Raw genomic sequence first — 46,167 nt, 5'->3', positions numbered from 1 at the left:
TCAAGGCCGATCGCGCCGCCTCGACGCTGCGCGTCCAGTCCGCATGGTGGGAGCACGGCCGGCCGGCGGATGCCGAGGCCCGCGTCGCCGACGAGCTCCGCGCGGCGGCGCGGTGGCAGTCTCTGGAGCGCATCTCGGTCTCGGGGTGGGGCGACGCCGTCGAGGATCTCGCGGGCGCCCTGCCCGAGGCATCCCGCCACGAAGCAGGTGCGCCCGAGCCCGTCGCGCTGTCCTCCGAGGAGCCCGCTAGCGTGGAACCGTGAAGCACGGGGCGATCGTCGGCATCGTCGTCGGTGCGGTGGTCCTCGCTGCGGTGGCCGCGACCGGCGTCTGGTGGCTCTCGTCGCGTCCCGACACGGCGGATGCCGCGGCTCTGTCGTACCTGCGCGCGCTCGAGGCCGGCGATGCCGACGCCGTCGACGCAGCGCTCGCCGCCCCGCTGGACGACGCCGCGCGTGCGGCCTTCGCATCGGCGGGCGTGTACCTCCGCGATCCGCGGATCGAGTCGGTCGACACGACCGAGGGCCGTGCGGTCGTGAGGGCGGAGGCCGACCTCGGCGGCACGCGGCACCCCATCGCGGTCGTCCTCACGGCGCGAGACGGCGGCTGGGCCGTGGCGCCGGAGTCCCTTGCGACGCTGCGCGTGGACACGAGTCCGGGCGACGCGGCGTGGGTGGGAGACGCGCTCCTGCCGGCAGACACCGACCTCGACCTGCCGCCTGCCCGGTACGTCGTCGAAGCGGCGCCCCGCGGCATCCTTGCGGGCACCCAGACGGCGGATGTGATCGGCGGCGGCGAGGTGCTGGTCGTCGAGCTCGACGCCGCTCTCGCGCCGGAGGCCACCGCGCTGGCACAGGAGCAGCTCGACGCGTACGTCGACGCGTGCACCGTGGACGCGTCCGAGGTGCCCGAGAACTGCGGCATCCGCGTGCCGTGGGCGGCCGATCTCACCGCGCTCGAGAGCATCGCGTTCCGCATCGACGAGCGTCCCGAGGTGACCCTGTCCCCCGACGGCACCGGCTTCGATGCGACGGGCGGCGTGATCGTCGCGACGGCGACGGGCCCGTCGCGCTCCGGCGGGACGGCGTCGTACACCTATCGGGCCGACGACTGGGCCCTGCGCGGATCCGTGACGTTCACCGGCGATGAGATGGTGCTGTCGGTGCGCTGATCACGCCTCCGGCAGGCCCCGCACCTCGAGCCCGAGCCAGCGCGCGAGGTCGCGGATCTCACCGTCGACGGCGCGCGCGGTCGCGGGATCGAACGGCGCGTCCTCGTGCACCGCGTTGACGACGAGCACGCCGCCCTTGCGATCCGCCTTCGCGTCGAGCTTTCCCACGAACCGGTCGCCGTGCAGGATCGGCAGCGCGAAGTAGCCCCAGCGCCGCTTCGCCGCGGGCTTGTACATCTCGAGCAGATACTCGTAGTCGAACAGCTCCTCGAGACGCCGCCGATCGAACACCAGCCGGTCGAACGGGGACAGGACCGCGGTGCGGCCCGAGAAGTCCGCGACCTCGTCGACGGCCGCCGGATCGACACGCCAGATGCCGGCGGTGCCCTCGACCGACGCCTCCTCCCCCACGGACCCGACATCGATCGGCTCGATGGGCTGTGCGAGGCTCTTCGGCCGGGCGATCCCCAGCGACGTCAGCCGGCGCTCCGCACGCTCGCGCGCCGCATCCTCGGCGGATACCTCGGGAACGTCCGTCGGGTAGACGCGCTCGGCCAGATCGAACAGTCGCCCACCCGCGTCGCGCGCGGCGATCGCCACGTCGCCGTGCAGCACGAGCATCTCCAGCATCTGCAGCGTGTTGCGGTTGTTCGTCCACCCCGACGAGCGCCACGACACCTGCGCGGTGTCGGGGATCTCGGCGGGCCGGAGCGGACCGTCGGCTCGGAGCCGGTCCATGACCTCCTGGCGGAACACCGCATTCGCAGCGAGCCAGTCACGCGCCTCGCGGGACCGGGGGCGGCCGGCCATCTCTGGCCGCAGCAGCGGCAGATCGGCCATCGTGCGGTAGAAGCCGCCCCACTCGAACAGAGCGCGATCCTCTTCGACGAGGCGCGTCAGATCGGCCGGCTGATAGGGCCAGCCGAGGCGCGACCACAGGATGAGATCGGCGCTCGGCGCCACGGCGGCGGTCGGCTCGATGTTCACGACGGTGAGGGCGTCGACCGTCTCGACGATGCCCGCCGGACGCTCTGCCCCGAGCAGCTGAGCGCGCACCGCGATGCGGCGGGCCTGCTCGCGGGTCAGGTCATGCACATCCGGCTCGCGTCAAAACTGCACGCGCGGCGGCTCCGAGATCGCAGCGCCGTCGATCACCTCGAAGAACTCGCGCTCGTGGAAGCCCAGATTGCGGGCGAAGAGGTTGTTGGGGAACACCTTGATCTTGGTGTTCAGCTCGCGCACGCCGCCGTTGTAGAAGCGGCGGGAGGCCTGGATCTTGTCCTCGGTGTCGACGATCGACTGCTGCAGCTGGAGGAAGTTCTGACTGGCCTGCAGCTGGGGGTATGCCTCCGCCACGGCGAACAGCGATCGCAGCGCCTGCTGCATGTGCCCCTCGGCGACCCCGGCCTCGGCAGGACCGCCGGCGGTGAGGGTCTCGGCCCGGGCACGCGTCACGTTCTCGAAGACGGCTTTCTCGTGCGCGGCGTAGCCCTTCACGGCCTCGATGAGGTTGGGCAGCAGGTCCGCCCGCCGCTTGAGCTGGACGGTGATGTCGCTCCAGGCCTCGTCGACACGGACGTTGAGCTGAACGAGCGAGTTGTATGTCGCCCACAGGTAGATCCCCGCGATGGCGATCAACGCCACCACGATCACCACCGGGATCAGCACTTCCCACATAACCGTGACTCCGTTCGAGGTTTCCCTCATCCTAGCGACGGCGGCCGTCGGCGCATGAGCCGGTGTCGAGGACTCTCAGCCGTTACCCACCGAGCACGCGTTCGAGGTAGGGATTGGCGAAGAGGCGGTCGGGATCCCAGCGATCGCGCAGCGCCGTGAAGTCGTCGAATCGGGGGTACCGCTCGCGCAGGATCGACGCATCCAGCGTGTGCATCTTGCCCCAATGCGGTCGTCCGTCGAAGGCCAGCATGATCTGCTCGACGGCCTCGAAGTACTCCCGCGGGTCCTCGCGCCAGTAGCGGTGCACGGCGATGTAGGCCGAATCGCGTCCGTGTGCAGTCGACAGCCACCGGTCGTCGGCGGCGGCGAATCGCACCTCGACGGGGAACGAGATCCGCCACCCTCGGTCGTCCACGAGTGCACGCATCGCGTCGAAGGCCGGTCGCAGGTTCTCGACGGGCAGGGCGTACTCCATCTCGCGGAAGCGGACGGACCGGGAGGTCGCGAAGACGCGGTGCGAGGCATCCGTGAACTCCCGGTTGCCCCACATCTTCACCGACAGGCGGTTGATGCGCGGGATGGTCGCGGGGATCGTCTTGGCCACGGTGCACGCGACCTGGTGCAGGCCGTTGCCCACGAGGGTGTCGTCGATCCACTTCCCGAGGGGCGGGAGCGGATGCCGCGGCGCGCTCTCGGGGAGGCGGGTGTTGGTCTTCGTCATGGCACGGTCGGTGTGCGGGAACCAGTAGAACTCGAAGTGATCGGCCTCGGCGACACGTGCTTCCAGGCCGTCGAGCACCGTGACGAGGTCCTCGGGCTGCTCGACGGCGTGCAGCACGAACGCGGGGACGCACTGCACCGTGACGTCGACGAGGATCCCGAGCGCGCCGAGGCCGAGCGCGACCGCCGGGATGAGCTCCCGGTTCTCGTGCTCGTTCACGGCGAGCAGGTCGCCCGATGCCGTGACGAGCGTCGCGCCGACGACCTGCGCGGCGATGCCGCCGAAGCGCGCGCCGGTGCCGTGCGTGCCCGTCGAAATGGCACCGGAGATCGACTGGCGGTCGATGTCGCCCAGGTTCTCCATCGCGAGGCCGTAGGGGGCGAGCAGCGTCGGGACCTCGTGAAGGCGCGTGCCCGCGCGCAGCGTCACGCGAGAGCGCTCGACGTCGACGTGGACGAGGCCCGTCAGGTCGGAGAGATCCAGGAGCACGCCGGGCGCGACGGCGATGCCGGTGAAGCTGTGGCCCGCGCCCACCGCCTTGACCGGGATGCCCTGCGCCGCGGCGGCGGACACCGCGCGCTGGACGGCCTCGGCCGTGCGGGGGAACTCGACCCGTCGCGGCCGCACGGACTCGGACCTCGCCCAGTTCTGCCACGTTCCGCCGGGTCGTGTCACAGGAATGCCTTTCCTTCGCCGCGGTAGGTGGGGACCTCGCCGACGAGGTCCGCGCCGTCCACGACGTGGTAGCGATCGACGCGCTCCGCGAGCTCGCCGCTCTTGGAATGCCGGAACCACACGCGGTCGCCGACCTTCAGGTCGCGTGCGGCGGCCCCCTTCAGCGGGGTCTGCACCTCGCCCGCGCCTTCGCGCGACATGGTCTGCAGGCCAGGAGGCCACACCGGCAGGGGCTGACGCGAAGCGACCGCCGGGCCGGAGGCGATCCATCCGCCGCCGAGGACGGTGGCGATGTCGTCCTGGGGCTTGCGCACCACTTCGAGGGCGAACGCGGCCGCGGGCGCGAGATCGAACGAGCGGTAGCCGTCGAAGAGGTGCCCGGCGAGCAGGCCGCTGCCGGCGGTGAGCTCGGTGACGGCCTGATCGGTTGCCGTGTACTCGAGCGATCCGGTACCGCCGCCGTTGACGAACTCGAGGGGCGCCACGTCGCGCAGTGCCGCGACGATCTCCCCCCGCCGCTGCAGCAGTTCGGCCGAGGAGCGCCGCTGCATCCAGCGGATGACCTGGTCGCCCGATCCCGTGGCGTCGCCCTGGCCGGCGATCTGCGCCTCGTACATCATCAGTCCGACGAGCCGGAAGCCCGGTCGCGCGGCGATCGCCCGGCCGAGGGCCGCGACCTCGCCGGGCTGGTGGACCGGGGAGCGGAACACCCCGATGTGTCCGAGGCCGGGAGCCTGCCACGATGCGTCGGCGTCGATCGCGAGCCGGATCTCGGGCCGCGTGTGCGGCGCGGCGATGGCGTCGATCAGGTCGAGCTGGGCGAGGTCGTCGACCATGAGCGTGACCCGCGCGGCGGCGCGCTCGTCGGCGACGAGAGCGGCGATCGCCGCGCGATCCGCGGTCGGGTAGCCGAGCACGACGTCGTCATGGGTCTCTGCGAGCCACAGCGCCTCGGGCAGGGTGAAGGCGAGAATGCCGTGATACCCGGCCATCGCGAGCGTCGCATCGATCACCTCGCGCACGCGGACCGACTTGCTCGCCACGCGGATGGGCACGCCGCCGGCGCGCACCACCATGTCGAGCGCGTTGTAGCGCAGGGCGGGAAGGCTGAGGGCGGCGACCGGGCCGGAGATCCCCGACACCGCCTGGGTCAGGGCACCCCAGTAGGACCCTGGATCCTTCCAGGGCTCCGCCGCCGTGTGCGAGGACAGCAGGTCGAGGCTCATACGGCCCGCTCCGGGTGCGCGCGCATGGGCCCCAGCCTAAGCCCCGGCGGTACCGGCATCCGTCCCCTCCCGAGGATCACGCGGCGAGTCGTGCGCGCAGGCCGTCGCCGAACGCGCGCATGGCCGCGAGCACGTCGTCGCGCGTACCCGGCGAGCCGTGATCAGGCCAGTGCGCGATCGCGGCGAATGCGAGCGACCGCCCGCCCGCCGCGACCACGCCGACGTCGGCGCGGACCCCGGCATCGGTGCCGGTCTTGTTCCACAGCCGGATCCCGCGATCGGGCTCCCGGTGCGCGAGGGGGTCGAGCCCGAACGCACCGGCGGCCATGGACAGGTCGGTGCCCAGCGCGAGCCAGCCGGTCACCTCGGCGCTCACGCCGGGATCGACGACGTCGCCGCGATGGAGCCGTGCGGCCAGTCCGGCGAGCTCGGCGGCACTCCCCCGCGACAGCATCGGCGGATGCTGCGGCCCCCGCTCGTCGCGCACGCGGTCGAGCAGCGCGCAGTCGGCGAGTCCGAGTGCGGCCGTCGTGCGGGAGACCGCGTCGAGTCCGACGAGATCGAGGAGCGCGTTCGTCGCGAGGTTGTCGCTCACCGCGCCGACCAGTCGCGCGGCATCGGACGCCGTGAGGGATGCGGCATCCATCACCTGCCATAGGCCCGAATCGGCGACCGGCTCGTCCCCTCGGTCGACGAGTGCACGCCGGTCGAGCTCCCCCCCGGCGAACCGACGGGCGATCTCGACGAGCAGCAGCACCTTTCCGACCGACGCCGTCGGCAGCACGCGGTCAGCGTGGTACGACCAGAGGACGGTGCCGGATGCCGCGTCCCGCACGCACGCCGACCAGTGGAGCCGCGCCTCGGGGTCGTCGGCGAGCACTTCGAACACGTACCCCCGCTGGGACTCGAACCCAGACTGAAGCGATTTTAAGTCGCCTGCCTCTGCCGATTGGGCTACGGGGGCGCCGCGCCTGCGCGACTCCTCCACGGTAGCGGTGTCAGCGCGCGGCGCCGGCCTTCGCGGTCTTCTTCTCGGCGGTGACCTTGTCGGCGACGACCTTCTCGGGCTTGTCCGCGGCTTTGCCCGCCCCGCGCGGCTCGGCCGGCGGCGTGATCGCGGGCTGGACCGGGCGCGGGCGCGCCGCGAACTCCTCGAAGACGTAGCGGGGGTTCTGCACCGTGGACAGGTTCACCATGTCGCGGCCGAGCCAGAAGTTGTTCCACCAGCCCCACAGCACGCGCCACTTGCGCTCCCACGACGGCATGGCCAGGCCGTGGTAGCCGCGGTGCGCGAGCCACGCGATCGGTCCCTTGAGGGCGAGGTTGCCGGACTGGAAGACACCGACCCACAGGCCCAGGCCCGCGACGGCGCCGAGGTTCTTGTGGAAGTACTCGCGGGGCACCTCGCCGCGGAGCACCGCGACCAGGTTCTTCGCAAGGAGCTTGGCCTGGCGCACCGCGTGCTGCGCGTTGGGCACGCAGTAGCCGCCCACGCCGCCGCCGGACAGGTCAGGCACGGCGGACACGTCACCGGCCGCCCACGCGCCCTCGACGACCTCTTCGGCGGTGCCCACGCGCAGGTCGGCGCGGGTCTGGATGCGACCGCGCTCCTCGACGGGCAGGTCGCCGCCGCGCACCACCGTCGGGTTCGCCATGACGCCGGCCGTCCAGATGATCAGGTCGCTGGGGATCGTCTCTCCGGTGGACAGCTCGATGTTGCCGTCGATCGCGCCGGTCACCTGCGTGTCGAGGTGCACGGCGGCGCCGCGCTGGGCGAGGTTCTTCAGCACCCACTCGCTCGTCTTCAGCGACACCTCGGGCATGATGCGCCCCATCGCCTCGATGAGGTGGAAGTGCGTGTCGTCGAACGTCAGCTCCGGGTAGCTCTTCACCAGCGACGAGGCCAGCGAGCGCAGCTCGGCGAACACCTCGATGCCCGCGAAGCCGCCGCCGACGACCACGACGGTGAGGAGGCGGTCGCGCTCCGGGCCGGCGGGGAGGGTCGAGGCCTTGTCGAAGTTCGACATCAGGCGGTCGCGGATCGCGACGGCCTCCTCGATGGTCTTCAGGCCGATCGCGTTGTCGGCGATGCCGGGGATCGGGAAGGTGCGCGACACGGCGCCCGCGGTGACGACGATCTGGTCGTACTCGAGCTCGTACGGATCCCCCGCGATGGGCGTGATCGTCGCGACCTTGTTCGCGTGGCTGATGCCGGTGACCTTGGCGGCGACGACCTTCGTCTTCTTGAGGTGACGACGCAGTGCCACCACTGAGTGGCGCGCCTCGATGGAGCCGGCGGCGACCTCGGGGAGGAACGGCTGGTACGTCATGTAGGGCAGCGGGTCGACGATCGTCACGTCGGCCTCGCCCTTGCGCAGGAGCTTCTCGAGCTTCCAGGCCGTGTAGAAGCCTGCGTATCCGCCACCGACGATGAGGATCTTGGGCACGGTGTTGGTCACGGTTTGGAGGCTCCTCCGGGGTCAGCGGCTCGGCGCGCGGGACGTCAATCGGATGCGTCGGACAGCAGCAGTGACGCCGAGCGCCACCAGTATAGCCGCCATCGTGGCCAGCGAGAGCGGCAGGGTGCCGTACAGCACGGTGTCGCGAGAGGGCAGGAGAGGGGATGCCGCGGGCTCGACGGCGTCGGCCGGGGGAAGCGGGGCGACCTCGACGGGCTCGGCCGGACGCGAGGGCACCGGATCGCTCTGCGCGCGGCGGTAGACGCGGATCCACTCCGAAAGGCTCCCCATCGGGTTCTCGTCGACCAGCGGCACCGACGCGGTCACGGCGGCCGCGGCATCCACCAGTCCGTAGCCGTAGAGCGGATCCGGGACCGCACGCGCGCCGGCCGCGGGACGCGCGGTCTCGATGATGCGGTTGATCACGTTCTCGGCGTCGAGGTCGGGGTGCGCCGCCCGCACCAGCGCGGCGATCCCCGCCACGATCGGCGCGGCACCGCTGGTGCCGTTCCACAGCACGAGCCGGCCGTCGGCCGACACGCCGACGAGATCCTCGCTCGGCGCGGAGACGCCGATCGTGATGCCCTGCGTCGACGCCTCCACGCTCGCGCGCCCCTCCGGGTCGACGCCGGCGACCGTGAGCACGCCCGGGATCGTCGCGGGAGCACCGACGCGCGTCGTCCCGCTTCCCCGGTTGCCTGCTGCCACGACGATCACGACGTCGTTGTCCATCGCGTAGAGGAACGCGTCGTCCCAGGACTCGTCCCAGTCCGGTGCGTTGGTCGTCAGCGACATGTTGATGACGTCGGCGCCGTTGTCGACCGACCAGCGGATGGCCTCCGCGATCTGCTCGGTGAAGCTCCGGGTCGCCGCGGCTCCGAAGCCGACGGACACCGACAGCAGGTCCGCCTCCGGAGCGACCCCGATCATGCCGGCACCGGGCCCCGTGCCGCGTCCGGCGGCCAGCGAAGCCACCCAGCTGCCGTGGTTCGAGTCGACGGCGCCGACGGGGGTGCGCCCGTCGTCCGAGCCGATGCCCGAGACGTCGGTTCCTCCCACGACCGCCCCGTCGAACTCGACGGGGCCCCTGCCGATGCCCGTGTCGATCACGGCGATCGTCACGCCCTTGCCGCGGCTCGTCTTCCAGGCCTCGTCGATGCCGTACTCCTCGAGCCAGTACTCGGCCTTGCGAACGGGATCCTCCTCCGGCGCCTCCGGTGCGGCCGCAGCCGGCGGCGCCGCACCGAGGAGGGTCAGTGCGACGGCGGACGCGGCGACAGCCGCGAGGAGGCGACGGGTCATCCGGCCGTCCCGGGCTGGGTGCACACGCAGCGCTCCGGTGACCAGGACGACCGCTCCAGGGCGCGGTCGCCGATGGGGTTGACGCCCGGCCCGGCGGCCAGGGCATGTCCGGCGAGCGCGTGCAGGCACTTCACCCGCGTCGGCATGCCGCCGGCGGAGATGCCCGCGATCTCGTCGACCTCGCCGTACACGGCCCGGTCGGCGAGGTAGGCCTCGTGGGCACGGGCGTAGGCGGCCTGGACGTCGTCGTCGGCTGCGAGCTCGTCACTGAGCTCACGCATGACGTGGTCGGCCTCGAGCACCGACATGGCGGCCGTCGCCGCCGGATGCGTCAGGTAGTAGAAGGTCGGGAACGGCGTGCCGTCCGGCAGCCGCGGGGCCGTGGCCACCACGGTGGGGTTGCCGCACACGCAGCGCGCGGCTATTCCGACGACACCCCGCGCGGGTCGGCCGAGCTGCTCGCGCAGCACGGCGAGATCGGCCTCGCTGGCAGGGGGGAACGGCACGGACGTCACGTCGGCAAGGCTACCGGCGGCGGCTGGGACACCGCTGGACCGTAACGGGCCGCGATCGACCCTCAGGGTGTGGTCGACGGTGTCGGCTCGGGGTCGGGCACCCCGACGGTCGGCGTCTTGACGGTCTGCGCGAGCCCGGCCTCGGTCACGGAGCGGACGAGCTGCGACATCCAGTCGGTGCGCGTCTGCTCGACGTCCTCGCTCACCGGCGCCTGCTCCTGCGGTGCGAGCTCGGGGGGCAGGTCGTTGTCGACGAGGTAGACGACCTCGCCGGGGCGCACGTAGTACAGCCGCTCGCGGGCCTGCGTGGTGATGTACGCCGGGTCGCTCCATCGCTCGCGCTGCGACTGGAGCTCGGCGACCTCGTCGCGACTGAGCTCCACAGCGGCCTCGAGCGCGGCGATCTGCTGCCGCTGATCCACGTAGGTGCCGATCGTCGGGACGAGCACGAACGCGGCGAGCACGACCAGGCCGAGCATGATCACCATGAAGCCGGAAAGGCGGATGCCGCCGAGCCAGCCGCGCACGTCGACCGGTCGCCGCTCGGGGCGGCGTCGGGAGGCACGAGAAGGGGGAGCCGTCGTCTTGGCCACGGCTCCCCCTCTCGTCAGTGTGCGATGCGCGTCAGCGCCTCAGCCCTGGAAGCGCGGGAAGGCCGCACGGCCGATGAACGTCGCCGCGTCGCCCAGCTCCTCCTCGATGCGCAGAAGCTGATTGTATTTCGCGACGCGCTCGCTGCGGGCGGGCGCGCCGCTCTTGATCTGACCGGCTCCGGTCGCGACGACGAGGTCGGCGATCGTGGTGTCCTCGGTCTCACCGGAGCGGTGCGACAGCATCGCCGTGTACCCCGCGCGGTGCGCCATGTCGACGGCGTCGAGGGTCTCGGAGAGCGTGCCGATCTGGTTCACCTTGACCAGCAGCGAGTTGGCCACGCCGCGCTTGATGCCGTCGGCGAGGCGCGTCGGGTTCGTGACGAACAGGTCGTCGCCGACGAGCTGGGTCCGGGTGCCCAGCGCGTCCGTCAGGGCCTTCCAGTTGTCCCAGTCGTCCTCGGCGAGCGCATCCTCGATCGTGACGATCGGGTAGTCGTTCACGAGGCCGACGTAGTACTCGGTGAGCTCGGCGGCGGTCCAGTCCTTGTTGTCGAGGCGGTACACGCCGTCGTTGAAGAACTCGGTGGCGGCCACGTCGAGGCCGAGGGCGATGTCGCTTCCGGGCGTGAAGCCGGCCTTCTCGATCGCCTTGACCAGGAAGTCCAGGCCCTCGCGGTTGCTGGGGAGGTCGGGCGCGAAGCCGCCCTCGTCGCCGAGGCCGGTGGCGAAGCCCGCGGCCTTCAGCTCGCCCTTGAGCACGTGGTACACCTCGGTGCCCCAGCGCAGCGACTCCGAGAACGTCTCGGCGCCGATGGGCGCCAGGAAGAACTCCTGCATGTCGATGCCGTTGTCGGCGTGCTCGCCGCCGTTGATGACGTTGAACAGCGGCACGGGGAGGATGTGCGCGTTCGGGCCGCCGAGGTAGCGGAAGAGCGGCAGGTCGGCGGAGTCCGCGGCGGCCTTGGCGACGGCGAGCGAGACACCGAGGATGGCGTTCGCGCCGACGCGCTTCTTGTTGTCGGTGCCGTCGACCTCCAGGAGGATCTCGTCGACGATGCGCTGCTCGCTGGCGTCGACGCCCTCGATCGCGGGGCCGAGCTCGTCGATGACGGCCGCGACCGCCTTGAGCACGCCCTTGCCGCCGTAGCGGCTCTTGTCGCCGTCGCGCAGCTCGTACGCCTCGAAGGCTCCGGTCGATGCGCCGGAGGGGACGGCCGCGCGCTGGACGATCCCGTCGTCGAGCAGCACCTCCACCTCGACGGTCGGATTTCCGCGCGAGTCGAGAATCTCGCGTGCGCCTACAGCCTCGATCAATGCCACGGGAAAGCTCCTAGTTCGTGGGCGGGTGGTGATGCGGAGCGTCGTCGGTCCGCGATCGAGTCTAGTGATGAGGATGCCCCGGCCACAGGCATCCCGACATCCCCCGTCGTCTCACACGACGATCGCGAGTGCGACGCCGTCCCAGCCCTTGAGGTCGAGGGTCTGCAGGGCTGTGGCGTCGAATCGCGGGTCGCGGCCCAGCATCTCCAGTCCCCGCTGCACGCCGATGACCTGCGGGTTCTCGGTGGCCGGGTTCGCGACCTCTCCCCCGCGGACGGTGTTGTCGACGACCACGACCGTGCCGGGACGCCCGAGGCGCGCCGCCCAGTCGAGGTAGATCGTGTTGGACTCCTTGTCGGCGTCGATGAAGACGAGGTCGAACGGCTCGCCCCCGTCGAGCGTCGGGAGCACGTCCGCGCCCCGGCCGAGCAGGATCTCGACCTTGCCGCCCACGCCGGCGCGGTCGAGGTTCGCGCGGGCGACCTCGGCGATCCGCGGCTCGGCCTCGATCGTCACGACGCGGCCGTCCTCGGGGATGCCGCGGGCCATCCAGATCGTGGAGTAGCCGCCGAGGGTCCCCACCTCGAGGACGCGACGCGCCCCGCTGATGCGGGCGAGGAGGTGGAGGAGCTTGCCGTTCACCGGGGCGACCTCGATCGCCGGAAGTCCCGCGGCGTTCTGGTCGGCGACCGCCTCGTCGAGGCCGGGATCATGGCCGATGAGGGTCGCGGTGAGGTAGGCGTCGACGCGCCGCCACTGGTCGGGGGTCGGATCGCTCATGGGCCCAGCCAACAAGCGCGCCGCCCCTCCCGTCAAGGGACGCGGCGGCGCGGAAGGCGCCGATTGTGGAACGCAGACAACGGATGAGGCGGTCCCCGGCCCGCCTCTGCAGGATGGGCGGATGCGAATCACACCCCGCCGACTGGCCGTCGGGATGAGCCTGTGGGCGCCGAACCTGTGGAGCGGCATCCGCGTCAGGAGCTTCTCCGACGACTGGACGCACGCCACCGTCGAGCTGCACGTCAACGTCATCACCCGCAACTACGTCAAGACGGCGTTCGGCGGCTCGATGTCGGCGATGACCGACCCGTACTTCTTCATGCTGGTGATGCATCAGCTCGGCCGCGACTACGTCGTGTGGGACACCCGCGGCGAGATCGAGTTCGTCAAGCCCGGCCGCGGCGTGCTGACCGCGCACTTCGAGGTCACGCGCGAGCGCGCCGAGGAGCTGCGGGAGCGCGCCCGCGGCGGCGCGAAGGTGCTCGAGTGGTTCGAGACCGAGATCACCGACGCCGCGGGCGACGTGGTCGCCCGGGTGCGGCGCGAGGTCTACGTGCGCGAGAAGAAGCGGGTGACCGCGGCCGTCTCGGCCTGACGTCCTCCCGCGCTCACCCGGCGGCCGCCGCCCCGAGTGCGGCGAGGACCGCGGGCAGCAGCGCCTCGGCGGTGCGGCGGTAGCCGAGGGCGCTCGGGTGGAACCGATCGAGGCTGAACATCTCGTCGGGCTGCGTGATGAAGAACGGACCGACCGCGCGCCGCAGCGACACGACGTGCGCGCCGGCGCGGCGCCCGGCGTCCGCCTGCGCCGACGCCAGCTGCCGCGACATGCGCGACCCCAGCGCGCGCAGCGGCTGCGGCACGGGGCGCAATGCGCCGAGATCCGGGCAGGTGCCCACGACGACCTCGGCCCCGCGTTCGCGGAGCCGCCCGATCGCGTCTGCGAGGTGGGCGGTCGCGACCGGGACCGGGACGCGGTGCGTGACGTCGTTGCCGCCGACGACCACCACGGCGACGTCGGGGCGGCAGTCCTCCGGCAGGCCGTCCAGCTGCGCCGCGAGCGTCGACGACTCGCCCCCGACGATCGCTGCCGTGTGCAGCCGCACCGGGCGTCGCGTCGCGCGCGCCACGCCCTTGGCCAGTCGCGCGCCGAACGTGTCCTTGGGGCGCAGCGCTCCGAGCCCCGCCGCGATCGAGTCGCCGAGCACGACCAGCTCGACGGGCGTCCCCTCGTGGCGACGCCCCCAGACGCGATCGGCGTCGAGCGCCTCCTCGCCCAGCGGCTTGCCGATCCGGCGTCGCGCGATGCGCGCCTGGCGATGCAGCACCGCCCGTGCGCCGGCCACGGCGGCACCCGCGGCGACCACGGCCGCGGCGCTGGCGGCGACGGCACGACGGCGGCGCATGGCGACATCCGACCCCGCCCGCGTGAACGGCCGGCGTCGCGCCGGTGACGACGCGGTGCCCGCCCGACGCGGGCCCGGGCTCAGACGCGGAGGTCGTCCACGACCGCGGCGATCCGACGCTCGCGCGTCTCGGTCTTCTTGGCCTCGGCGACGCCGCGCGCCAGCTCCTTGCGTCGGGTGTAGGTGAGCGCCTCGAATGCGGCGCGCGCCCCCGCGGCGTCGAGGGCGGCGGCCAGCTGCTCCGGCACGTCCACCTCGCGCTCCTGCTGATCGAGAGCGACGGTCGCCTCGACCTCGTCGCCGAGGTCGACCCCGAGCTGCGCACGGTTGGCTTTGGAGATGCCGATGAGGTTGCGCCCGTCCATCACGCCCAGCCGCAGTCGCGCCGAGCGCTCGCCGATGCCCACGACGACCGCCGCGCGCTTTCCCCCGCCGAGCTCGGCGACCTGCTCGTCGGTCAATTCGATGGCGGTGGCCGGACCGAACGGGACCAGCACGGTGCGGATGTGCAGCGTCATGCGTCGATCATGGCGCACGCCGCCGCATCCGTCTCCGCTTCGTTCTCCCGCGGCGGCTAGGGTTCGCTCGTGAGCACTCCTTCGCTGCAGCGCCGGCTCGGCCTCGCGGACGCGGTCTTCCTCGGCCTGGGCTCCATGATCGGCGCGGGGGTGTTCGCCGCGTTCGGGCCGGCGGCGGCCGCGGCCGGCTCGGGGCTGCTCATCGGGCTGGCGCTCGCGGCGATCGTCGCGTTCGGCAACGCCACCTCCACCGCGCAGCTCGCCGCCGTGCACCCGACCTCGGGCGGCACGTACGCCTACGGACGCGCGGAGCTCGGGCCGTGGTGGGGGTTCGTCGCCGGCTGGGGGTTCGTCATCGGCAAGATCGCGAGCTGCGCCGCGATGGCGCTGACGTTCGCCGCGTACGCCGCGCCCCCGGGCTGGGAGCGGCCGGTCGCGATCGTGGCGGTCGCGGCTCTCGCGACCGTGAACTGGTTCGGGATCACCCGCACGGCTCAGCTCACGCGCGTGATCGTCGTGTTCGTGCTGCTCACCCTCGCTGTCGCGGTCAGCGCGGGCGCCACGGCGCCCGACGCGCCCGGCTGGCTGGCCCCGGGCGCCCTGTGGTCCGGCGGGTGGTACGGAATCCTCCAGTCCGCGGGACTGCTGTTCTTCGCCTTCGCCGGGTACGCCCGCATCGCCACCATGGGCGAGGAGGTGCGGGATCCCGCGCGCACCATTCCGCGCGCGATCGTGCTGGCGTTCGGCGGCGCGCTCGTGGTCTATGCCCTGGTCGCCGTCACCGTGCTCTCGACGCTGGGCCCGGCGGGCACGGCTGCCTCGACCGAGCCCGTGGCCGCGGCGACGGCCGCCGCCGGCTGGGCATGGGCCGAGCCCGTCGTGCGCGTCGGAGCCGCCGCCGCGTCGCTCGGCGCACTCCTCGCCCTCATCGCGGGGATCGGGCGCACTTCGTTCGCCATGGCCCGCGAGGGAGATCTGCCGCGGTACCTCGCGGCGGTCCATCCGCGGTGGCATGTACCGCACCGCGCGGATGCCGCCATCGCCGCCGTCGTCATCGTGCTCGTCGCGCTGGTCGACCTGCGCGGGGCGATCGGCTTCTCGTCCTTCGGCGTGCTGCTGTACTACCTGGTCGCCAACGTCGCGGCCTTCCGTCAGCGCGGAGACGCGCGCCGGTACCCGCGGGCGCTGCAGGTCGTCGGCGCCGTCGGCTGCGTCGTGCTCGGCCTGACCCTGCCGTGGCAGAGCGTGCTGGCCGGAGCGATCGTGGCCGCGCTGGGCGTCGGCTACCGGATGCTGCGCCTCCGCCTCACCCGAGCGGCTTGACCTCGAGGGACCCTGCCCCGGAGGCGACCGTCGCGAACGACGTGTAGCCATCGGCCGCGGCGCGCTCGAGCAGGGCCTTGAGGTTCTTGGTGCGATGCTCCAGGCGCACCCGCGAGCCCGCGGCCACGAGTGCCGCCTTGTGGGCGAGGAGCTCGCTGTCGGGCACGTCCCGGTCGTGGACGAGCACGATCGCGGCGGCCCCGTCGCCCTCGGCGGCGTCGACGAGGTCGACGATGCGCTCGAATCCGATCGAGAATCCGACCGCGGGAACGTCCTGGCCGAGGAACCGGCCGATCATGCCGTCATAGCGTCCGCCGCCGCCGAGCGAGTAGTCCGCGGACGGGTGCGCGAGCTCGAAGATGGTGCCGGTGTAGTACCCCATGCCCCGCACGAGGAACGGGTCGAACACGAGCGGGATGTCGGCGAGCGCGTCACCGGCGACGCCGCGGGCCGCCGCGACGGCGGATCCGATCCCCACGAGGTGCGCGACGACGTCGTCCGGGGCGCCGGCGGGGAGGAGCTTCCGCACCTGGCGCTCCCCGTACGGGTGGTACTCCATCGTCATCGGGCGCGTCAGGAACTGCTCGAACGCGTCCACCGCGGACGCCGTCGCGCCGCGCTCGCGCAGCTCGGTCGCGACGCCGGCGGGGCCGATCTTGTCGAGCTTGTCGATGGTGATGAGCACGCCCGGGCGCTCCTCGGCGGCGAAGCCGAAGGAATCGAGCATCCAGTCGAGCACGCGGCGGTCGTTCACGCGCACCTGACCGCCCTCGAGCCCGAGGGCGTCCAGCGTGTCGAGGGTCGCGACGATGAGCTCCGACTCGGCGCGGGCCGAGGCATCCCCCATGATGTCGATGTCGCACTGCACGAATTGGCGGTACCGGCCCTTCTGCGGGCGCTCCGCGCGCCACACGGGTGCGATCTGGATCGAGCGGAACACCGTGGGCAGCTGACCGCGGTTCGTCGCGTAGAACCGCGCCAGCGGCACCGTCAGGTCGTAGCGCAGGCCGAGGTCGGTGAGCTGGGCGGGATCGTCGGCCGCCGCCGCGATCGCCGCGGCGTCGAGGCCGCGCTTGAGCACGTTGTAGGCGAGCTTCTCGTTGTCGCCGCCGATGCCCGCGTGCAGCCGCGCGTGCTCCTCCATGACCGGCGTCTCGATCTCGTCGAAGCCGTGCGCGCGGTAGCGCTCGCGGATGACGGCGAGCACGCGCTCGCGCCGGGCCTTGTCGGCGGGGAGGAAGTCGCGCATGCCGCGCGGCGGGTTCACGGATGCCACGCTCTAGTTTCCCAGATGCCCGGGGTCCGACGCCGCCGCGGCCGCCTCGGCCGCCTCTGCCCCCCGGATCTCGCCGGTCAGCGCCCGGAGCCGCTCGCGCAGCGCGCGCTCGGCATCCCACCCCTGCGCCCGCGCGGTGGCCACGAGCGCGAGCAGCGCGTCGCCGAGCGCGGCCTCGGAGGTCACCGGATGCCGAGACCCGGGATCTGCGTCGAGCCCCGGTGCGTCGTCCGGTGACTCGGCGGGGATCCCGGGATTCGGCGCGGCCGGCTCGATCCGCACGCCGACCGAGGCTGCTTTGCCCAGGAGCTTCTGCGCGAGGGCGAGGGACGGCATCCGCTCGCTCACGCCGTCGAGCACGCTCGTGCGGGCGCTCTTCTCCTCGGCCTTCGCGGCGTTCCAGTGCACGAGCACCTCCTCGGGCGTGCGCGCCACCGCGTCGCCGAAGACATGCGGATGCCTCCGCACCATCTTGTCGGTGAGCCCTTGGGCGACGTCGTCGATGTCGAAGGGGTCCTCGGGGTCGCGCGAGGCGATCTCGGCGTGGAACAGCACCTGCCAGAGCAGGTCGCCGAGCTCCTCGCGCAGCTCGGCGCGGTCTCCCTCCTCGACGGCGTCGATGAGCTCGGCGCTCTCCTCCACGAGGTACGGGACGAGCGCGCGATGGTCGATCTGCTGGGTCCACACGCAGCGGTCGCGCACCGCGCGCATCGTGTCGGCGGCGGCCCGCAGCGGGTCGGGAGCCTCGAGGGGACCGCTCATGCGATCTGGCCTTCCGTCGGGTGCGCCGGGTGCTCGTCGGCCGCCGCCGGCTGCGTGCGCCGGTAGTGCCGGGCCCGCGCGGCCACGAGGATCGCGGCGAGGACGATCGAGATCATCGACCCGCCCAGGACGCCGAGCGTCGCCTCGTCGCGGATCACGGGGGCACCGGCGAAGGCCAGCTCGGAGAGGAGGAGCGAGACCGTGAACCCGATCCCGCCGAGCGCGCCCGCGGCGAGCAGGTCGGCGAAGGACAGGTGCGGCGCGGCGCCGCGGCTGCCCAGGCGCAGCGAGATCCAGCCGGCGATCGAGATGCCGACGATCTTGCCGACGGGCAGGGCGACCAGCACGCCCCAGAAGGCCGGCGACAGCTGCGACGGCGACACCGACGGGATGACCACGAGCGCGGCCGAGAACGCGAACAGCGGCAGCACGATGCCGTTGACCCACGGCTCGAGCTCGTGGCGCGTGCGCAGCGCGGGGCGCTGCGCCATCGCCAGCCCGAGGGCGACCCCGGCGATCGTCGCGTGCACGCCCGACTCGTACACGAGCACCCAGGTCGCGATGGCGAGCAGGACGAGCACGATGGCGATCGGCACCCGCGCCCGGGTGTCGAGCCGACGGCTGAGGACCCCGAAGAGCACGACCGCCAGCGCGGCGAAGGCGAGGAGCCCGATGTTGACGTCGTCGGTGAAGAGCACGGCGATGAAGACGATGCCCACGATGTCGTCGAGGATCGCGAGGGCGAGCAGGAAGATGCGGATGCCGGAGGGCAGGCCGCGGCCGAACACCGCGAGCACCCCGAGCGCGAAGGCGATGTCGGTGGCCGTGGGGATCGGCCAGCCGTCGACGGCGTCCGAGCCGACCGCGAAGATCAGGTACACCACGACCGGCACGACCACGCCGCCCGCCGCCGCGATGGCGGGCTGCAGGGCCTTGCGCGCCGAGTTCAGCTCGCCGTTGGTCAGCTCGTACTGGAGCTCGACGGCCACGATGAAGAAGAAGACGGCGAGCAGGCCGTCCTGCACCCAGTGGCCCACCGACATCTCGAAGACGCCCGGGATGCCGAGATAGGTCTCCTTGACGCCCGCGGCGGCGGGGCCGAGCGGGGAGTTCGCGATGATCAGCGCGAGGATCGCCGCGCCCAGCAGCACGATCGCGGGGAACCGCGCAGAGCGTAACAAAGACATCCGGGGGTCCTTCCTCCCAGCGTCGACGGGGGTCGCCGCGCCTCGCCGACCAGACTTCCCGGCACTCCTGCGGGCAGTCTAGCGACGGCCGGGCGTCACACGAGGCCGCGCGTGACGTCGGCGAAACACCGGCGGGCTAGCGTGGAACCCATGCGCGAACTCACCCAGACCGAAGCGATCGACCTCGTCGGGCGCTTCGAGGCCGAGCAGGAGATCCCCGAGAGGATGCGCGCCGACGTGCGCATGCTGGGATCGCTCCTCGGCCAGGTGCTGCGCGAGAGCGGTTCGAGCGGCCTCTACGACGACGTCGAGCGCCTGCGGATCGCGACGATCCAGGCCTACACCGACGAGACGCCCGAGGCGTTCGCACGCGCCGCCGCCATCGCGGACTCGTTCACCGTCGAGCGGGCCGACGAGGTCGCGCGCGCGTTCACGGCCTACTTCCATCTCGTGAACCTCGCCGAGGAGCACCAGCGGGTGCGCATCCTGCGCGAGCGCGACGGCCGTCCCGACCGCGAGCAGGCGACCGACTCCGTCGCCGCCGCCTTCGTGCGCCTGGCCGCGGAGGTGGGCGACGACACCGCGCTCGAGCGGCTCCAGTCGCTGCGGTTCCACCCCGTCTTCACCGCGCACCCGACCGAGGCCCGCCGCCGTGCCGTGTCCTCCAGCATCCGTCGCCTCGCGACACTGCTCGAAGAGCACGACGCGTCGCTGCGCAACGGGGCCGACCAGCGCCGCGCCGAGCGCCGCATGCTCGAGGAGGTCGACACCCTGTGGCGCACCGCCCCGCTCCGCCCCGAGAAGCCGTCGCCCACGGACGAGGTGCGCGCGGTGATGGCGGTGTTCGACGAGACGCTGTATACGGCGGTCCCCCACGTCTACCGCAGAGTCGACGACGCCCTGCAGGGGCCGGGAGCCGGCGGACGCGCACCGGTGGTGCGGCCGTTCGTCCGGATCGGCTCGTGGGTCGGCGGCGACCGCGACGGCAACCCCTTCGTGACGGCATCGGTGACCCGCAAGGCCGCCAAGATCGCCAGCGAGCACGTGCTCCTCGGCCTCGAGCGAACCGCCAGCAGGATCGGCCGCACCCTCACCCTCGATGCCGCCACGACACCGCCGAGTGCGGCGCTGCTCGCCCTGTGGCAGCGGCTGTCCGCCGCCGACGAGGATGCCGCCACCGACATCGCCAAGCGCTCCCCCAACGAGCCGCATCGGCGCATCCTGCTGCTCCTCGCCCGGAAGCTGGCCGCCACGCGCGAGCGCAACGCCGATCTCGCCTACCGCGATCCCGAGCACCTGCTCGCCGACCTGCGGGTGGTGCAGGAGTCGCTCGTGCAGGCGAGGGCCCCGCGCCAGGCCTACGGGCACCTCCAGCAGCTGCTCTGGCAGGTCGAGACGTTCGGCTTCCACCTCACCGAGCTCGAGGTTCGCCAGCACTCCGCGGTCCACGCAAAGGTGCTCGCCGAGCTCGACGCCGGCGGTGCGCGCAGCGAGCAGACCGACGAGGTGCTCGACGTCTTCCGGTCGATCGCGTTCCTGCAGGAGCGCTATGGCCCGCGTGCGGCCGGGCGCTACATCGTGTCGTTCACCCAGTCCGCCGACGACCTCGCCGCCGTCCACCGCCTCGCCCGCTACGCCGTCGGCGACGAGGGCGTCGTCCCGGTGCTCGACGTCATCCCGCTGTTCGAGACCTTCGCCGACCTCCAGGCCGCGCCGCGCATCCTCGCCGAGATCGTCGGGCATCCGGAGTTCTCCGCGCGCCTCGAGGCGACCGGCCGCCGGCTGGAGGTCATGCTCGGCTACTCCGACTCGTCGAAGGACGTCGGACCGGTGGCCGCCAACCTCGCCCTCTACGAGGCGCAGGCCGCCATCTCGGCGTGGGCGCGCGAGAACGCCATCGAGCTCACCCTGTTCCACGGCCGCGGCGGCGCCCTCGGCCGCGGCGGCGGGCCCGCGAACTCGGCGATCCTCGCGCAGCCGCCGCACTCGGTCGACGGACGGTTCAAGCTCACCGAGCAGGGCGAGGTCATCTTCGCCCGCTACGGCGACCCCGCCATCGCGATGCGCCACATCGACCAGGTCGCCGCGGCCATCCTCCTGGCCTCCGCGCCGTCGAACGAGGAGCGCAACCGTGCCGCCGCCGAGCGGTACGCCGACGTCGCCGCCACGCTGGACGAGGCATCCCGCGCCCGCTTCTTCTCGCTCGTGAAGGCGCCCGGCTTCGCGCCGTGGTTCGCCCGCGTGACGCCCATGGAGGAGATCGGCCTCCTCGCCCTGGGCTCGCGCCCGGCCAGGCGTGGACTCTCGGTCGAATCGCTCGAGGACCTGCGGGCGATCCCGTGGGTGTTCGCCTGGACGCAGGCGCGCATCAACCTCGCCGGCTGGTTCGGCCTCGGCACGGCCCTGGAGGCCGTCGGCGACGAGCCGCTGCTGCAGCGGGCGTACGACGACTGGCCCCTCTTCCGGACGCTGATCGACAACGTCGGGATGAGCCTCGCGAAGGCCGACGACCGCATCGCGCGTCACTACCTCGAGCTCGGCGACCGCGACGATCTCGCCGCGCTCGTGCGCGACGAGATGGCGCTCACCCGCTCGTGGGTGATCCGGATCACCGGCGGCACCGAGCTGCTGGCGAACAAGCCGGTGCTCCAGCGTGCCGTCAAGATGCGCAGTCCCTACGTCGACGCGCTGTCGCTGCTGCAGCTGCGGGCGCTGCGCGCGCTGCGCGACGCCCCCGAGGGCGCGCCGGTGGACCCCGAGCAGCAGCGGCTGCTGCTCCTCTCGGTCAGCGGCGTCGCCGCCGGACTGCAGAACACCGGCTGACACGCGCGTCGCTGCCGGGGCATCCGCGGCGCCGGGTTACCGTGTCGGCATGGCACGAATCGTCGTCGCCGAAGTGTGTCCCCAGTGCCGGTCGCTCGATGTGCGGGCGACCGAGCCGAGGTGGTTCGCCGTGGAGTTCGCCCGTCGGGGCGAGCTCGACGACGGGTGGGTCGACCGCCTCGAGTTCGAATGCCGCGACTGCGGCGTCTTCTGGGACTGACGTCGGAGGGAATCGGATGCCGCGGCGCGCGGCATCCGCTCAGTCCACGCGCCGGTCGTCGGCGTGGCGCGCGAGCGAGCGCCCGTACCGCTCGGTCAGCTGCACCATGAGGTCGGGCGTCTCACGATCGAGTCCGAACACGTAGCCCGGGAAGTCGAGCTCGCGCTGCGCGGCCCAGATCTCCTCGTGACGGTCGGGGGCGAGCACCTGGAGCGGATCGCCCACCGCCACCCAGCCGATCGGCACGACGGTCTCGGGCGGAAGCGTCGTGCGCAGGTGCACGACGGCGTTGATGCGCACCTCGCTGCGCTCCCCGATGCGTGCGCCGTTGAACACGCGGGTGCCGGTCGCGAGGAACACCTCGTCGCCGACCGTCGCTCCCGAGACGCTCGCCATCGGCCCGACGAGCACGTGATCGCCGATGTGCACGGGATTGGTCGCGGTCGCGCGGATGAGCGCGTTCTCCATCACGATCACGTTGTCGCCGAGGGTGATCGCACCGCCCTCGGCCGTGATGACGGCACCGTGCAGCACTTGGCAGTCGGCGCCGATCTGCACGTCGCCGCTGATCACGGCGGTCGGCGCGATGACCGCGTCAGGGTGGATGCGGGGCTGCGCCCCGAGGTGCTCGAACCGCATGGCTCCTCCTGGCAGTCAGCGTAGCCCGCGCCCGTCTCTCACGACACGGCGCCGGGCTCGTCGGGCTTCTTCTCGGGCCAGAGCTGGTCGAGGAGCTGACCGACCCAGGCGATGAGGTCGGCATCGGCGACGCGTTCGCCGCCCACGGTCGGCAGCGGCACCACGACGGCCTCGCCGCCCTGCAGCAGCTTCGCCTTCGGGTGCAGGCGCTGGAGCCGCACGCGCATCGAGTCGGGCAGGTTCGCCGGTGCGATGCGCAGGTTCGGGCCCATCGCCACGACATCGGCGAGGCCCGCCTGCGCGGCACGACGCCGCAGCCGGGCGACGGCGAGGAGTCCCTCGACGTCGGCCGGCGGCTCGCCGTAGCGATCGCTGAGCTCCTCGACGACCAGGTCGAGTGCGTCGTCCTTCGCGGTGACGGATGCCGCGGCCGACAGCTTCTGGTACGCCTCGAGACGCAGCCGCTCGCTGTCGATGTAGGAATCCGGGATGCGCGCCTGCACCGGCAGCTCGAGGCGGAGCTCGGTCGGACCCTCGACCTCGTCGCCGCGGAACGCCGACACGGCCTCGCCGATCATGCGCAGATACAGGTCGAAGCCGACGCCGGCGATGTGGCCGGCCTGCTCCGCCCCGAGCAGGTTGCCCGCGCCGCGGAGCTCGAGGTCCTTCAGCGCGACCTGCATGCCGCTGCCGAGGTCGTTGTTGACCGCGATCGTCTCGAGACGGTCGGCCGCCGTCTCCGACAGCGGCTTCTGCTCGTCGTAGAGGAAGTACGCGTAGGCACGCTCCCGCGCCCGGCCCACGCGGCCGCGCAGCTGGTGCAGCTGCGACAGTCCGTACTTGTCGGCCCGGTCGATGATGATCGTGTTGGCGTTGGAGATGTCGAGGCCGGTCTCGACGATCGTCGTGCACACCAGCACATCGGATCGCCGCTCCCAGAACGCGTCGACGACCTCTTCCAGCGCGTGCTCCCCCATCTGCCCGTGCGCGACGGCGATGCGGGCCTCGGGCACGAGCTCGGCGAGGTCGGCGGCCACGCGCTGGATCGACTGCACGCGGTTGTGCACGTAGAAGACCTGGCCCTCGCGCAGCAGCTCGCGCCGGATCGCCGCGGCGATCTGCTTGTCGTTGCGCGGCCCGACGAAGGAGAGGATCGGATGCCGGTCCTCCGGCGGCGTCTGGAGCGTCGACATCTCGCGGATGCCGGTCACGGCCATCTCGAGGGTGCGCGGGATCGGCGTCGCACTCATCGCGAGGATGTCGACGTTCGTCTTGAGCTTCTTCAGCGCGTCCTTGTGCTCGACGCCGAACCGCTGCTCCTCGTCGATGATCATCAGTCCGAGGTCCTTGAACAGCACCTTCTCCGTGAGGATCCGATGGGTGCCGATGACCATGTCGAGCGTGCCGTCGGCGAGGCCGGCGACGACCTCGCGCGCCTGCTTGTCGGTCTGGAAGCGCGACAGCGCCTTGACCTTGACCGGGAAGCCCGCGAACCGCTCGGTGAACGTCTCGAGGTGTTGCTTGACGAGCAGGGTGGTCGGCACGAGCATCGCGACCTGCTTGCCGTCCTGGATCGCCTTGAACGCCGCGCGGACGGCGACCTCGGTCTTGCCGAAGCCCACGTCGCCCGACAGCAGCCGGTCCATCGGGATCGGCTTCTCCATGTCGGCCTTGATCTCGTCGATCGTCTGCAGCTGATCGGGCGTCTCGGCGAACGGGAACGCCTCCTCGAGCTCGCGCTGCCAGGGCGTATCGGGCCCGAACGCGTACCCCTTGGCCGCCATCCGCGCCGAGTACAGCTTGACGAGCTCGACCGCGATGTCGCGCACCGCCTTGCGCGCACGGCCCTTGGCCGCGGCCCAGTCGCTGCCGCCCATCTTCGACAGCGCGGGCGCCTCGCCCCCGACGTACTTCGAGAGCAGATCGAGCTGATCCGTCGGCACGAAGAGCTTGTCGCCGGGGAAGCCGCGCTTGGAGGGCGCGTACTCGAGCACGAGATACTCGCGCACGCTCTTGACGGCGTTGCGCCCGCCGCTGGAGACCTCGCGCTGCGACAGCTCGACGAACTTCCCGATGCCGTGGGTCGCGTGCACGACGTAGTCGCCCGGCTTGAGCTGGAGCGGGTCGACGACGTTCTTGCGGCGCGACGCGAGCTTCTTGACCACGCGCTGGTCGCCGCCGATGGTCCGGCCGTAGAACTCCGCCTCGGTCAGGACGGCGAGCCGGGCGTCGGGCACCTGGAATCCGCGCTCGAGCACCGACGCGACGAGGTGCGCGACACCGGGCTCGGGCACCCCGTGCAGGTCTTCGACCTTGCGCGCGGCGATCCCGCGTTCGGCGAGGACGTCGCGGGCCCGCTCGACGAGCCCGGTTCCGGATGCCGCCACCACGACGCGCCAGCCGTCGGCCAGGAGCGCCCCGACGTGCGCGGTCGCGCCGTCGACGTTGCCCTGGAACGAGGGAACGGCGGTGCCGGGAACCCGGACCACCGCGGCCGCCTCGAGCGCGGCGTCGATGTCGAGGAGGCCCTCGGCCGAGGCATCCGCCTCTCCCGAGTCGAACGCGCTGAGCGACCACCACGCCTGCCCGCGGGCCTGAGCGGCCTCGCGCAGGGCGGGGAGGGTGAGGAAATCCCCCGCCCCCAGGTCGATGGGAGCCTGCGCGCCCGCGGTCGCCGCGCTCCAGGCGGCCTCGAGGAACTCGCGGTTCGTGTCGCCCAGCGTGATCGCACGGGCCACGGCGCGCTCCGGGTCGACGAGTGCGACCGCGGCACCCTCGGGCAGGTAGTCGACGAGCGTGACGAGGCGGTCGACCACGGCGGGCAGCAGCGACTCCATGCCCTCGACGGGAATGCCTTCCGACATCCGCTCGAGCATGCCGGCGAGCCCCGGGAACTCGTCCTTCAGCTGCCGTGCGCGATCACGCACGGCGCTCGTCAGCAGCAGCTCGCGGCTCGCGATGAGCGAGACCTCGCGCACCTCGCCCGGGAGCGACCGCTGATCGGCGACCGAGAACGCGCGGATCTGGTCGACCTCGTCACCGAAGAACTCCACGCGGTACGGGTGCGGGGCCGTCGGGGGGAAGACGTCCAGGATGCCGCCGCGCACGGCGAATTCGCCGCGCCGCGAGACCATGTCGACGCGGTGATAGGCCAGCTCGACGAGCCGCAGCGCGACGTCCGCGAGGTCGTGGCCCCGCTCGCCGACGACGAGGGCGATCGGCGGGATGTCGGTGAGGCCCGCCGCGAGCGGCTGGATCGCGCCGCGCACCGACGCGGTCACGACGAGGGGCGTCTCACCCGACCAGCGGCCGATGCGGCCGAGCACCTCGAGCCGGTTGCCGACGATCTCGGCGCTGGGGCTGAGGCGCTCGTGCGGCAGCGTCTCCCACGCGGGGAAGTGCATCACCTCGGCGCCCGGAAGGAGGGCGCCCAGCGCGGGGCCGATGGACTCTGCCCGGCGCCCGGTGGGCGTGACGAGCAGGATCGCGGGAGGCCTGCCTGCAACGCGCCGCCTGTCGAGGAGAGCCGCCAGCAGCGGGGCGTCGAGGCCTTCCACGAGGGAGAAGTCGCCGTCGACGGATGCCGCGGCCGCGGCATCCCGGAACGACTCGGCCTGTTCGAGGGCGCGCACGATCCCGGGAACTGTCACCGGACGAGTCTAGTTGGAGGCCCAGACACGCGGCGCGCACTCATAGGATGAGCGCGTGAGCGACCCCGCCGACCAGACGAACCCGCAGGCCGCCCCCGGACCCGCCCCCGTGGCGCAGGCTCCGGCGTGGGCCGCGCCGAGCGCGCCGCCGTTCGGCACCCCCTCCGCACCGCCCGCCGGCGCGCGGGGATACGCGCTTCCCGCGGGGTATGCTCCGCCCGCCGGCTACGCGCCGGGCGGGGCGTACGCGCCGCCCGCACCCGGGTACGCCCCAGCCCGTCCGGCGGGCCGCGGGCTCGGGATCGTCGCCTTCGTGGTCGCGCTCGTCGCGACGGTCGGCGCCGCCCTCGCCGCGGCGGCCGCGGCCTTCGGCATCGGACTCGGGACCGGCCGGGAGATCGCGCTGCGACCACTGGGCGCGGACTTCGACTGGGCGATCCTGACACCCGTCCGTGACTGGGTCCTGCTGGCCGAGAGCGCGTTCTGGGTCGGCACTGCGCTGGGTGTGTGGGCGCTCGTCCAGGGGATCATCGCCCTGGTGAAGAACCGCGGGCGCGGCTGGGCGATCGCCGCGGTGGTGACAGCGGCCGTCGGCCCGGTGGTCTACTTCGTCGTGCTGGGCACGTTCCTGGAGGCCGGCTACGCCGCCGGGTCCGGCATCGGCGGCTGACCCGTCTCAGGCGCGCGGCGCGTGGTGCTTCTGCTGCGCGGCGAGCAGGCCGTCGGCCACCAGCTGCTCCACGGCGTCCGCCGCATCGGCGAGCAGGATCGGCAGGTTCTTCCGCTCCGTCGCGCCGAACGGGTCGAGCACCCAATCGGCGGGGTCCTGACGTCCGGGCGGACGCCCGATGCCGACCCTCACGCGGGCGAACTCGGCGGAGTCCAGCGCCTTCGCGACGTCGCGCACCCCGTTGTGGCCCCCGTGGCCGCCACCGGTCTTGAGCTTGATCGTGTCGAACGGGATGTCCAGCTCGTCGTGCACGATCACGACGCGCGCGGGGTCGATGCCGTAGAACTTCGCCAGTCCCGCGACGGGTCCGCCCGAGACGTTCATGAACGTGTTCGGCTTCGCGAGGATCAGCTTCGACGCACCCGGACGCAGCCACGTCTCGGCGACGCGGGCGTTCGCCTTGTGCGCGCGGAACGCCTCGCCCCGGCGCGCGGCGAGCTCGTCGATCACCATCTGACCGACGTTGTGCCGGGTGAGCTCGTAGCGCGGGCCGGGATTTCCCAGACCCACGATCAGCCACGCCTCTGCCATCTGCTGCCCGTCCCTTCCGACGACGAAGCCCGTCCCTTCAGTATCGGGGACGGGCTTCGACGGATGCTGCGGTGAGCCCTTACTCGGACTCGGCCTCCTTGGCCTCCTCGGCCTCCTCCGACTGCTCGGCGGCGACCTCGGCGTCGGCGGCGGCGATCTCGTCCTCGGCCGCGAGCGTGGCCGACGGGACGGAGATCGCGACGATCAGCGTCTCGGGGTCGACCGCGAGCGTGGAGCCCTTGGGAAGCGTGAGGTCGGCAGCGGTGATGTGCGTGCCCTCCTCGAGGCCCTCGACGTCGAGCTCGATGCGCTCGGGGATGTGCGTGGCCTCGACCTCGAGCAGAACGGTGTTCGCGTCCTGGGCGGCGATGGTGCCGGGGGCGGGCTCGCCGATGACCGAGATCGGGACGTCGACCTGGATCTTCTCGCCCTTCTTCACGACGAGGAGGTCGATGTGCTCGATGATCTGGTGCACGGGGTCCTTCTGGACGTCCTTGACCAGCGTGAGCTGGTGCGTGCCGTTCACGTCGAGCTCGAGCACCGCGTTGGCGCGGCGGACGAGCAGGGCGACCTGGTGGCCGGGCAGTGCGACGTGCACGGGCGCGGTGCCGTGCCCGTAGATGACGGCGGGGATCTTGCCGGCGGCGCGCAGGCGGCGGGCGAAGCCCTTGCCGAAGTTCTCGCGGACCTCGGCGTGGACCTTGGTGTCGGTCTCGGTGGCCATGATGTCTCCTCGCGGGCGTGAGCCCGTTCTGATCGCGGGTCCGCGCGGGTGGCGGGCCCAGGTATGTGGGGGTTTTCTCGACTCGAACGCGCGTGCGTGAGGAAAGCCGTGGGCCTGCATCACTGCGTCGATCACGGATGCCGCGCCCGCCGAAACCGGCCGGCCCGAGGCATCCCTCGCCGAAGTTCAGCCCTGAGTTTACCAGCCTCCCCGCTACGATGAGGAACGCACCCGTTCCACCCCTGGAGGACCCCGATGGAATACGGCTTTCTGTCCCACGCGCTGCTGTGGCTGATCGGCGCGATGGCCGCCGTCGGCGCGGTGCTGACCGTCGGCGCCTTCTGGTCGATGGGCCGCGCGAGCTACCGCAAGGACTGACGCTCACGAGCTCACATCCCGCCGCCTGCGGCGGTGAGGAGAACGGCGACTCCGCGTAACACGGGCAGGCCAGACTCTAGGCTGGAACCCTCCCCTTCGAACTCCAGGAGTGCGTGTGTCTCAGAGCGACCCCTCGGCGCAGACGAACATCTCGACCGATCGCGACGACCAGCCGGGCTCGGCCCCCGAGCACGAGGGCGCCCCCGCCCCCGAGGACGTCGCGCGTCCGACGCCCGAGCCGACCGGACCCGATGCGGCGGCTGCGGCCCGCGCCAACATCGGCGTCGTGGGGCTGGCGGTGATGGGCTCGAACCTCGCCCGCAACCTCGCCAGCCGCGAGGGCAACACCGTCGCGATCTACAACCGCAGCCACGAGAAGACCGACACGCTGCTCGCCGAGCACCCCGAGGCGGAGTTCGTCCCGGCGTTCTCGTACGAGGAGTTCGCCGCGTCGCTGGCCAAGCCCCGCACCGCGATCATCATGGTCAAGGCCGGACGCCCGACGGACGCCGTCATCGACTCGCTGGTCGAGGTCTTCGAGCCGGGCGACATCATCGTCGACGGCGGCAACGCCCTGTTCACCGACACCATCCGCCGCGAGAAGGCCGTCCGAGAGACCGGGATCAACTTCGTCGGCGCCGGCATCTCGGGCGGTGAGGAGGGCGCGCTCAAGGGTCCCTCGATCATGCCCGGCGGGTCCGACGAGTCGTGGGTCACGCTCGGCCCGATCCTGAAGTCGATCGCCGCGGTCGCCGAAGGCGAGCCGTGCGTCACGCACATCGGCCACGACGGCGCCGGCCACTTCGTGAAGATGGTGCACAACGGCATCGAGTACGCCGACATGCAGCTCATCGCCGAGGCCTACGACCTCATCCGCCGCGGCACCGGCAGGAGCCCGGCCGAGATCGCCGACGTGTTCGCCGAGTGGAACCGCGGCGAGCTGGAGTCCTACCTCATCGAGATCACCGCCGAGGTGCTGCGTCAGGTGGACGCCGAGACCGGCAAGCCGCTGGTGGACGTGATCCTCGACCAGGCCGGTGCGAAGGGAACCGGGGCCTGGACGGTGCAGACCGCGCTCGACCTGGGCGTTCCCGTCTCGGGAATCGCCGAGGCCGTGTTCGCGCGGTCGCTGTCCAGCCACCCCGAGCAGCGCGCCGTGTCGCGTGACCTCCCCGGCCCCACCGAGGGCCTCGCAGTCGAGGACGCCGACGCGTTCATCGAGGACGTCCGTCTCGCCCTGTACGCGTCGAAGATCGTCGCCTACTCGCAGGGCTTCGACGAGATCCGCGCCGGCGCCGCGCAGTACGACTGGCAGATCGACCTCGGAGCGGTGTCGAAGATCTGGCGCGGCGGCTGCATCATCCGCGCCCAGTTCCTCAACCGCATCGCCGACGCGTACGCCGAGGCGCCCGACCTGCCGGTCCTCCTCACCGCGCCCTACTTCGTCGAGGCGCTCGGCCGCGCGCAGGCCGCCTGGCGCCGGATCGTGCAGACCGCCGCGGGGTCCGGCATCCCCGCCCCCGCGTTCTCGTCGTCGCTGGCGTACTACGACGGCCTCCGCGCCGAGCGCCTGCCCGCCGCCCTCGTGCAGGGTCAGCGCGACTTCTTCGGTGCGCACACCTACCAGCGCATCGACAAGCCCGGCACGTTCCACACCCTGTGGTCGGGCGACCGCACCGAGATCGAGGCCGAAGACACGCACTGAGCGCCGCCGCGCTCGCGCACGAAGCCCCCGCCGTCGGCGGGGGCTTCGTCGTCGGCGGGTCAGGCCGGCGCGATGTTGTGGTTGCGGCAAAAGAGGTTCTGCGGGTCGTACTGCCGCTTGACCGCGGCCAGGCGCGCCATCGCCTCAGGCCCGTACATGCGCGTGACCAGGCCCGGATCGGTGGAGGGAGTGAAGTTCCCGTAGAGCGCCGCGCCGAGCGCCTCGATCGCATCCCACTCGGCCTGGATGAGCGGACGGTTGCCGTCGTCCACGAGCCCCGGCACGTCGAAGGCGCCCGCCATCGCGAACCACGTCGCGTGCCGTGCCGGGAACGCCGTCTCGTCCTGCGCGACGTCGCCGAACGCGCCGCCGAGCGAGCGCAGGAACAGCACCGAGGCCGCGTTGGCCTCGCGGAACGCCGCGAGGCGATCGATCGCCTCGTCGGTCAGCTCGCCGAGCAGCGTGTTGCCTCCGACGAACCCGGGCATCGGCTGGTCGGGGTCGGCGGCGGGCATGTCCATGAGGATGTCGGGGTAGGCGCGCACGCCGAGCTCGGTCTCGGACACGCCGTCGACCGCGAGCAACGGTGCGAGGGCTGCGCGCGCGGCCTCCTCGTCGTCGCCGATCCAGACCGCCGTGACCGTCGCGCCCGCCGGCGCGTTCGGATCCATGGCGGGGATGTCCATGTAGGTCATCGTGAGCTCGCGCGGCGCATCGCGCATCGTGTCGCGCAGAGTGCGCAGCACCGGGCGCGCGTCGCCGGTCACTCCGAGCGTCGCGAACACGACGTGCTCGAGCGGGTGCGCGCGGAAGTCGAACCGGGTGACGACGCCGAAGTTGCCGCCGCCGCCGCGCAGCGCCCACCAAAGGTCGGGATGCGCCTCGGCATCGACCTCGAGCACGTCGCCGCGCGCCGTCACGACCTGGGCGCCGACGAGCTGGTCGGCGGCGAGCCCCCACGCGCGCACCATCCACCCGATGCCGCCGCCGAGGGTGAGGCCGCCCACGCCGACCGACGCGGTGTCGCCCGAGCTGACGCCGAGCCCGTGCTCCGCGAGGATCCGCGCGACCGCACCCCACGTCGCTCCGCCGCCGACGTGCACGAGGGAGCCCTCGACGCGCACCTCGTCAAGCGCGTCGAGGTCGAGGGTCACGCCGCCTGGCACCGCGCCCCACGCGCTGTGCCCCCCGCCGCGCACCATGACGTCGAGCCGCTCGGATGCCGCGTAGCGCAGCGCCGCGCGCACGTCGTCGACCGTCGACGCGCGCACGATCACGGTGGGCTCGCCGATGCCGGAGTGGAAGGCCCGCGCGGAGTCCCAGTCGTCGTCTCCGGGGCGGACGACCGTGCCGGTGGTCAGTGAGAGATCAGTCACCCGCGTCACGCTAACGCCGGGCGCCGACATCCGCCACCGTCTCTCCTGCCGAGAGCGCTCGCGGGGACCTCCCCGCGACGCGAGCGAAGGCGGGTCGCGGGCTTAGGGTCGAGGAATGGCGAGGAGCGTGCTGTACATCGGCGGGACGGGGACCATCAGCGCGGCGTGCGTGCGGCGCAGCGTGCAGGCGGGGGACGAGGTGACCGTCCTCAACCGCGGCTCGTCCCGGCGGGCGCTGCCGGACGGCGTGCGGGAGCTCGCGGCCGACGTGCGCGATCCCGCCGCGGTGCGCGAGGCCGTCGGAGCCGCCGGCTACGACGTCGTGGCCGATTTCCTCTCCTTCACGCCGGAGCACGTGACCACCGCGCTCGAGCTGTTCGAGGGCAGCACCGGACAGTACGTCTTCATCAGCTCGGCATCGGCGTACGAGAAGCCGCCTCGGCGGCTGCCGGTGACGGAGTCCACGCCGCTGCGCAACCCGTTCTGGCAGTACTCGCGCGACAAGATCGCGTGCGAGGACCTCCTCGTCGCGGCCCATCGCGACCGCGGGCTCCCGGTGACGATCGTGCGCCCGTCGCACACCTACGACGAGAGCTCGATCCCGACCCTCGGCGGCTGGACGGACATCGCCCGGATGCGGGACGGCCGCCCCGTCGTGATCCACGGCGACGGCACGAGCCTGTGGACCATCACCCACGCCGAGGACTTCGCCGTCGCGTTCGCCGGGCTCCTCGGGCACCCGCAGGCGATCGGCGACGCGTTCACCATCACCGGGTCGCACGCGCCGACCTGGAACGCGATCTACGGCTGGCTGGCCGAGGCCGCCGGCGTCTCGGCGCCGGACATCGTGCACGCGGCATCCGACACGATCGCCGCCTTCGAGCCCGCCCTCGGACCGACCCTCATCGGCGACAAGGCGCACTCGATGGTCTTCGACAACAGCAAGGTCACCGCCCTCGTGCCGGAGTTCCGCACCACGATCCTCTTCGACGAGGGCGCGCGACGCATCGTCGCGCATCACGACGCCCACCCCGAGCTGCAGCGGATCGACGCGGACCGCGATGCGCTGTTCGATCGCATCGCGGCCCACGCCCGCACCGCCGGGTGACGCTCAGCCGGTGATGTCCCGCACGGTCCCGCGCTCGAGCCGCAGGCGCCGCCGTGCGCGGCGCGCGACCGCCGTGTCGTGCGTGACCACGATGAGCGTCAGCCCCTCCGCGCACAGGCCCTCGAGCACCGCGAGGATCTCGTCCCGCATGGACTCGTCGAGGTTCCCGGTCGGCTCGTCGGCCAGCAGCACCCGCGGGCGCTTGACGATCGCGCGCGCGATGGCCACGCGCTGCTGCTGACCGCCCGAGAGCTCGGCCGGCCGGTGATCGGAGCGGTCGTCCAGTCCGACGTGCGCGAGGGCCTCGGCCACCCGCTCGGCCCGCTCGGTCCCGGTCAGCCCCAGGGGCTCGAGAGCCATGTCGACGTTCTCGGCCGCGGTGAGGGTGGGGATGAGATTGAACCCCTGGAAAACGAACCCGATGTCGCGGGCGCGGACGCGACCGAGCTCGGCGCCGGACGCCCTCGCGAGATCCACCTCCCCGAGCACCACGGATCCGTCGGTCGGGCGGTCCAGCGCCCCGAGCAGCTGCAGCAGCGTCGACTTGCCGCCGCCCGTCGGTCCCTGGATGGTGACGAAGTCGCCCGGCGCGATGTCGAGGTCGACACCCGCGAGCGCCTTCACGATGCGGTCCTTCTGCCGGTAGGTGCGGGTGACGCCGGTGAGCCGGTAGAGCGCCGGGGGTGCAGCATCCGCTCCCCCGGCGAAGCGGGTGTCGGTCATGGTCATGGATCGGTCTCCTGTCGTGAGGGGTGCGGTCGGTGCAGTCGGTGCGGTGTGCGCGGCGATGGGAGGCGGGTCGGTCATCGGATGCCTCATGCCACCGATCGGAGGGCCTCGGCGGGGCTCAGCCGGGCCGCGCGCCATCCGCCGAACGCGCCCGCGACGAGCCCGCCGAGGACGGCGAGTCCGAGGGCCGCCGCGACGACCCAGAGCGTCACCGGCGCCTGCAGGACGATCTCGGTCGTCTGCTGCGAGAACAGGCCGCCGGGCCCGCCGCCGGGTGCCATCATCGTGTCGCCGCCCGGTCCGCCCTGGGTGACCGGTGCGGCGGGGGCCGTCGAGATCGTCGGGGAGACGAGGTTGATGAGCGCGATGCCGGCGAAGCCGAGCACGAGGCCGGCCGCCCCGCCGAGGAGTCCCTGCACGAGCGACTCCCCCGCGACCTGCCCGACGACCCGGCCGTTGGACCAGCCGATCGCCTTCAGGGTGCCGAACTCGCGCGTGCGGCGCGAGACGCCCGAGATCGTGAAGAGCACGGCCAGCGCGAGGGCGACGGCCAGCACGATGACCGACAGCCACGTGCCGAGGTTCGTGATGAGCGACGAGGCGCTGGAGAGCGAGCCGGAAACCGTCGAGGCGAGGTCCGCCTGCGAGCTCACCGTGGCGTCGGGGAGCGCATCCTCGAGATCCGCCTGCACGCTCGCGATGCCGTCGGACGACGCGGCCTGCACGTACACGGTCGACACCGCGTCCTCCGCGCCGGACAGAGTCTGGGCCACGTCGAGCGGGATGTAGACGTTCGCCGCGGTGTCGGCCTCGCTGGAGGTGGACGCCACGACGCCGACGACCTCGAACTCCTCGCCGCCCACGTCGATCGTGTCGCCCACGGTGACTTCGGCGGTCGCCGCGTAGGTCGCATCCAGCACGGCGACGTACGCGCCCTCGTCGGCGCTCGCGAGCGCTCGTCCGTCGCTCACCGTGACGGACGAGAGCGGGCCCACCGAGTCGGCCGCGGGGTCGACCCCGAGCACGCTGAACGAGTCGACTCCGAACGATCCGCCGCCGAACGAGCCGCCGCCGTCGGGCGGAGCCTGGCCCGTGGCCCCCGGCTCCGTCCCCTCCGCGGGGCGCTCGGGCAGCTCGCCCGAGAAGGTCATGTTGGTGAGGCTCAGGGCGCCGGATGCCGCCGCCACCCCGTCGACGGAGGTGACGGTGTCGAGGACCCCGGCATCGAGGGTCGCGCGCATCGGCTCGGTGACCAGCCGCGACTGGCTGAGCTCCGTCGTCCCGTCCTCGCCGGTCTCGCCCCCGTCCTGCCCGAACTCGAACCGCTGCGGGCCGCCCTCGCCGGGCTCGGCCGTCGCCCCGGTCACCGTGAGGTCGGTGCCGACGCCGTACACCGACTCGAGGGCCTGCGCCTGGGCGTCGCGCACGCCCGCGGCGAGCGAGTTGACGACCATCACCAGCGCGATGGCGATCGCCAGTCCCGCCGCCACGATGATCGTCTGCTTCTTGCGGCCGGCCAGCTCCCGCCGCAGATACGTTCCGTACATGGGTCTCCTCCCGGCGGCGGTGTGCCGGCCGTCGAGCCGAAAGTAGGAGCCCGTTCGATGCGTGCCGTCAGCGCCGGCTATGAGGACCGTATGGACGGCGCGGGCGCACTCACAGCGCGCGCATAGCCCGCTCCATAGGAAGCGCATAGGAACGGGAGCACAATGGACGCATGACCACCGCGACCCCTGCCCTCCTGCGTCCCGACGGCTCCCCGCTGCGCGTCCTCGTCGTCGACGACGAGCAGATGCTCACCGACCTGCTGTCGATGGCGCTGCGCATGGAGGGATGGGAGGTGCGCACCGCCGGATCCGGCTTCGAGGCGCTCCAGTCCGCGCGCGAGTTCTCCCCCGACGCGATGGTGCTCGACGTCATGATGCCCGACCTCGACGGCATGGCGGTCCTGCAGCGGCTGCGCCAGTCCGGCGACGACGTGCCCGTCCTGTTCCTCACGGCGAAGGATGCCGTGAGCGACCGCGTCGCAGGGCTCACCGCCGGCGGCGACGACTACGTCACGAAGCCGTTCAGCCTGGAAGAGGTCGTCGCTCGCCTGCGCGGCCTCATGCGCCGCGCCGGCACCGCGCACGCCTCGGGCGCGGAGCCCATCCTGCGCGTCGCCGACCTCACGCTCAACGAGGACAGCCACGAGGTCGATCGCGCCGGCGACGGCATCGAGCTCACCGCGACGGAGTTCGAACTGCTGCGCTACCTCATGCGCAATCAGCGCCGCGTGGTCTCCAAGGCGCAGATCCTCGACCGCGTCTGGAACTACGACTTCGGCGGACGCTCCAGCGTCGTCGAGCTGTACATCTCCTACCTCCGCAAGAAGATCGACCAGGGCCGCGAGCCGCTCATCCATACCGTCCGCGGCGTCGGGTACATGATCAAGGCGCCGCAGTGACCGATCCGTCTCCGGCGGCGGACACCGCCGCGGACACGGGGACGGATGCCTCGGCTCCGGCGAGGGACGAGGCATCCGCTCGCCGCCCGTGGACGCTGCAGCGCAAGCTCATCGTGACCGTCGTGTCGATCACGTCGTTCATCATGGTGCTCGTCGGCGTCGCGACCAGCGCGATCCTCGGCAACGTGCTCGAGGCCGGCCTGACCGACCAGGTCGCCAATGCCGCCGCGCGCACGTCTGCGATGGTGCAGCGGCAGCTCGCGTCGGGGATGACGGCCCAGGAGATCCTCCAGGAGCAGCCGCAGCAGCCCGGCTTCCTCCTCGCCGTGCAGTCGGGGGCCGGTGAGCCCACGGCCGCCGTCATGGAGGAGGACAACACCGCCACCGCCCTCACCGACGACCAGATCGCCCAGCTGACCGGCCTCCGCGGCGAGACCCTCGTGGTGTCGATCGACGACGTGGGGACCTTCCGCGTGGAGGGCCGGGCGACTCCGGTCGGCATCGTGGTCGTCGGGATCCCGCGCGACGACGTGGCCGCCAACATCGGCCGGATGCTCACCACGATCGGACTCCTCACCGCCGGCGGCCTGATCCTGCTGGCGCTCGCGACCGCCTGGACGATCCGCGCGGGGCTTGCTCCGCTGCGCGCCGTGGCCGACACCGCCGAGCGGGTGTCGAAGCTGCCGCTGGATCGAGGCGAGGTGACCATCGCCGAACGCGTACCGGCGGCGCAGGCCGATCCGCGCACCGAGATGGGCCGCGTCGGCGAGGCGCTGAACACGCTCCTCGACCACGTCGACGAGTCCCTCGCGGCCCGCCAGCGGAACGAGGAGCGCATGCGCGCCTTCGTCGCCGACGCGAGTCACGAGCTGCGCACGCCGCTGGCCTCGATCCGGGGCTACTCCGAGCTCTCGCTGCGCGCCCTGTCGCAGAGCCACGCGCCCACGACGATCGACACCACCGAGGCATCCCTCGAGCGCATCCAGGCGCAGTCGCTGCGCATGACCACGCTCGTCGAGGACCTGCTGCTGCTCGCCCGGCTCGACGAGGGCCAGGAGCTCGTCTACGGCACCGTCGACCTCACGCGGATCGCCCTCGAGGCCGTCGGCGACGCGCGGCCCGCCGGCCCCGACCACACCTGGGTGCTGGAGATGTCGGACGAACCGGTGCAGATCGCCGGCGACACCGGCCGCCTGCACCAGGTCGCCGCCAACCTGCTCGCGAACGCCCGCACCCATACGCCGGAGGGGACGACGGTGACGGTGAGCGTCACCCGGGACGGCGGTGATGCCGTGCTCACCGTGCACGACGAGGGGCCCGGGATCGACCCGAAGCTGCGGGAGGAGCTGTTCGAGCGCTTCTCGCGCGCCGATCGCTCGCGCGCCCGCCAGACCGGCGGCACGGGCCTCGGACTCTCGATCGCGAAGGCCATCGTCGACGCGCACGGCGGCACGATCTCGGTGACGAGCCGGCCCGGAGACACGACCTTCGAGGTGCGCCTTCCCGCCCGGCCTCTCGACCCCGCGGCGTGAGCGGCATCCCACCGCCCCTCCGGCGCCTCGACGAAATCAGGCCGATCGACGAAATCAGGCCGATCTGAGCAGAATCGACCTGATCCGGTCGAATCGCCTGAGCTCGTCGACGCCGACCCGGCTCCGGATCAGTAGCCGCTGAAGGCGTCGGTCGTGATCGACCGGGCGCGCTCCAGCGCGGGCGCGAGGTCGGCGATCAGCCCGGCGGGTCCGGAGATGTAGGCGTGGCGCGCGGCGATGTCGGGCACGATCCGCAAAAGGCCTTCGGCATCCAGTCGCACGCCGCGCGCCCACATCCAGTTCGCCGGCAGATCGGCGGGCTGGTCGCGGGTGAAGACGACGACGGGGAATCCGGATGCCTCGAGATCGGCGCGGTACGCCAGCTCCGAGGCATCCGAGGCGACGTAGACGAGCACGATGTCGCGGTCCTCGCCGGCGGCGCGCAGGTGACGCAGCTGCGACACGAACGGCGTCACGCCGATGCCGGCAGCGACCATCAGGATCGGGGCTGCATCGCGCTTGGGCAGCACGAAATCGCCCCACACGCCCGTGATGGCCAGGCGCTCGCCCTCGCCCACCTGCGCGAGGGCCTTCTTGAAGGAGCTCTGCGGCTTGGAGCTGGAGCTCTCCTTGAAGGCCACGCGCAGGAGCGGGAGGTCCTCAGGTGCGGAGGCGATGCTGAACTCGCGACGCGTGCCGCGCGCATCGGGGTGCGCGTGCGGCACCTCGAGCTCGAGGTACTGCCCCGGCACGAACGAGAGCCGGTCCTGCACGCGGAACGTCAGCTCCTGCACCGTCGGGGTCTGCGCGGCCCGGGCCGACAGGGTCAGGCGCACCGCGGTGCGCACGGCGAACGCGAAGGCGACGAGGTTGCCGATGAGGAGCGCGCGCTCCTGGCCGAGCGTGATGTGGCCCACCGGGATCGGCCACCCGGCGAGGAGCCCGACGATCCCCGCGACGAGGAACTGCTGCCACCGGCGCGGCGGCAGTGTGAGCGGCTCGGACAGCATGAACGCGCCGAGGAACAGGAACGGCGAGCTGAACAGCGCCTGCGCGAGGAGCGGCCACAGCTCGACCGCGGCGCCCGCGGCGGACAGCAGGGCCGAGGTCCGCAGCAGCCAGACGGCCACCGCCACCACGAGGAACACCGAGACCACCCGCAGCTTCTCGGTGCGCCAGAGCACGGCGAGCCCCAGCACGATCACGGGGCCGGCGAGCGCCGGGGTGCCCACCCACCACGCCGACGATCCGAGCGCCGGCCAGACCAGCGCCAGCAGGGTCAGGACCGTCGCCCCGACGGCAGCGGGGTTGAAGACGTGACGGCCGCGCCACGCGAGCGCGTACTTGGAGAGGGATGCCGCGGCCGCGGCGATCACGATCCCCCCGAGTGCCGCGAACTCGAGCGACGGACGCAGCACGAACAGCAGGATGTGGGCCGTGATGAGCGACGACTCGATGCGCCACGGCAGGTGCAGCACGCGCTGGGCTGCGGCATCCACCCCCACGCACACCACCGCGAGGACGGCGAGGGTCACCACGAGCTCGAGCGGATCCGGCGCCACGAGGTCGAAGAACGACAGGAGCAGCGAGATCACGGCGAGGGCCGCCAGCGCGAGGTAGACGACGCGGTACATCGAGACGCGCCCGAGGAGCGCGAAGACGCGGTTCCACACCGAGGTCAGGGTTCCCAGCACGTCACACCGCCCGGAGGGGCTCGGCGGTTCCGGCGGGCGGGATGACGCGGATGCCGTCACCCGGCCGCACCTCTCCCCCGGCGAGCACCACGGACATGACACCGGCGAGGCGCACGGTCTCGCCCTGGTCGTCGACGTAGACGAGCTCCTTCATGAGTCCCTTCGAGATGCCGTTGATCTGCGAGCAGGGGTTGCGGAGCCCGGTCAGCTCGACGATCGCGTCGTCGCCGATCGCGAGCCGCGTGCCGCGCGGCAGCGCGAGCAGGTCGATCCCGGCGGTCGTGATGTTCTCGCCGAGTGCTCCGGGCTCGATCCCGTGCCCGCGCGCGGCCATGTCGGCGAAGAGCTCCTCGTGCATGAGGTGCACCTGTCGCAGATTGGGAGCGCCGGGATCCCGCGCGACGCGCGACCGGTGCTTCACGGTGCTGCCCGCATGCGCATCACCCTCCACGCCGTGCCCGGAGATGAGGACGATGCTCTCGCGCGTGGGCTTGCTGAAGCGATGGGCATCGTCCCGCGCGACGGCGACGACACGGCCCGACGAGGTCTCGGTCACGATTCCACGCTAGCCGCTCGGACGAAGAGGTCGGCGCGACAGCCGGGCGACCACTGCACCGCGCCGTCGGTCGTCATGCGCACCCATTCCACGCCCCCGTCGTGGGCGAGGCGGGGCCCACCGTCGAAGAACAGCGCGGTCGCGATCGCGTCGGCCGTCATCGCGTCGGCTGCGACCGCCCAAGTCGCCGCGATCGTGCGCACCGGCACGCCCGTGCGCGCGTCGAGCACGTGGTGCAGCCCGTCGCCCCACGCGCGCCGGTTCACCGCCGACGCGCAGAGCGCGGCATCCGTCACCTCCCACACGCCGATCGCACGGGACGGGTCGAACGGATGCTCCAACCCGACGCGCTGCGGGGCTCCGCGCACGGCGAGGTCCCCGCCGGCGTCGATCACGACGTCGCCGGCGCCGTCGGCATGCACGAGGTCCAGCACGAGGTCCACGAGCCGGCCCTTGCCGAGCGCTCCGACATCGATCACCGCGGACGCGGCGAGCGAGAGGATGCCGTCGTCCCACGTGAGCAGAGACGTCCAGTCCGCGGGAGCGGCCACGGGGGCGCCGGCCGCCAGCGTGTAGGCCGGGTCGTAGCCGAGGCGCTCGAGCGAGCCGCCGACGAGCGGGTTCACGGCGCCGCCCGTCGCCGCGGAGAGGGCGCGGAACGCGTCGAGCATGGCCGGAGCGTCCGCGGGCGCGGGAACGCGACCGCCGCCGGCGGCGAGTCCGGAGACGACCGAGTCGGCGCGGAACCGCGACCACTCGGCGTCGAACCGCTCGATGAGGGCCGACACCGCGGCCCGCCGGTCCGCGCCGAGCGGCGCGGCGGTCACGATCTCCCAGGACGTGCCGATCGCCTCGAATCGCCACGACGAGGGCTGCGCGGACGGGAGGGACATCGGCTCAGGCGGCCGCGTCGGCCTTGATCGCCTCGATCGCCTGGTTGAATCCGCCGCTCGTCAGCGAGGAGCCCGCGACACGGCTCACCGAGAGGGTGTCGATGTCCTGGCCCTCGACCACCTCGGCGATCCCGCCGATGAACTGGCCCTGGTACTGCTCGGACTCCGGCCGCTGCGGGTCGCCCGACACCTCGACGGACGTGATCACGTCGTCCTGCAGCGTGACGGTGACGCTGATCGTCTCGACGGACTCGGGCGTCGTGTACGAGCCCTCGGCGGTGTAGGTGCCGTCGGCGTATGCCGCGGATCCGCCGCCCTCGGACGAGCCCGTCCCGGAGCCGGTGTCGCCGGGAGCGTCGTCGACGGAGTCGGTGGCGGTGGGCGCGCAGCCGGCGAGCAGCGCGATGCCCGCGACGGCGGTGAGTGTGAGACCCGCGCGAGCGGGACGGGTGGCGACGGCGGTGCGGATCATGAGCGGTCCTCCTGGGGTCGTTGATCGTCGTGGCGGTCGCCGCGGGGCGCCGCCTGACAGGCATCCTGACAGCGCGCTCTATGAGCGACCTCTGAGGAGTCCACGAGTCGCGCGGGGCGAACGTTCAGATCCAGGCTCAGGCGGCGCCGTCGAACATGCTGGTGACCGATCCGTCCTCGAAGACCTCGTGGATCGCACGCGCGAGCAGCGGGGCGATCGGCAGGATCGTGAGGCTCGGGAAGCGCTTCTCGTCGGGGATCGGCACGGTGTCGGTCACGACGACCTCGTCGATCGCCTCGCTCTGCAGGCGCTGCGTGGCGGGATCGCTGAAGATCGCGTGTGTCGCGGCGACGATGACCCGGATCGCGCCGTTGGCCTTGAGGGCCTCGGCGGCCTTCACGATCGTGCCGCCGGTGTCGATCATGTCGTCGACAAGCAGGCAGACGCGCCCGCTCACGTCGCCGACGATCTCGTTGACGGTGACCTGATTGGCGACGTTCGGGTCGCGGCGCTTGTGGATGATGGCCAGCGGCGCGCCGAGGCTGTCGGACCACGTGTCGGCCACGCGGACGCGGCCGGTGTCGGGCGAGACGACCGTGAGCTTCGCGCGGTCCTCGGCGGTGAGGGTGCGCTCGAAGTACTCGAGCAGCACCGGCTTGGCGAAGAGGTGGTCGACGGGACCGTCGAAGAAGCCCTGGATCTGGGCGGCGTGCAGGTCGACGCTCATCACGCGGTCGGCGCCGGCCGTGCGGAGCAGGTCGGCGACGAGCCGGGCGCTGATCGGCTCGCGACCGCGGCCCTTCTTGTCCTGGCGCGAGTACGGGTAGTACGGGGCGACGACTGTGATGCGCTTGGCCGAAGCCCGCTTGGCGGCGTCGAGCATGATGAGCGTCTCCATGAGCCACTCGTTGACCGGCGGGCCGAAGCTCTGGATCAGGAAGAAGTCGCACCCGCGGATCGAGACCTCGAACCGCGTGAGGATCTCACCCGACGCGAAGGTGCGGTACTCGGTCGGCACGAGCTCCGTGCCCAGCTGCGAGGCCACGTCGACCGCGAGCCCGGGATGCGAGCTCCCGCGGGCGACGACGAGCCGCTTCTTGGTCTTGGCGACCAGACCGGGCGCGATGTCGTTGTCGCGGTCGAGCTCAACGGTCTTCTTCTTGCGCGCCATCGTCCGCTTTCTGTGCGGACCGAGCCTTGGCCGCGACGTCCGCGGCTCCGGTTCCCGGTCTGTTCTTCTCGACCCACCCCTCGACATTGCGCTGAGGAGCGACGCTGAGAGCGAGTGAGCCGGCCGGCACATCCTTTCGGATCACCGCTCCGGCCCCGGTCTTCGCCCCGTCTCCGATCCTAACGGGCGCGACGAAGACGTTGTGCGAGCCGGTGTGCACCTCGTCGCCGATCTCGGTGCGGTGCTTGGCGATGTCGTCGTAGTTCGCCGTGATCGCGCCGGCGCCGAGGTTGACGCCCCGTCCGATCGTCGTGTCCCCGATGTACGACAGGTGCGGCACCTTGCTGCGCTCGCCGATGGTGGAGTTCTTCGTCTCGACGAACGTGCCGATCTTGCCCTTGTCGCCGAGGTACGTGCCCGGGCGCAGGTAGGCGAAGGGTCCCACGTTCGCTCCGGCGCCGATGACGGCGAGCGTCGCGTCGGCGCGCGTCACGACGGCATCTTCGCCGACCTCGCAGTCCACGAGGCTCGTGTCCGGGCCGACGGTGGCGCCCGCGCCGATGCTCGTGGACCGCAGGATGTGGGTGTTGGGGAGCACCGTGACGTCGGGCGCGAGCGTCGCGGTCACGTCGATCCACGTGGTGGCGGGATCGAGGATCGTCGCCCCCTCGAGCTGCCAGCGTCGCACGGTGCGGGCGTTGAGCAGCCGGGCGGCCTCGGACAGCTGCACGCGGTCGTTCACGCCGAGGGCGGCTGCGGCATCCGGGGCGCTGGACGCCGCGACCGGCAGCCGAGAGTCCCGCAGCAGCGCCACGACGTCGGTGAGGTACTTCTCCCCCTGCGCGTTCGCCGTGCCCACCAGGGTCAGGTGAGCGCGCAGCGCGGGGGCCTGGAACACGTACACCCCGGCGTTGATCTCCGACACGGAAGCCTCTTCGGGCGTGGCATCCTTCTGCTCCACGATGCGGGCCACCGCACCGTCGGCGTCGCGGATGACGCGGCCGTAGCCGGTCGCATCGTCGACGACGGCGCTGAGCACCGTGGCGGCCGCCGCGCCGTCGCGATGCGCGCGCACGAGGGCCGCGAGCGTGTCGGCCTCGAGGAGCGGCACGTCGCCGCTCAGCACCAGCACGTCGCCGGCGAAGTCCTCGAGCGCGGCGAGCGCCAGCTCCACCGCGCGGCCGGTGCCGGGAACCTCGTCCTGGTCCACGACGACCGCTGCCGGCACGGCCTCGGCGACCGCGGCAGCGACGAGGTCGCGCTCGTGACGCACGACGACCACGACCGAGTCGGGCGACAGGGCGAGCGCGGTGTCCAGCACATGGCCGACCAGCGAGCGTCCCCCGATGCGATGCAGCACCTTGGGCAGAGAGGACTTCATGCGCGTCCCCTGACCGGCGGCCAGCACGATGACGGCGAGGCGGGTGTCGTCGGTGTTATGGGTCATGCTCCGCCGCCAGGATTCGAACCTGGGCCTCACAGCTCCAAAGGCTGTCGTGCTGCCGTTACACCACGGCGGATCGCCGCGTCCGCGGCCGTCGTCAAGTCTGCCACGCCGCCCGGCGCGGTCCACGCGCCGCCGAGGCGACCTCGATAATGGGGACATGGCAGGCCAAACCGACGAGGTCGATCGCATCGTCGAGGCGTGGACCGCGCAGCGTCCCGATCTCGACTTCTCGCCGCTCGAGGTGCTCTCGCGCGTCGATCGCCTGTCGCGTCACCTCGACCGGGCGCGCCGGGAGGCGTTCCGCCGCAGCGAGCTCGAGCCGTGGGAGTGGGACGTGCTCTCGGCGCTGCGCCGCGCGGGTGAGCCGTTCCAGCTCAGCCCGAAGCAGCTGCTGCTGCAGACGCTCGTCTCCAGCGGCACCATGACCAACCGCATCGACCGGCTCGTCGGCCGCCGGCTGGTGCGACGCGAGGCCGACCCGGACGACGGGCGCAGCATCCTGGTGATCCTCACCGACGAGGGCAGGACACGGGTGGATGCCGCGATCACGCGCCTCGTCGACGCCGAGGCCGTGCTCCTGGCCACGCTCTCGCGCGGCGACCGGGAGCGGCTGGCGGCGCTCCTGCGCAAGCTCAGCCTCGGCTTCGACGCCTGAGTCCGGAGGCGCTCAGTCCATCTGCTCGGAGAGGTCGAACCACCGCGCCTCGACGTCGTCCCGCTCGGTCTCGAGCGTGCCGATGCGCGCCATCTCCGTGCCGAGCCCCACGTAGTCGGACTGGTCGTGGTCGGCCAGCGCGGTGCGCGCCGCCGAGATCTGCGCCTCGAGCTTCTCGAGCCGGCGCTCGAGGGCGGAGACCTCCTTCTGCGCCGCGCGCAGGTCGGCGCCCGCGAGGCCGGATGACGCGGGAGTGGCGGATGCCGCGGCATCCGGTCCCCGTGCCGCGGCCGCCGACCGCTCGCGGTCCCGCAGGCGCAGGTACTCGTCGACGCCGCCGGGCAGGTGCCGCAGATGACCGCCGAGGATCGCGTACTGCTGGTCGGTGACGCGCTCGATGAAGTACCGGTCGTGCGACACGACGAGGAGCGTGCCCGGCCACGTGTCGAGGAGATCCTCCATCGCGGCGAGCATGTCGGTGTCGAGGTCGTTCGTCGGCTCGTCGAGGATCAGCACGTTCGGCTGTTCGAGGAGGATCAGCAGCAGCTGGAGTCGCCGCTTCTGCCCGCCGGACAGGTCCTTGACCGGGGTGGAGAGCTGAGCGCTCGCGAAGCCCATGCGCTCGAGGAGCTGTCCGGGGGTGAGCTCCTGCGCCTTCGAGCCCGATCCGAACGAATAGGTCGTGCGCAGCCGCGCGATCACCACCCGGACCGGGTCGGCCAGATGCTCCTCGAGCTCGTCGAGTCGCTGGGTGAGGGTGGCGACGCGCACCGTCTTGCCGCGCTTCACGCGCCCCGACGTGGGCTCCAGGTCTCCGGAGACCAGCGCCAGCAGCGTCGACTTCCCGGCGCCGTTGACGCCGAGGATGCCGGTCCGCTCGCCGGGCGCGATGCGCCACTCGACCGGGTGGAGGACCTCGCGGGCGGGCCCGCCGTCGCGCGAGGGGTAGGTGACGGAGGCGTCGAGGAGGTCGACGACGTCCTTCCCGAGCCGCGTGACCGCGAGCGACTGGAGCTCGGTGCGGTCGCGGATCTCGGGGACGTCCGCGATGAGCGCATTCGCCGCGTCGATGCGGAACTTCGGCTTCGAGGTGCGCGCGGGCGCCCCTCGGCGCAGCCACGCGAGCTCCTTGCGCGCGAGGTTCTGACGCCGCGCCTCGATGGCCGCCGACTGGCGATCTCGCTCGACGCGCTGCAGGATGTACGCCGCATAGCCGCCCTCGAACGGCTCGACGAGGCGGTCGTGCACCTCCCACGTGCGCGTGCACACCTCGTCGAGGAACCAGCGGTCGTGGGTGACGACGAGGAGTCCGCCGGCGCTCGGCGCCCAGCGGCGCTTGAGGTGGTCGGCCAGCCAAGCGATCGCCTCGACGTCGAGGTGGTTGGTGGGCTCGTCGAGGAAGATGACGTCGTGGTCGCCGGTGAGGAGCGCGGCGAGGGCCACACGCCGGCGCTGGCCCCCCGAGAGCCCGACGACCGGTCCGTCCCACGGGATGCCCTCGAGCAGCCCCGCGATCACGTCGCGCGTGCGCGGGTCCCCGGCCCACTCGTGCTCGGGCCGGTCACCGATGACCGACTGGGCCACGGTGAGCGCATCGTCGAGGGTGTCGGCCTGATCGAGCACTCCCACCCGCACGCCGCTGCGGACCGTGACGCGACCGGCGTCCGGTGCGAGCCTTCCCGCGAGCATCGCGAGCAGACTCGACTTGCCGTCGCCGTTGCGACCCACGATTCCGATGCGGTCCCCCTCGTCGATGCCGAGCGCGACGCCGTCGAAGACG

At 72.2% G+C, this 46,167-nt stretch carries 42 protein-coding genes, 2 tRNA genes and 1 pseudogene; 13 read left to right on the top strand and 32 right to left on the bottom strand.

All coding sequences use genetic code 11. From position 1 onward, the window contains the following. Positions 1-263 (top strand): annotated as a pseudogene (locus ACE3O1_RS02740) (winged helix-turn-helix domain-containing protein); the annotation flags it as partial. Continuing rightward, positions 260-1,171: a hypothetical protein gene (locus tag ACE3O1_RS02735; RefSeq protein ID WP_374312175.1), complete on the top strand. Its 912-nt coding sequence runs from the start codon at positions 260-262 to the stop codon at positions 1,169-1,171. The pseudogene ACE3O1_RS02740 and the gene ACE3O1_RS02735, both read left to right, overlap by 4 nt. Here ACE3O1_RS02735 and ACE3O1_RS02730 read toward each other — a convergent pair whose 3' ends face one another. The 12 genes from ACE3O1_RS02730 to ACE3O1_RS02675 all read right to left on the bottom strand — a co-directional run bounded on the left by ACE3O1_RS02730 (position 1,172) and on the right by ACE3O1_RS02675 (position 12,439). Continuing rightward, complete coding sequence (locus ACE3O1_RS02730; RefSeq protein WP_374312173.1) at positions 1,172-2,266, bottom strand: DNA glycosylase AlkZ-like family protein; 1,095 nt, start codon at positions 2,264-2,266, stop codon at positions 1,172-1,174. A gap of 12 nt (positions 2,267-2,278) precedes the next feature. Next, positions 2,279-2,848 (bottom strand): LemA family protein, encoded by a 570-nt coding sequence (locus tag ACE3O1_RS02725; protein WP_374312171.1) that lies wholly within the window; start codon positions 2,846-2,848, stop codon positions 2,279-2,281. Between the two features lie 82 nt (positions 2,849-2,930). Next, positions 2,931-4,244: a D-arabinono-1,4-lactone oxidase gene (locus ACE3O1_RS02720; RefSeq protein ID WP_374312169.1), complete on the bottom strand. Its 1,314-nt coding sequence runs from the start codon at positions 4,242-4,244 to the stop codon at positions 2,931-2,933. After that, the gene (locus ACE3O1_RS02715) at positions 4,241-5,470 is read right to left on the bottom strand and encodes an alanine racemase (protein WP_374312167.1); all 1,230 of its coding nucleotides are present in this window, start codon (positions 5,468-5,470) and stop codon (positions 4,241-4,243) included. The genes ACE3O1_RS02720 and ACE3O1_RS02715 overlap by 4 nt, the downstream gene beginning before the upstream one ends. Before the next feature lie 76 nt (positions 5,471-5,546). Continuing rightward, the gene (locus tag ACE3O1_RS02710; RefSeq protein WP_374312165.1) at positions 5,547-6,359 is read right to left on the bottom strand and encodes a serine hydrolase; all 813 of its coding nucleotides are present in this window, start codon (positions 6,357-6,359) and stop codon (positions 5,547-5,549) included. A 1-nt stretch (position 6,360) separates the two neighbouring features. Continuing rightward, positions 6,361-6,434: transfer RNA gene (locus ACE3O1_RS02705), tRNA-Leu, on the bottom strand. Between the two features lie 34 nt (positions 6,435-6,468). Then, positions 6,469-7,929 (bottom strand): NAD(P)/FAD-dependent oxidoreductase, encoded by a 1,461-nt coding sequence (locus ACE3O1_RS02700; RefSeq protein WP_374312162.1) that lies wholly within the window; start codon positions 7,927-7,929, stop codon positions 6,469-6,471. 21 nt (positions 7,930-7,950) lie between these two features. Then, a complete protein-coding gene (locus ACE3O1_RS02695) occupies positions 7,951-9,231 on the bottom strand; it encodes a S8 family serine peptidase (RefSeq protein WP_374312160.1) in 1,281 nt (426 codons plus the stop codon). Next, a complete protein-coding gene (locus tag ACE3O1_RS02690) occupies positions 9,228-9,746 on the bottom strand; it encodes a DUF501 domain-containing protein (RefSeq protein ID WP_374312158.1) in 519 nt (172 codons plus the stop codon). The genes ACE3O1_RS02695 and ACE3O1_RS02690 overlap by 4 nt, the downstream gene beginning before the upstream one ends. Positions 9,747-9,808: 62 nt before the next feature. Continuing rightward, the gene (locus tag ACE3O1_RS02685; RefSeq protein WP_374312156.1) at positions 9,809-10,339 is read right to left on the bottom strand and encodes a septum formation initiator family protein; all 531 of its coding nucleotides are present in this window, start codon (positions 10,337-10,339) and stop codon (positions 9,809-9,811) included. Positions 10,340-10,378: 39 nt separating this feature from the next. Continuing rightward, a complete protein-coding gene (eno, locus tag ACE3O1_RS02680) occupies positions 10,379-11,659 on the bottom strand; it encodes a phosphopyruvate hydratase (RefSeq protein ID WP_374312154.1) in 1,281 nt (426 codons plus the stop codon). Positions 11,660-11,770: 111 nt separating this feature from the next. Continuing rightward, on the bottom strand, positions 11,771-12,439 hold the full coding sequence (locus ACE3O1_RS02675) for an O-methyltransferase (RefSeq protein ID WP_374312152.1): 669 nt from the start codon (positions 12,437-12,439) through the stop codon (positions 11,771-11,773). 121 nt (positions 12,440-12,560) lie between these two features. Here ACE3O1_RS02675 and ACE3O1_RS02670 point away from each other — a divergent pair, with 121 nt between their 5' ends. After that, a complete protein-coding gene (locus tag ACE3O1_RS02670; protein ID WP_374312150.1) occupies positions 12,561-13,034 on the top strand; it encodes a DUF4442 domain-containing protein in 474 nt (157 codons plus the stop codon). A 13-nt stretch (positions 13,035-13,047) separates the two neighbouring features. Here the strand turns inward: ACE3O1_RS02670 and ACE3O1_RS02665 are convergent, their stop codons facing one another. Together ACE3O1_RS02665 and ACE3O1_RS02660 are read right to left on the bottom strand one after the other, a co-directional pair. Beyond that, a complete protein-coding gene (locus tag ACE3O1_RS02665; protein ID WP_374312148.1) occupies positions 13,048-13,842 on the bottom strand; it encodes an SGNH/GDSL hydrolase family protein in 795 nt (264 codons plus the stop codon). An 80-nt stretch (positions 13,843-13,922) separates the two neighbouring features. Further along, on the bottom strand, positions 13,923-14,360 hold the full coding sequence (locus ACE3O1_RS02660; RefSeq protein ID WP_374312146.1) for a YdeI/OmpD-associated family protein: 438 nt from the start codon (positions 14,358-14,360) through the stop codon (positions 13,923-13,925). 69 nt (positions 14,361-14,429) lie between these two features. Here ACE3O1_RS02660 and ACE3O1_RS02655 point away from each other — a divergent pair, with 69 nt between their 5' ends. Then, the gene (locus tag ACE3O1_RS02655; protein WP_374312144.1) at positions 14,430-15,683 is read left to right on the top strand and encodes an APC family permease; all 1,254 of its coding nucleotides are present in this window, start codon (positions 14,430-14,432) and stop codon (positions 15,681-15,683) included. On the opposite strand, the gene ACE3O1_RS02650 is transcribed toward ACE3O1_RS02655, so the two are convergent. From ACE3O1_RS02650 to nhaA, 3 genes are read right to left on the bottom strand one after another with little or no spacing between them, the layout of a single operon-like run. Beyond that, the gene (locus ACE3O1_RS02650; protein ID WP_374312181.1) at positions 15,667-16,932 is read right to left on the bottom strand and encodes a histidine--tRNA ligase; all 1,266 of its coding nucleotides are present in this window, start codon (positions 16,930-16,932) and stop codon (positions 15,667-15,669) included. The genes ACE3O1_RS02655 and ACE3O1_RS02650 overlap by 17 nt on opposite strands. A 30-nt stretch (positions 16,933-16,962) precedes the next feature. After that, on the bottom strand, positions 16,963-17,721 hold the full coding sequence (locus ACE3O1_RS02645) for a MazG family protein (protein ID WP_374312142.1): 759 nt from the start codon (positions 17,719-17,721) through the stop codon (positions 16,963-16,965). Further along, positions 17,718-18,908, bottom strand: a complete 1,191-nt coding sequence (gene nhaA / locus ACE3O1_RS02640; protein ID WP_374312140.1) for a Na+/H+ antiporter NhaA — start codon at positions 18,906-18,908, stop codon at positions 17,718-17,720. The genes ACE3O1_RS02645 and nhaA overlap by 4 nt, the downstream gene beginning before the upstream one ends. 150 nt (positions 18,909-19,058) lie before the next feature. Here nhaA and ACE3O1_RS02635 point away from each other — a divergent pair, with 150 nt between their 5' ends. Both ACE3O1_RS02635 and ACE3O1_RS02630 read left to right on the top strand, forming a co-directional pair. Beyond that, on the top strand, positions 19,059-21,731 hold the full coding sequence (locus ACE3O1_RS02635) for a phosphoenolpyruvate carboxylase (protein WP_374312138.1): 2,673 nt from the start codon (positions 19,059-19,061) through the stop codon (positions 21,729-21,731). Positions 21,732-21,780: 49 nt separating this feature from the next. Then, complete coding sequence (locus tag ACE3O1_RS02630; RefSeq protein WP_374312136.1) at positions 21,781-21,951, top strand: hypothetical protein; 171 nt, start codon at positions 21,781-21,783, stop codon at positions 21,949-21,951. Positions 21,952-21,990: 39 nt separating this feature from the next. Here the strand turns inward: ACE3O1_RS02630 and ACE3O1_RS02625 are convergent, their stop codons facing one another. Both ACE3O1_RS02625 and mfd read right to left on the bottom strand, forming a co-directional pair. Continuing rightward, the gene (locus ACE3O1_RS02625; protein ID WP_374312134.1) at positions 21,991-22,590 is read right to left on the bottom strand and encodes a gamma carbonic anhydrase family protein; all 600 of its coding nucleotides are present in this window, start codon (positions 22,588-22,590) and stop codon (positions 21,991-21,993) included. A 38-nt stretch (positions 22,591-22,628) separates the two neighbouring features. Then, entirely contained in the window at positions 22,629-26,240 is a 3,612-nt protein-coding gene (mfd, locus tag ACE3O1_RS02620; RefSeq protein WP_374312132.1) for a transcription-repair coupling factor, read from the bottom strand. Positions 26,241-26,295: 55 nt separating this feature from the next. Here mfd and ACE3O1_RS02615 point away from each other — a divergent pair, with 55 nt between their 5' ends. Further along, positions 26,296-26,910, top strand: coding sequence for a hypothetical protein (locus tag ACE3O1_RS02615; RefSeq protein ID WP_374312130.1), 615 nt, complete (start codon positions 26,296-26,298; stop codon positions 26,908-26,910). Between the two features lie 6 nt (positions 26,911-26,916). Here the strand turns inward: ACE3O1_RS02615 and pth are convergent, their stop codons facing one another. Both pth and ACE3O1_RS02605 read right to left on the bottom strand, forming a co-directional pair. Then, positions 26,917-27,501, bottom strand: coding sequence for an aminoacyl-tRNA hydrolase (pth, locus tag ACE3O1_RS02610; protein WP_374312128.1), 585 nt, complete (start codon positions 27,499-27,501; stop codon positions 26,917-26,919). Between the two features lie 79 nt (positions 27,502-27,580). Beyond that, positions 27,581-28,225, bottom strand: coding sequence for a 50S ribosomal protein L25/general stress protein Ctc (locus tag ACE3O1_RS02605; RefSeq protein WP_374312126.1), 645 nt, complete (start codon positions 28,223-28,225; stop codon positions 27,581-27,583). A 255-nt stretch (positions 28,226-28,480) separates the two neighbouring features. On the opposite strand from ACE3O1_RS02605, the gene ACE3O1_RS02600 reads away from it, so the two are divergent. Then, positions 28,481-28,603, top strand: coding sequence for a hypothetical protein (locus tag ACE3O1_RS02600; protein ID WP_374312124.1), 123 nt, complete (start codon positions 28,481-28,483; stop codon positions 28,601-28,603). A gap of 277 nt (positions 28,604-28,880) precedes the next feature. After that, entirely contained in the window at positions 28,881-30,308 is a 1,428-nt protein-coding gene (gene gndA, locus ACE3O1_RS02595) for an NADP-dependent phosphogluconate dehydrogenase (RefSeq protein WP_374312179.1), read from the top strand. 59 nt (positions 30,309-30,367) lie between these two features. Here gndA and ACE3O1_RS02590 read toward each other — a convergent pair whose 3' ends face one another. Continuing rightward, entirely contained in the window at positions 30,368-31,684 is a 1,317-nt protein-coding gene (locus ACE3O1_RS02590) for an FAD-binding oxidoreductase (RefSeq protein ID WP_374312122.1), read from the bottom strand. 115 nt (positions 31,685-31,799) lie between these two features. Here ACE3O1_RS02590 and ACE3O1_RS02585 point away from each other — a divergent pair, with 115 nt between their 5' ends. Beyond that, positions 31,800-32,792: an NAD-dependent epimerase/dehydratase family protein gene (locus ACE3O1_RS02585; protein WP_374312120.1), complete on the top strand. Its 993-nt coding sequence runs from the start codon at positions 31,800-31,802 to the stop codon at positions 32,790-32,792. Between the two features lie 3 nt (positions 32,793-32,795). Here the strand turns inward: ACE3O1_RS02585 and ACE3O1_RS02580 are convergent, their stop codons facing one another. Continuing rightward, entirely contained in the window at positions 32,796-33,521 is a 726-nt protein-coding gene (locus ACE3O1_RS02580; RefSeq protein ID WP_374312118.1) for an ABC transporter ATP-binding protein, read from the bottom strand. A gap of 86 nt (positions 33,522-33,607) precedes the next feature. Further along, the gene (locus ACE3O1_RS02575) at positions 33,608-35,068 is read right to left on the bottom strand and encodes an ABC transporter permease (RefSeq protein ID WP_374312116.1); all 1,461 of its coding nucleotides are present in this window, start codon (positions 35,066-35,068) and stop codon (positions 33,608-33,610) included. A gap of 170 nt (positions 35,069-35,238) precedes the next feature. Between ACE3O1_RS02575 and ACE3O1_RS02570 the strand changes: the two genes are divergently transcribed. Both ACE3O1_RS02570 and ACE3O1_RS02565 read left to right on the top strand, forming a co-directional pair. Continuing rightward, positions 35,239-35,967: a response regulator transcription factor gene (locus ACE3O1_RS02570; RefSeq protein ID WP_374312114.1), complete on the top strand. Its 729-nt coding sequence runs from the start codon at positions 35,239-35,241 to the stop codon at positions 35,965-35,967. 143 nt (positions 35,968-36,110) lie between these two features. After that, positions 36,111-37,499, top strand: a complete 1,389-nt coding sequence (locus tag ACE3O1_RS02565; RefSeq protein WP_374312177.1) for a sensor histidine kinase — start codon at positions 36,111-36,113, stop codon at positions 37,497-37,499. Positions 37,500-37,627: 128 nt separating this feature from the next. On the opposite strand, the gene ACE3O1_RS02560 is transcribed toward ACE3O1_RS02565, so the two are convergent. The 7 genes from ACE3O1_RS02560 to ACE3O1_RS02530 all read right to left on the bottom strand — a co-directional run bounded on the left by ACE3O1_RS02560 (position 37,628) and on the right by ACE3O1_RS02530 (position 43,805). Next, positions 37,628-39,193, bottom strand: a complete 1,566-nt coding sequence (locus ACE3O1_RS02560) for an FAD-dependent oxidoreductase (protein WP_374312112.1) — start codon at positions 39,191-39,193, stop codon at positions 37,628-37,630. A 1-nt stretch (position 39,194) separates the two neighbouring features. Then, positions 39,195-39,749: an MOSC domain-containing protein gene (locus ACE3O1_RS02555; RefSeq protein ID WP_374312110.1), complete on the bottom strand. Its 555-nt coding sequence runs from the start codon at positions 39,747-39,749 to the stop codon at positions 39,195-39,197. Continuing rightward, positions 39,746-40,642 (bottom strand): FAD:protein FMN transferase, encoded by an 897-nt coding sequence (locus ACE3O1_RS02550; protein WP_374312108.1) that lies wholly within the window; start codon positions 40,640-40,642, stop codon positions 39,746-39,748. The genes ACE3O1_RS02555 and ACE3O1_RS02550 overlap by 4 nt, the downstream gene beginning before the upstream one ends. A gap of 4 nt (positions 40,643-40,646) precedes the next feature. After that, a complete protein-coding gene (locus ACE3O1_RS02545) occupies positions 40,647-41,114 on the bottom strand; it encodes a hypothetical protein (RefSeq protein WP_374312106.1) in 468 nt (155 codons plus the stop codon). Positions 41,115-41,250: 136 nt separating this feature from the next. After that, complete coding sequence (locus ACE3O1_RS02540; protein WP_374312104.1) at positions 41,251-42,285, bottom strand: ribose-phosphate diphosphokinase; 1,035 nt, start codon at positions 42,283-42,285, stop codon at positions 41,251-41,253. After that, complete coding sequence (gene glmU, locus ACE3O1_RS02535; RefSeq protein WP_374312102.1) at positions 42,260-43,732, bottom strand: bifunctional UDP-N-acetylglucosamine diphosphorylase/glucosamine-1-phosphate N-acetyltransferase GlmU; 1,473 nt, start codon at positions 43,730-43,732, stop codon at positions 42,260-42,262. Before glmU ends, ACE3O1_RS02540 begins: the two co-directional genes overlap by 26 nt. Position 43,733: 1 nt before the next feature. After that, a tRNA-Gln gene (locus ACE3O1_RS02530) sits at positions 43,734-43,805 on the bottom strand. A gap of 84 nt (positions 43,806-43,889) precedes the next feature. Between ACE3O1_RS02530 and ACE3O1_RS02525 the strand changes: the two genes are divergently transcribed. Next, a complete protein-coding gene (locus tag ACE3O1_RS02525) occupies positions 43,890-44,387 on the top strand; it encodes a MarR family winged helix-turn-helix transcriptional regulator (protein ID WP_374312100.1) in 498 nt (165 codons plus the stop codon). Between the two features lie 12 nt (positions 44,388-44,399). Here the strand turns inward: ACE3O1_RS02525 and ACE3O1_RS02520 are convergent. Further along, positions 44,400-46,167: ABC-F family ATP-binding cassette domain-containing protein (locus ACE3O1_RS02520; RefSeq protein WP_374312098.1), on the bottom strand; the 1,768-nt coding region annotated here is incomplete at its 5' end.

It is taken from the genome of Microbacterium sp. (genome assembly GCF_041909575.1).
Lineage (GTDB): Bacteria > Actinomycetota > Actinomycetes > Actinomycetales > Microbacteriaceae > Microbacterium.
The sequence above is the reverse complement of the archived record's forward strand: the minus strand, read 5'-3'. Positions and strand labels throughout refer to the sequence as shown.

Coding starts and splice junctions, on each gene's coding strand:
- ACE3O1_RS02725 (WP_374312171.1), bottom strand. CDS start 2,848: ATGTGGGAAGTGCTGATCCCGGTGGTGATCGTGGTGGCGTTGATCGCC.
- ACE3O1_RS02715 (WP_374312167.1), bottom strand. CDS start 5,470: ATGAGCCTCGACCTGCTGTCCTCGCACACGGCGGCGGAGCCCTGGAAG.
- ACE3O1_RS02695 (WP_374312160.1), bottom strand. CDS start 9,231: ATGACCCGTCGCCTCCTCGCGGCTGTCGCCGCGTCCGCCGTCGCACTG.
- ACE3O1_RS02675 (WP_374312152.1), bottom strand. CDS start 12,439: ATGAGCGATCCGACCCCCGACCAGTGGCGGCGCGTCGACGCCTACCTC.
- ACE3O1_RS02670 (WP_374312150.1), top strand. CDS start 12,561: ATGCGAATCACACCCCGCCGACTGGCCGTCGGGATGAGCCTGTGGGCG.
- ACE3O1_RS02665 (WP_374312148.1), bottom strand. CDS start 13,842: ATGCGCCGCCGTCGTGCCGTCGCCGCCAGCGCCGCGGCCGTGGTCGCC.
- ACE3O1_RS02660 (WP_374312146.1), bottom strand. CDS start 14,360: ATGACGCTGCACATCCGCACCGTGCTGGTCCCGTTCGGTCCGGCCACC.
- ACE3O1_RS02650 (WP_374312181.1), bottom strand. CDS start 16,932: ATGCGCGACTTCCTCCCCGCCGACAAGGCCCGGCGCGAGCGCGTGCTC.
- ACE3O1_RS02645 (WP_374312142.1), bottom strand. CDS start 17,721: ATGAGCGGTCCCCTCGAGGCTCCCGACCCGCTGCGGGCCGCCGCCGAC.
- nhaA (WP_374312140.1), bottom strand. CDS start 18,908: ATGTCTTTGTTACGCTCTGCGCGGTTCCCCGCGATCGTGCTGCTGGGC.
- ACE3O1_RS02635 (WP_374312138.1), top strand. CDS start 19,059: ATGCGCGAACTCACCCAGACCGAAGCGATCGACCTCGTCGGGCGCTTC.
- ACE3O1_RS02630 (WP_374312136.1), top strand. CDS start 21,781: ATGGCACGAATCGTCGTCGCCGAAGTGTGTCCCCAGTGCCGGTCGCTC.
- ACE3O1_RS02625 (WP_374312134.1), bottom strand. CDS start 22,590: ATGCGGTTCGAGCACCTCGGGGCGCAGCCCCGCATCCACCCTGACGCG.
- pth (WP_374312128.1), bottom strand. CDS start 27,501: ATGGCAGAGGCGTGGCTGATCGTGGGTCTGGGAAATCCCGGCCCGCGC.
- ACE3O1_RS02605 (WP_374312126.1), bottom strand. CDS start 28,225: ATGGCCACCGAGACCGACACCAAGGTCCACGCCGAGGTCCGCGAGAAC.
- ACE3O1_RS02600 (WP_374312124.1), top strand. CDS start 28,481: ATGGAATACGGCTTTCTGTCCCACGCGCTGCTGTGGCTGATCGGCGCG.
- ACE3O1_RS02585 (WP_374312120.1), top strand. CDS start 31,800: ATGGCGAGGAGCGTGCTGTACATCGGCGGGACGGGGACCATCAGCGCG.
- ACE3O1_RS02580 (WP_374312118.1), bottom strand. CDS start 33,521: ATGACCATGACCGACACCCGCTTCGCCGGGGGAGCGGATGCTGCACCC.
- ACE3O1_RS02575 (WP_374312116.1), bottom strand. CDS start 35,068: ATGTACGGAACGTATCTGCGGCGGGAGCTGGCCGGCCGCAAGAAGCAG.
- ACE3O1_RS02570 (WP_374312114.1), top strand. CDS start 35,239: ATGACCACCGCGACCCCTGCCCTCCTGCGTCCCGACGGCTCCCCGCTG.
- ACE3O1_RS02565 (WP_374312177.1), top strand. CDS start 36,111: ATGGTGCTCGTCGGCGTCGCGACCAGCGCGATCCTCGGCAACGTGCTC.
- ACE3O1_RS02550 (WP_374312108.1), bottom strand. CDS start 40,642: ATGTCCCTCCCGTCCGCGCAGCCCTCGTCGTGGCGATTCGAGGCGATC.
- ACE3O1_RS02545 (WP_374312106.1), bottom strand. CDS start 41,114: ATGATCCGCACCGCCGTCGCCACCCGTCCCGCTCGCGCGGGTCTCACA.
- ACE3O1_RS02540 (WP_374312104.1), bottom strand. CDS start 42,285: ATGGCGCGCAAGAAGAAGACCGTTGAGCTCGACCGCGACAACGACATC.
- glmU (WP_374312102.1), bottom strand. CDS start 43,732: ATGACCCATAACACCGACGACACCCGCCTCGCCGTCATCGTGCTGGCC.
- ACE3O1_RS02525 (WP_374312100.1), top strand. CDS start 43,890: ATGGCAGGCCAAACCGACGAGGTCGATCGCATCGTCGAGGCGTGGACC.